The 55,171-nt window shown below is 57.6% G+C and carries 55 protein-coding genes and 5 pseudogenes (2 of these 60 only partly in view); 31 read left to right on the plus strand and 29 right to left on the minus strand.

Annotation, left to right across the window (positions count from 1 at the left end):
* The 3 genes from ubiG to BB029_RS11875 all read left to right on the plus strand — a co-directional run.
* Window positions 1-637: the 3' portion of a bifunctional 2-polyprenyl-6-hydroxyphenol methylase/3-demethylubiquinol 3-O-methyltransferase UbiG gene (gene ubiG / locus BB029_RS11865; RefSeq protein ID WP_003172645.1), read on the plus strand. The gene continues 62 nt to the left of window position 1, outside the view; 637 of the gene's 699 nt are visible here — the last part of the coding sequence; its start codon lies off the left edge, out of view; its stop codon occupies window positions 635-637.
* A gap of 4 nt (window positions 638-641) precedes the next feature.
* Window positions 642-1,313 (plus strand): N-acetylmuramic acid 6-phosphate phosphatase MupP, encoded by a 672-nt coding sequence (gene mupP / locus BB029_RS11870; protein ID WP_065928119.1) that lies wholly within the window; start codon window positions 642-644, stop codon window positions 1,311-1,313.
* A gap of 69 nt (window positions 1,314-1,382) precedes the next feature.
* The gene (locus BB029_RS11875) at window positions 1,383-2,123 is read left to right on the plus strand and encodes a YciK family oxidoreductase (RefSeq protein WP_065939298.1); all 741 of its coding nucleotides are present in this window, start codon (window positions 1,383-1,385) and stop codon (window positions 2,121-2,123) included.
* Window positions 2,124-2,244: 121 nt separating this feature from the next.
* Here BB029_RS11875 and BB029_RS11880 read toward each other — a convergent pair whose 3' ends face one another.
* Genes BB029_RS11880 through BB029_RS11905 form a run of 6 tightly spaced genes read right to left on the minus strand, consistent with a single transcriptional unit; the run spans window position 2,245 to window position 8,402 of the window.
* Window positions 2,245-3,759, minus strand: a complete 1,515-nt coding sequence (locus BB029_RS11880) for an ABC transporter substrate-binding protein (RefSeq protein WP_065939299.1) — start codon at window positions 3,757-3,759, stop codon at window positions 2,245-2,247.
* Window positions 3,741-4,760: an ABC transporter ATP-binding protein gene (locus BB029_RS11885; RefSeq protein WP_065939300.1), complete on the minus strand. Its 1,020-nt coding sequence runs from the start codon at window positions 4,758-4,760 to the stop codon at window positions 3,741-3,743. The genes BB029_RS11880 and BB029_RS11885 overlap by 19 nt, the downstream gene beginning before the upstream one ends.
* Window positions 4,757-5,713 (minus strand): ABC transporter ATP-binding protein, encoded by a 957-nt coding sequence (locus BB029_RS11890; RefSeq protein WP_065939301.1) that lies wholly within the window; start codon window positions 5,711-5,713, stop codon window positions 4,757-4,759. Before BB029_RS11890 ends, BB029_RS11885 begins: the two co-directional genes overlap by 4 nt.
* Window positions 5,710-6,567 carry an ABC transporter permease gene (locus BB029_RS11895; protein ID WP_065928124.1) on the minus strand — a complete coding sequence of 286 codons (858 nt, stop codon included), beginning with the start codon at window positions 6,565-6,567 and terminating at the stop codon, window positions 5,710-5,712. The genes BB029_RS11890 and BB029_RS11895 overlap by 4 nt, the downstream gene beginning before the upstream one ends.
* Complete coding sequence (locus tag BB029_RS11900; RefSeq protein WP_065939302.1) at window positions 6,564-7,511, minus strand: ABC transporter permease; 948 nt, start codon at window positions 7,509-7,511, stop codon at window positions 6,564-6,566. The genes BB029_RS11895 and BB029_RS11900 overlap by 4 nt, the downstream gene beginning before the upstream one ends.
* Window positions 7,512-7,514: 3 nt before the next feature.
* Window positions 7,515-8,402, minus strand: coding sequence for a proline iminopeptidase-family hydrolase (locus tag BB029_RS11905; RefSeq protein ID WP_065939303.1), 888 nt, complete (start codon window positions 8,400-8,402; stop codon window positions 7,515-7,517).
* Between the two features lie 183 nt (window positions 8,403-8,585).
* Between BB029_RS11905 and BB029_RS11910 the strand changes: the two genes are divergently transcribed.
* Both BB029_RS11910 and BB029_RS11915 read left to right on the plus strand, forming a co-directional pair.
* Entirely contained in the window at window positions 8,586-9,350 is a 765-nt protein-coding gene (locus BB029_RS11910) for a LuxR family transcriptional regulator (RefSeq protein ID WP_027604192.1), read from the plus strand.
* Window positions 9,351-9,442: 92 nt separating this feature from the next.
* A complete protein-coding gene (locus BB029_RS11915; RefSeq protein WP_065939304.1) occupies window positions 9,443-10,375 on the plus strand; it encodes a proline iminopeptidase-family hydrolase in 933 nt (310 codons plus the stop codon).
* 39 nt (window positions 10,376-10,414) lie between these two features.
* On the opposite strand, the gene BB029_RS11920 is transcribed toward BB029_RS11915, so the two are convergent.
* Window positions 10,415-11,917, minus strand: a complete 1,503-nt coding sequence (locus tag BB029_RS11920; RefSeq protein WP_065939305.1) for a nucleobase:cation symporter-2 family protein — start codon at window positions 11,915-11,917, stop codon at window positions 10,415-10,417.
* A gap of 159 nt (window positions 11,918-12,076) precedes the next feature.
* Between BB029_RS11920 and BB029_RS11925 the strand changes: the two genes are divergently transcribed.
* Window positions 12,077-12,910 (plus strand): nucleoside-binding protein, encoded by an 834-nt coding sequence (locus BB029_RS11925; RefSeq protein ID WP_065939306.1) that lies wholly within the window; start codon window positions 12,077-12,079, stop codon window positions 12,908-12,910.
* On the opposite strand, the gene punC is transcribed toward BB029_RS11925, so the two are convergent.
* A complete protein-coding gene (punC, locus tag BB029_RS11930; RefSeq protein WP_065939307.1) occupies window positions 12,907-14,091 on the minus strand; it encodes a purine nucleoside transporter PunC in 1,185 nt (394 codons plus the stop codon). The genes BB029_RS11925 and punC overlap by 4 nt on opposite strands.
* Before the next feature lie 122 nt (window positions 14,092-14,213).
* On the opposite strand from punC, the gene punR reads away from it, so the two are divergent.
* Window positions 14,214-15,134, plus strand: a complete 921-nt coding sequence (punR, locus tag BB029_RS11935; RefSeq protein WP_065939308.1) for a DNA-binding transcriptional activator PunR — start codon at window positions 14,214-14,216, stop codon at window positions 15,132-15,134.
* Here punR and BB029_RS11940 read toward each other — a convergent pair.
* Window positions 15,123-16,292 carry an aspartate aminotransferase family protein gene (locus BB029_RS11940; protein ID WP_065939309.1) on the minus strand — a complete coding sequence of 390 codons (1,170 nt, stop codon included), beginning with the start codon at window positions 16,290-16,292 and terminating at the stop codon, window positions 15,123-15,125. The genes punR and BB029_RS11940 overlap by 12 nt on opposite strands.
* Window positions 16,293-16,396: 104 nt before the next feature.
* Between BB029_RS11940 and BB029_RS11945 the strand changes: the two genes are divergently transcribed.
* On the plus strand, window positions 16,397-17,302 hold the full coding sequence (locus BB029_RS11945) for a LysR family transcriptional regulator (RefSeq protein ID WP_065939310.1): 906 nt from the start codon (window positions 16,397-16,399) through the stop codon (window positions 17,300-17,302).
* Here BB029_RS11945 and BB029_RS11950 read toward each other — a convergent pair.
* Window positions 17,299-17,922 carry an HAD family phosphatase gene (locus BB029_RS11950; RefSeq protein ID WP_065939311.1) on the minus strand — a complete coding sequence of 208 codons (624 nt, stop codon included), beginning with the start codon at window positions 17,920-17,922 and terminating at the stop codon, window positions 17,299-17,301. The genes BB029_RS11945 and BB029_RS11950 overlap by 4 nt on opposite strands.
* Window positions 17,923-18,226: 304 nt before the next feature.
* On the opposite strand from BB029_RS11950, the gene BB029_RS11955 reads away from it, so the two are divergent.
* Window positions 18,227-19,396 carry an anthrax toxin-like adenylyl cyclase domain-containing protein gene (locus BB029_RS11955; RefSeq protein WP_083236370.1) on the plus strand — a complete coding sequence of 390 codons (1,170 nt, stop codon included), beginning with the start codon at window positions 18,227-18,229 and terminating at the stop codon, window positions 19,394-19,396.
* Window positions 19,397-19,458: 62 nt separating this feature from the next.
* Here BB029_RS11955 and fabV read toward each other — a convergent pair whose 3' ends face one another.
* Window positions 19,459-20,655, minus strand: coding sequence for an enoyl-ACP reductase FabV (gene fabV, locus BB029_RS11960; RefSeq protein ID WP_065939312.1), 1,197 nt, complete (start codon window positions 20,653-20,655; stop codon window positions 19,459-19,461).
* Window positions 20,656-20,964: 309 nt separating this feature from the next.
* On the opposite strand from fabV, the gene BB029_RS11965 reads away from it, so the two are divergent.
* The 5 genes from BB029_RS11965 to BB029_RS11985 all read left to right on the plus strand — a co-directional run bounded on the left by BB029_RS11965 (window position 20,965) and on the right by BB029_RS11985 (window position 24,611).
* On the plus strand, window positions 20,965-21,789 hold the full coding sequence (locus tag BB029_RS11965; protein ID WP_065939313.1) for an aspartyl/asparaginyl beta-hydroxylase domain-containing protein: 825 nt from the start codon (window positions 20,965-20,967) through the stop codon (window positions 21,787-21,789).
* A gap of 148 nt (window positions 21,790-21,937) precedes the next feature.
* Window positions 21,938-23,311 (plus strand): nucleotide 5'-monophosphate nucleosidase PpnN, encoded by a 1,374-nt coding sequence (gene ppnN, locus BB029_RS11970; RefSeq protein ID WP_027604203.1) that lies wholly within the window; start codon window positions 21,938-21,940, stop codon window positions 23,309-23,311.
* Window positions 23,312-23,518: 207 nt separating this feature from the next.
* Window positions 23,519-23,776 (plus strand): AbrB/MazE/SpoVT family DNA-binding domain-containing protein, encoded by a 258-nt coding sequence (locus BB029_RS11975; RefSeq protein WP_027604204.1) that lies wholly within the window; start codon window positions 23,519-23,521, stop codon window positions 23,774-23,776.
* Window positions 23,773-24,168, plus strand: a complete 396-nt coding sequence (locus BB029_RS11980) for a PIN domain-containing protein (RefSeq protein ID WP_065939314.1) — start codon at window positions 23,773-23,775, stop codon at window positions 24,166-24,168. Before BB029_RS11975 ends, BB029_RS11980 begins: the two co-directional genes overlap by 4 nt.
* Before the next feature lie 71 nt (window positions 24,169-24,239).
* Complete coding sequence (locus tag BB029_RS11985) at window positions 24,240-24,611, plus strand: hypothetical protein (RefSeq protein WP_065939315.1); 372 nt, start codon at window positions 24,240-24,242, stop codon at window positions 24,609-24,611.
* Window positions 24,612-24,618: 7 nt separating this feature from the next.
* Here BB029_RS11985 and BB029_RS11990 read toward each other — a convergent pair whose 3' ends face one another.
* Window positions 24,619-24,948 (minus strand): YXWGXW repeat-containing protein, encoded by a 330-nt coding sequence (locus tag BB029_RS11990; RefSeq protein WP_065939316.1) that lies wholly within the window; start codon window positions 24,946-24,948, stop codon window positions 24,619-24,621.
* A gap of 131 nt (window positions 24,949-25,079) precedes the next feature.
* Window positions 25,080-25,976, minus strand: a complete 897-nt coding sequence (locus BB029_RS11995) for a LysR family transcriptional regulator (protein ID WP_065939317.1) — start codon at window positions 25,974-25,976, stop codon at window positions 25,080-25,082.
* A gap of 99 nt (window positions 25,977-26,075) precedes the next feature.
* Here BB029_RS11995 and BB029_RS12000 point away from each other — a divergent pair, with 99 nt between their 5' ends.
* The gene (locus BB029_RS12000) at window positions 26,076-26,741 is read left to right on the plus strand and encodes an NADPH-dependent F420 reductase (RefSeq protein WP_053132374.1); all 666 of its coding nucleotides are present in this window, start codon (window positions 26,076-26,078) and stop codon (window positions 26,739-26,741) included.
* A gap of 87 nt (window positions 26,742-26,828) precedes the next feature.
* Here BB029_RS12000 and mqo read toward each other — a convergent pair whose 3' ends face one another.
* Window positions 26,829-28,475: a malate dehydrogenase (quinone) gene (mqo, locus tag BB029_RS12005; protein ID WP_065939318.1), complete on the minus strand. Its 1,647-nt coding sequence runs from the start codon at window positions 28,473-28,475 to the stop codon at window positions 26,829-26,831.
* A 478-nt stretch (window positions 28,476-28,953) separates the two neighbouring features.
* On the opposite strand from mqo, the gene BB029_RS12010 reads away from it, so the two are divergent.
* Window positions 28,954-30,141, plus strand: a complete 1,188-nt coding sequence (locus tag BB029_RS12010) for an MFS transporter (RefSeq protein ID WP_065939319.1) — start codon at window positions 28,954-28,956, stop codon at window positions 30,139-30,141.
* A 12-nt stretch (window positions 30,142-30,153) separates the two neighbouring features.
* Here BB029_RS12010 and BB029_RS33695 read toward each other — a convergent pair whose 3' ends face one another.
* Window positions 30,154-30,375: a hypothetical protein gene (locus BB029_RS33695; protein ID WP_065939320.1), complete on the minus strand. Its 222-nt coding sequence runs from the start codon at window positions 30,373-30,375 to the stop codon at window positions 30,154-30,156.
* A 196-nt stretch (window positions 30,376-30,571) separates the two neighbouring features.
* Between BB029_RS33695 and BB029_RS12020 the strand changes: the two genes are divergently transcribed.
* Complete coding sequence (locus BB029_RS12020) at window positions 30,572-31,324, plus strand: metallophosphoesterase (protein ID WP_065939321.1); 753 nt, start codon at window positions 30,572-30,574, stop codon at window positions 31,322-31,324.
* A gap of 249 nt (window positions 31,325-31,573) precedes the next feature.
* On the opposite strand, the gene BB029_RS31980 is transcribed toward BB029_RS12020, so the two are convergent.
* The 4 genes and pseudogenes from BB029_RS31980 to BB029_RS12030 all read right to left on the minus strand — a co-directional run bounded on the left by BB029_RS31980 (window position 31,574) and on the right by BB029_RS12030 (window position 34,421).
* The gene (locus tag BB029_RS31980; protein ID WP_082340961.1) at window positions 31,574-31,822 is read right to left on the minus strand and encodes a CsbD family protein; all 249 of its coding nucleotides are present in this window, start codon (window positions 31,820-31,822) and stop codon (window positions 31,574-31,576) included.
* A 336-nt stretch (window positions 31,823-32,158) separates the two neighbouring features.
* Window positions 32,159-33,217 carry a methyl-accepting chemotaxis protein gene (locus tag BB029_RS34170; RefSeq protein WP_371914615.1) on the minus strand — a complete coding sequence of 353 codons (1,059 nt, stop codon included), beginning with the start codon at window positions 33,215-33,217 and terminating at the stop codon, window positions 32,159-32,161.
* A gap of 72 nt (window positions 33,218-33,289) precedes the next feature.
* Window positions 33,290-33,799, minus strand: a pseudogene (locus tag BB029_RS34175) (MCP four helix bundle domain-containing protein); the annotation flags it as partial.
* Between the two features lie 331 nt (window positions 33,800-34,130).
* Window positions 34,131-34,421, minus strand: coding sequence for a DUF6124 family protein (locus tag BB029_RS12030; RefSeq protein WP_065939322.1), 291 nt, complete (start codon window positions 34,419-34,421; stop codon window positions 34,131-34,133).
* A gap of 669 nt (window positions 34,422-35,090) precedes the next feature.
* On the opposite strand from BB029_RS12030, the gene BB029_RS12035 reads away from it, so the two are divergent.
* Both BB029_RS12035 and BB029_RS31985 read left to right on the plus strand, forming a co-directional pair.
* Window positions 35,091-35,321 carry a hypothetical protein gene (locus BB029_RS12035; RefSeq protein WP_065939323.1) on the plus strand — a complete coding sequence of 77 codons (231 nt, stop codon included), beginning with the start codon at window positions 35,091-35,093 and terminating at the stop codon, window positions 35,319-35,321.
* Window positions 35,311-35,594, plus strand: a pseudogene (locus BB029_RS31985) (type II toxin-antitoxin system RelE/ParE family toxin). Before BB029_RS12035 ends, BB029_RS31985 begins: the two are co-directional and overlap by 11 nt.
* A gap of 478 nt (window positions 35,595-36,072) precedes the next feature.
* On the opposite strand, the gene BB029_RS12040 reads toward BB029_RS31985, so the two are convergent.
* Window positions 36,073-37,095, minus strand: coding sequence for a hypothetical protein (locus tag BB029_RS12040; protein ID WP_065939324.1), 1,023 nt, complete (start codon window positions 37,093-37,095; stop codon window positions 36,073-36,075).
* A gap of 604 nt (window positions 37,096-37,699) precedes the next feature.
* On the opposite strand from BB029_RS12040, the gene BB029_RS32810 reads away from it, so the two are divergent.
* The 6 genes from BB029_RS32810 to BB029_RS12060 all read left to right on the plus strand — a co-directional run bounded on the left by BB029_RS32810 (window position 37,700) and on the right by BB029_RS12060 (window position 43,131).
* Complete coding sequence (locus tag BB029_RS32810) at window positions 37,700-38,044, plus strand: hypothetical protein (protein ID WP_141696520.1); 345 nt, start codon at window positions 37,700-37,702, stop codon at window positions 38,042-38,044.
* Complete coding sequence (locus BB029_RS12045) at window positions 37,941-38,732, plus strand: hypothetical protein (RefSeq protein ID WP_065939325.1); 792 nt, start codon at window positions 37,941-37,943, stop codon at window positions 38,730-38,732. The genes BB029_RS32810 and BB029_RS12045 overlap by 104 nt, the downstream gene beginning before the upstream one ends.
* Window positions 38,733-39,311: 579 nt before the next feature.
* Complete coding sequence (locus BB029_RS32815; RefSeq protein ID WP_141696521.1) at window positions 39,312-40,214, plus strand: endonuclease/exonuclease/phosphatase family protein; 903 nt, start codon at window positions 39,312-39,314, stop codon at window positions 40,212-40,214.
* 4 nt (window positions 40,215-40,218) lie between these two features.
* Window positions 40,219-40,608: a hypothetical protein gene (locus tag BB029_RS32820; RefSeq protein ID WP_141696522.1), complete on the plus strand. Its 390-nt coding sequence runs from the start codon at window positions 40,219-40,221 to the stop codon at window positions 40,606-40,608.
* A gap of 120 nt (window positions 40,609-40,728) precedes the next feature.
* Window positions 40,729-41,019, plus strand: coding sequence for a hypothetical protein (locus tag BB029_RS12050; RefSeq protein ID WP_065939326.1), 291 nt, complete (start codon window positions 40,729-40,731; stop codon window positions 41,017-41,019).
* 1,347 nt (window positions 41,020-42,366) lie between these two features.
* Complete coding sequence (locus tag BB029_RS12060) at window positions 42,367-43,131, plus strand: hypothetical protein (RefSeq protein ID WP_141696523.1); 765 nt, start codon at window positions 42,367-42,369, stop codon at window positions 43,129-43,131.
* A 194-nt stretch (window positions 43,132-43,325) separates the two neighbouring features.
* Here BB029_RS12060 and BB029_RS12065 read toward each other — a convergent pair whose 3' ends face one another.
* From BB029_RS12065 to BB029_RS12075, 3 genes and pseudogenes are all read right to left on the minus strand, one after another.
* Window positions 43,326-44,120, minus strand: coding sequence for a DNA adenine methylase (locus BB029_RS12065; RefSeq protein WP_065939329.1), 795 nt, complete (start codon window positions 44,118-44,120; stop codon window positions 43,326-43,328).
* A gap of 157 nt (window positions 44,121-44,277) precedes the next feature.
* Entirely contained in the window at window positions 44,278-45,327 is a 1,050-nt protein-coding gene (locus tag BB029_RS12070; protein ID WP_065939330.1) for a phage portal protein, read from the minus strand.
* Window positions 45,327-46,172, minus strand: a pseudogene (locus BB029_RS12075) (terminase large subunit domain-containing protein); the annotation flags it as partial. The gene BB029_RS12070 and the pseudogene BB029_RS12075, both read right to left, overlap by 1 nt.
* Before the next feature lie 25 nt (window positions 46,173-46,197).
* On the opposite strand from BB029_RS12075, the pseudogene BB029_RS12080 reads away from it, so the two are divergent.
* Window positions 46,198-46,986: pseudogene (locus tag BB029_RS12080) on the plus strand (GPO family capsid scaffolding protein); the annotation flags it as partial.
* Window positions 46,987-47,017: 31 nt separating this feature from the next.
* Here the strand turns inward: BB029_RS12080 and BB029_RS33700 are convergent.
* Window positions 47,018-47,209, minus strand: a pseudogene (locus BB029_RS33700) (site-specific integrase); the annotation flags it as partial.
* Between the two features lie 105 nt (window positions 47,210-47,314).
* Between BB029_RS33700 and dusA the strand changes: the two are divergent.
* Together dusA and tal are read left to right on the plus strand one after the other, a co-directional pair.
* Complete coding sequence (dusA, locus tag BB029_RS12085; RefSeq protein WP_065939331.1) at window positions 47,315-48,325, plus strand: tRNA dihydrouridine(20/20a) synthase DusA; 1,011 nt, start codon at window positions 47,315-47,317, stop codon at window positions 48,323-48,325.
* Between the two features lie 226 nt (window positions 48,326-48,551).
* A complete protein-coding gene (gene tal, locus BB029_RS12090) occupies window positions 48,552-49,478 on the plus strand; it encodes a transaldolase (RefSeq protein WP_027604215.1) in 927 nt (308 codons plus the stop codon).
* Between the two features lie 87 nt (window positions 49,479-49,565).
* Here the strand turns inward: tal and rssC are convergent, their stop codons facing one another.
* Together rssC and rssB are read right to left on the minus strand one after the other, a co-directional pair.
* Window positions 49,566-50,048 (minus strand): anti-sigma factor antagonist RssC, encoded by a 483-nt coding sequence (gene rssC, locus BB029_RS12095; RefSeq protein ID WP_003172602.1) that lies wholly within the window; start codon window positions 50,046-50,048, stop codon window positions 49,566-49,568.
* The gene (rssB, locus tag BB029_RS12100) at window positions 50,048-51,229 is read right to left on the minus strand and encodes a two-component system response regulator RssB (RefSeq protein WP_027604216.1); all 1,182 of its coding nucleotides are present in this window, start codon (window positions 51,227-51,229) and stop codon (window positions 50,048-50,050) included. Before rssB ends, rssC begins: the two co-directional genes overlap by 1 nt.
* Window positions 51,230-51,505: 276 nt before the next feature.
* On the opposite strand from rssB, the gene BB029_RS12105 reads away from it, so the two are divergent.
* Entirely contained in the window at window positions 51,506-51,802 is a 297-nt protein-coding gene (locus BB029_RS12105; protein WP_065939332.1) for a PilZ domain-containing protein, read from the plus strand.
* A 62-nt stretch (window positions 51,803-51,864) separates the two neighbouring features.
* On the opposite strand, the gene BB029_RS12110 is transcribed toward BB029_RS12105, so the two are convergent.
* Window positions 51,865-52,554 (minus strand): VacJ family lipoprotein, encoded by a 690-nt coding sequence (locus BB029_RS12110; RefSeq protein WP_027604219.1) that lies wholly within the window; start codon window positions 52,552-52,554, stop codon window positions 51,865-51,867.
* Between the two features lie 194 nt (window positions 52,555-52,748).
* On the opposite strand from BB029_RS12110, the gene BB029_RS12115 reads away from it, so the two are divergent.
* Window positions 52,749-53,357: a phosphatase gene (locus tag BB029_RS12115; protein WP_065939333.1), complete on the plus strand. Its 609-nt coding sequence runs from the start codon at window positions 52,749-52,751 to the stop codon at window positions 53,355-53,357.
* A gap of 110 nt (window positions 53,358-53,467) precedes the next feature.
* Entirely contained in the window at window positions 53,468-53,734 is a 267-nt protein-coding gene (locus tag BB029_RS12120) for a DUF4404 family protein (protein WP_065928147.1), read from the plus strand.
* A 64-nt stretch (window positions 53,735-53,798) separates the two neighbouring features.
* Here BB029_RS12120 and queF read toward each other — a convergent pair whose 3' ends face one another.
* Together queF and BB029_RS12130 are read right to left on the minus strand one after the other, a co-directional pair.
* Window positions 53,799-54,629 carry an NADPH-dependent 7-cyano-7-deazaguanine reductase QueF gene (gene queF, locus BB029_RS12125; protein WP_065939334.1) on the minus strand — a complete coding sequence of 277 codons (831 nt, stop codon included), beginning with the start codon at window positions 54,627-54,629 and terminating at the stop codon, window positions 53,799-53,801.
* A gap of 66 nt (window positions 54,630-54,695) precedes the next feature.
* Window positions 54,696-55,171 carry the 3' portion of a plastocyanin/azurin family copper-binding protein gene (locus BB029_RS12130; protein ID WP_065939335.1) on the minus strand. Its footprint extends 46 nt past the window's final position, so only the last 476 of its 522 coding nucleotides appear in the window; its start codon lies off the right edge, out of view; its stop codon occupies window positions 54,696-54,698.

Raw genomic sequence — 55,171 nt, forward strand, 5'->3', positions numbered from 1 at the left:
CCGCGAAAGCGAGTTCAAACCCCTGCACGACATCAACCCGCTACGGGTCAACTGGATTGACGAACGCGTCAACCTGGCCGGCAAGAAGGTGCTGGACGTCGGTTGCGGCGGCGGCATCCTCAGCGAAGCCATGGCCCAGCGCGGCGCCACCGTGATGGGGATCGACATGGGCGAAGCGCCGCTGGCCGTAGCCCAGTTGCATCAGCTGGAATCCGGCGTGAGCGTGGAATATCGCCAGATCACCGCCGAAGCCCTGGCCGAGGAAATGCCTGAGCAGTTCGACGTGGTCACTTGCCTGGAAATGCTGGAGCACGTACCAGACCCATCGTCGGTGATCCGTGCCTGCTTCCGCATGGTCAAGCCGGGCGGCCAGGTGTTCTTCTCCACCATCAACCGCAACCCCAAGGCCTACCTGTTCGCGATCATCGGCGCCGAATACATCATGAAGCTGCTGCCGCGCGGCACCCACGATTTCAAGAAATTCATCCGCCCTTCCGAACTGGGTGCGTGGAGCCGCCAGGCCGGGCTGACCGTCAAGGACATCATCGGCCTGACCTACAACCCGCTGACCAAGCACTACAAACTGGCCAGCGACGTTGACGTCAACTACATGATCCAGACCCTGCGCGAGGAGTAAGCCTGTGAAGTTGCGAGCGGTTCTCTTCGACATGGACGGTACCCTGCTGGACACTGCGCCGGACTTTATCGCCATCTGCCAGGCGATGCGCGCCGATCGCGACCTGCCACCGATCAACCCACAGCATATCCGCGATGAAATCTCCGGCGGTGCGCGGGCGATGGTGGCCGTGACCTTCTCGATGGACCCGGAATCCCCCGGCTTTGAAGAGCTGCGCCTGGAATTCCTCGAGCGTTACCTGAAGGGTTGTGCGGTCCACAGCACATTGTTCGACGGCATGGCCGAACTGCTGGAAGACATCGAGAAATCCAAGCTGATCTGGGGCGTGGTCACCAACAAGCCACTGCGCTTTGCCGAGCCGATCATGCAGCAACTGGGCCTGGCCGAGCGCTCGGCGCTGCTGATATGCCCGGACCATGTGAAAAACAGCAAGCCGGACCCGGAGCCCATGATCCTGGCGTGCAAGATGCTCGGCCTGGACCCGGCCAGTGTGTTGTTCGTGGGGGATGACCTGCGCGACATCGAGTCCGGCCGCGACGCCGGCACCCGCACGGCGGCGGTCACCTATGGCTATATCCACCCGGACGACAACCCGCGCCATTGGGGCGCGGATGTGGTGGTGGATCACCCGTTGGAACTGCGCAAGGTGCTGGATAACGCACTGTGCAGTTGCTGATGGCTCACCGATCCAGCTGACCTATGAAGATTGGTGTTTGTAACCCGCTGAATTCTGTCGAGGCTTTTTATGTTTGATTACTCTGCACGTCCAGAACTGCTCAAAGGCCGGGTGATCCTGGTGACCGGCGCCGGTCGCGGAATTGGTGCGGCGGCGGCGAAAACCTACGCCGCCCATGGCGCCACCGTGCTGTTGCTGGGCAAGACCGAAGCCAACCTGGCCCAGGTGTATGACGAGATCGAAGCGGCCGGCCACCCGCAGCCGGTGGTGATCCCCTTCAACCTGGAGACCGCCCTGCCCCATCAATACGATGAGCTGGCAGCGATGATCGAAAAAGAATTCGGCCACCTCGATGGCCTGCTGCACAACGCCTCGATCATCGGCCCACGTACGCCGATCGAGCAGCTGTCCGGCGAAAACTTCATGCGGGTGATGCACATCAACGTCAATGCGATGTTCATGCTCACCAGCACGTTGTTGCCGCTGCTCAAGCTGTCCCAGGATGCGTCGGTGGTGTTCACCTCCAGCAGCGTCGGGCGCAAGGGCCGGGCGTATTGGGGCGCTTATGGGGTGTCGAAATTCGCCACTGAAGGCTTGATGCAGACCCTGGCGGATGAGCTCGACACCGTCGCACCGGTACGCGCCAACAGCATCAACCCCGGCGCCACGCGTACCAGCATGCGGGCCCAGGCGTATCCAGGTGAAAACCCAAGCGACAACCCGACGCCGGAAGAAATCATGCCGGTGTACCTGTACCTGATGGGCCCGGACAGTACCGGCATCAATGGGCAGGCGTTTGACGCGCAGTGAAACCAAATGTGGGAGGGGGCTTGCCCCCGATTGCAAGGTGTCAGTCACTGTATCGGTGACTGACCCACCGCTATCGGGGGCAAGCCCCCTCCCACATTTGTATTGCGGTGTTCTCTGGGCCTTAGTTTTTCACGACATCTTCAAGCGTGAAACGACCCAACGGGTTTTGCAGGAAGTTGCTCACATTCTTGCGTGAGATGTTGATGTACGGGCTGTAGTACAGGTCGATCCAGTTCACATCCTGTTTAGCCAGTTTCTGCAATTCGACATACATCTGCTCACGCTTGACCGGGTCAGCCTCGATGCGCGCCGCCGCCACCAGCTCCTTGACCTTGTCGTTCTTGTAGCGGGTCATGTAGTTCTGGTTGGTGTCGTGACCCAGTACGAAGGTGGTCTTCTGGTCCGGGTCGAGGATGTCGTTGGTCCAGTACATCACCGAAATATCGTACTCACCGTCCACCAGCATCTGCCAGCTTTGGGTCGGGTCGACCTTCTGCAGGTTGGCGGTCACGCCGACCTTGGCCAACTGGTCCTTGATGATCACCGCGATCTGCTCGTCGGCTTCGTTGCCGGCGTTGACCACATAGTTGAGCTTCAAGTCCTTCGCGCCAGCCTTTTCCAACAGTTTCTTGGCGGCGGTCGGGTCATACGGGCGTTGCAGGTTGTTGGCGTAGTGGAACAACGAGCCTTTCGGGATGTAGGAATAGGCCACCGTGCCCTGACCGTAGGTCGCGGTTTTCACCAGCGACTGCTTGTCGATGGCCATGTCCAACGCCTCGCGTACTTCCTGCTTGGCCAGCAGACCGTGGGCGTGGTTGATCAGCAGGTGATCTTCACGGGTGGACGGGTCGGAGTGGATCACCACGTTCTTGTCTTTCTTCAGCTCTTCAACCCGGGAAAACGGTACGAAGATCGCCGTGTCCAACTCGTTGTTCTGCACCATGCGCATCCGCGTGTTGTCGTCGGTCACGGAGACCCACTCCACGCCATCCAGGCTGACCTTCTTGGCCTGCCAGAAGTTCGGGTTCTTCTTCAGGATGACCCGGTCGCCCTTGCGCCATTCGTCCACGGTAAACGCGCCGGAGGTCACCGGGTTCTCCGAATAGGCGTCTTCCCCCATTTTGGTCATGGCTTTTTCCGACAGGATCGACACCGTCGGCGAAGCCAGTTGCGACAGGAAGGCGACCGCCGGAGTCTTCAGTGTGACAACCAGGGTTTTCGAGTCCGTCGCCTTGGCGGTGTCGATCAGGTTGAAAGGATCAGCCCACAGCGACGCCTTGTTGTCGCGGATGCGCAGCAGGCTGAACGCCGCATCCTCGGCGGTGATCGCCGAACCATCGGAGAACTTCGCATCGCGCAGCTTGAAGGTGTAGGTCAGGCCGTCCTTGGAAATATCCCAGCTTTCAGCCAGGCCCGGCTCCATCTTGGTCCCCAGGTTGTCCACGCGTACCAGGGTGTCGTAGACGTTGGCAAATACCCAGGTATCGCGGTTTTGCGCGCTTTTGATCGGGTCGAACGTGGTGCTGTCTTCACGGCAACCGATGGTCAGGACGCCGGCGGCCTGGGCCAGACCGGCGGTCAACGACCAGGCGGTCAGCGTGGCAGCGGCGAGCAATTTCAAGTGGCGCGATTGCATGTCATAACTCCTTGTTCATGATGGGCAGGAAGGGTCAACGGTTCTTCAAGCACGCAACTGTATCGACGCTCGTGCAGGGAATGGATAGGCGGCAATACCACGGAACACATCGTCCGGGCGTACCGGCAACGCGGGTGAAAGGCACAGCCCGTAGGCAAATTCAGCGGGCTCGGCGGCTCGCCAGGTAACGGCTGCGTCGGCAAGGGCCGGTGCGGATCGATCTCCGGAATCGCCTCGATCAACGCCGCGGTATACGGATGGCGCGGCGCGGTGAAGACCGCTTCCACCGGCCCTTCCTCGACGATCTTGCCCAGGTACATCACCGCCACGCGGTCGCACAGGCGCCGCACGATGGCCAAATCGTGGGCGATAAACAGGATCGCCAGGTTCATGCGCTGTTGCAGTTCCAACAGCAGGTTGATGATCTGGCCCTGGATCGATACATCCAGGGCCGCCACGCATTCATCGGCGATGATCAAGCGCGGCTCCACCGCCAGCGCCCGGGCAATACCGACACGCTGGCATTGGCCGCCACTGAGGGCGCCGGGTTTGCGACTGGCCAGTTCGGGGCGCAGGCCGACCAGGTCAAGCAGTTCGTTGACGCGAGCCGGAATACGCTCTACCGGGACTTTGCGCTGCACCCGCAGCACCTCGGCGATGGTTTCGCCGATGGTGTGGCGCGGGTTCAAAGCGGCGTAGGGGTCCTGGAAGATCATCGCCGTTTCCTGGCGCAGGCGCGCGATGTCGATCGCGCTGCCATGGGCCATGTCGATGCCATCGAACAGCACCTGCCCGGCACTGATCGGGTTGAGGTGCAGGATCGCGCGGCCCAGGGTGCTTTTGCCGCTGCCGGACTCCCCCACCAACCCCAGGGTTTCACCGGCGGCCAGGTTCAGCGACACGCCGTTCACCGCCTTCACCCACTGCTTGTTCAGGCCGAACACCCCCGTGCCGGACGCGGCGAACCGCACCTCGAGGTTCTTGATCTGCAACAGGCTCATGGGCGCGCTCCCAACGGGTAGTGACAGGCCACGCGCGCGCCTTCGGGCAACCGTTCGGTGCACAACGCGCCGACCTGCGGGCAACGCGGGTTGAAGCGGCAGCCGCCGGGTAATGCATCGAGCAAGGGCGGCTGGCCGGGGATGGTGCGCAGCAACCCAGGGCCACTGCCGTGGGCCGGCTGGCAATCAATCAGGCCCGCTGTGTAGGGGTGTTGCGGATGGGCGAGCACGTCGTACTTGCTGCCGTGCTCGCACAGGCGCCCGGCGTACATCACGGCGATGGAATCGCAGGTTTGCGCGACCACGCCGAGGTCGTGGGTGATCATGATGAGCGACAGGCCGCGCTGGTCACGCAGGTCCAGCAACAGGCGCAGGATCTGCGCCTGCACGGTCACATCGAGGGCCGTGGTCGGCTCGTCGGCAATCAATACGTTCGGGTTGCAGCCCAGGGCCACGGCGATCATCGCGCGCTGGCGCATGCCACCGGAAAATTCATGGGGATAGTTGTCGACCCGTGCCTGGGGATCGGGAATGCCCACCTGGCGCAACACTTCGATGGCTTGTCGGCGCGCGTGTTTTTTCGACGAGCCCTGATGCAGGCGGATGCCTTCGGCGATCTGATCACCAATGCGCATCAAGGGGTCGAGGTGGCTGCTGGGGTTCTGGAAGATCATACCCAATTGCCCGCCACGCACCGCCCGCATGCCGGTGTCATCCAGTTGCAGCAGGTCCTGGCCCGCCAGGCGTACCGCACCGCCCTGCACGCGCAGGTTGGGTGACGGCAACAAGCGCATCAGGCCACGGCAGGCCATGGTCTTGCCCGAGCCGCTTTCACCCACCAGGCCGAGGATCTCGCCTTCAGCCAGGTCGAAGGACACGCGGTCGACCAGGGTCACATCGCGCCCGCTGTTATTGGCGATCACACTAAGATCCCGCACTTGAAGCAGACTCATGAGCGATCCCCCAACACTTGCGCCACACCATCGGCCAGCAGGCTGAAGCCCATGGCCAGGGTCACGATGGCCAACCCCGGAAAGGTGCAGATCCACCAGGCCGTGGTGATAAACGCCTGCCCTTCGGCAATCATCGTCCCCCACTCCGCCGTCGGCGGTTGCACGCCCAGGCCCAGGTAGCTCACGGCGGCACCGTTGAGCAGTACCAGCACCGCGTCAGACATGGAAAACACAATCGAGCCAAACATCGCATTCGGCAGCAAATGCCGGAACAGGATGCGCCCATGGCCAAAGCCCAGGCTCTTGGCCGCGAGGGCGAAGTCGCTTTCCTTGAGCACCAGGATCTGTGAACGGATCAGCCGTGCATACGACACCCAGCCCACCAGCGCCATGGCGATATAAAAACTCTTCAAGCCCGGACCGAGGATAGCCATGATCGCCAGCATCAACACCAGGAACGGGAACGCCAGGATCACATCGATCACGCGCATGCAGAAACTGTCGAAGCGCCCGCCGATATAGCCGGAAACCGCGCCGACAAACGTGCCGATCATGAACGGGAAAATCACCCCGATGATGGCAAGCTGCAGGTCGACGCGTGCGCCCCAGATCACCCTCGAAAGGATGTCTCGACCGTAGTTATCCGTACCGAATGGATGGGCTAGGCTCGGCCCCAGCAAGCTGATGTCGGTGTTCTGCGCAATCGGGTCATAGGGCGCGATCCACGGCGCACACAGCGCCAGGACCAACCACACCAGCAGGATCAACAGCCCCCACGCGGCCGTCAGGCGGCCATTGCGAAAGCCAAACCGCAGACGCAGGCGCCATGGGGCAATCAGTGGACGGCTGCTCATTGCATTTTCACCCGAGGGTCGAGGGACACCGTGACCACGTCGGCGATAAAGTTGACCACCACCGTCGCACACGCCAGCACCATGGCCACGCCCTGCACCACCATGTAGTCGCGGGTAAAAATGCCACGCACCAGCAACTGGCCGATGCCGGGAATGGCGAACAGGCTTTCGATCACGACGGTGCCGCTGATCAGCCAGCCAATATTCACCGCCAGCAGGTTGACCGCCGGCACCAGGGAATTGGGCAGCACATGGCGTCGGAACACCGCTGCTTCCGACAGCCCGCGGGCCCGCGCGGCAGTGACGTGGTCGGCCTGTAGCTCCATCAACATGCTCGCCCGCAGGTTGCGCACCAGCACCGCCGACAGCGCCAGGGCGATGGTCAGGCACGGCAAGACCATATGGTGCGCCTTGTCCAGCCAGGTACGGCCGTAGCCGGACACCGGGAACAAGCCCCATTGCACACTGAGCAGCAGGATCAGCATCAGGCCCAGCCAGAACGCCGGCATGCCCAGGCCCACGGTGGTGAACACGCGAATCAGGTTGTCCGCCCACCCGCCTTTATTGCGCGCGGCCCACGTCGCCAGCGGCACCGCGATCAGCAGTGCCAGGACCACGCTGCCAAGCACCAGCACCAGGGTGGGTTCGATGCGGGTGACGATCAATTTCAAGGCGTCGACTTTGTACAGCAGTGATTGGCCGAGATCGCCCTTGAGCAGGTTCTTCAGGAAATAGAAATACTGCTGCCACAAAGGCTGGTCGAGGCCGTACTGGGCGCGGATTTTCAGCAAGGCGTCCGGCGTGCTGCGCGAGCCCAGCAGGGCCCGTGCCGGGTCGCCAGGAATCGAGCGCACCAGCACAAACGTGATCAGGCTGATGCCAAACAGTACCGGCAGCAATTGCAGCGGCCGGGACAGTACAAAACGGTAGCGCGCCAGGTTCATCTGTCAGCCTCGGTGGCGAGCGAGAAAGTCCAACAGTACCGGAAAATAAGCCTGTGGCTCTTCATAGAACGGCATATGGCTACTGTTGGGAAATACATGCAGTTCGGCGTGTCTGGCCGCCATCTTCATGCGCATGGCGCAGGCCGGGGTGAGTTCGTCGTGCTGGCCGGTGGTGATCAGGATCGGCATGTTGAAAGCGGCCATCTCGGGGAGGCGGTTCCAGTCCTTGAGGTTGCCGACGTAGAGAAATTCGTTGGGGCCCTGCATGGTTTCGTAGGGCCCCATGTTCCAGTCGCCGAGGGAGCGCTTGACCGGCTCGGGCCATTCGTCCAGGCGGCAGACATGACGATAGTTGAGCAAGGTGATCGCGGCCTGGTACTGCGGGTGATCCAGGGTGCCCATGGCTTCGTGGCGTTGCATCATCGCCACGGTCTCACTGCCCAGCGCGCCGCGCAGGCGTTCGAGTTCTTGAGAAAGGTGCGGAATGTCGCCGACGGTGTTCTCGAGGATCAGGCTTTTCAGCCTGTCGGGGTAATGGATGGCGTATTCGATGCCCAGCCAGCCACCCCAGGAATGCCCGAGCAGGTGCACGCGGCCGAGGCCAAGGGTTTGGCGTACGGTTTCGACTTCTTCGACATAACGGCGGATTTCCCACAGGGAAACATCGGTCGGTCTGGCTGATGCGCCTGTGCCAAGCTGGTCGAATGCAACCACTCGCAGGTCATGGTCCTTGAGCCAGCCATGGGCGTCGCGCAAGTAGTCACACGGCAGGCCCGGCCCGCCGTTGAGACACAAGAGCACCTCATCGCCTTCGCCGAAGCTGTAGACCACGAGGTTGTGGCCATCGACTTGCACGTTGTACTGCTGGTCGGGGGCAATTTCACGCCACATGCATACATTCCTTGTGTTGTATCGGCCTGGCGGGCAGCGGCCGTTTATCAGGCCAACACTACCGAGGATGCCGCGCGTCCATAACCTGGTATTTCTTATAGGTTTGGCCTGGCAGTCCTTCGCCGGGGCGTGGCATTCTACTTGCAGGAAGTGGAGATTCAAATGAATTCGGGAGCAGAACGGATGCTGGCCAAGCTAACTGCCTTCAATAATCGTCTGATGCCGGGCAGGAGCCTGGATGAGCAGATGGACAACACTTTTATCCTCGCCCAGCAGTTGGGCTTCGATGCACTGGTATACGACTACACCCCGGTGCCGATCGACCAGAATGGTGCGTTGATCACCCCCTCGGTGCTGGAGCTGCGTAACACGCCGACCGATTGGCATGCACTATGGTGCAGCAAGGGTTTCTACCAGATCGACCCGGTGCAACACCTGGCCCTGCGCACGGTATCGCCGTTCGTGTGGTCCTACGAAGCCAAGGCTGACACGGCCCTGCAAACCATCATCGACCCCTGCCACGCCCCCGTCTCGTCCTACCTGCACGACCAGCAACTGACCTGCGGCGTCAGCGTGCCGATGCATCTGCCCCGTGGCGGCTTTGCCTCACTGACCGGCTTGCGCACCGGCAAAACGCCTACCGTGCTACAGGACGCGCAGCAGACCTTGTCGGACTTCAGCCTGATTTCCCACGCGTTGCAGGAAGCGGCCTACCCGCTGTTCGGAAAGGAGCTGCGCACCTACCCGCACATTCACCTGACCAAACGTGAACGCGAATGCCTCAAATGGGCCGCCGACGGCCTGACCGCCGCCGAAATCGCCACGCAACTGAGCCGCTCACTGGCCGTCGTCACCCTGCACCTGGCCTCGGCGATGCACAAACTGGGCGCCAAGAACCGCGTGCAGGCGGTGGTCCGCGCCACCCATTACCGCCTGCTGGAAGACTGATCCCCCGGCAAAACCTAGCTGTTTTGCTAGTTACCTAAATCTCGCCCGCAGACTATCGTGTTCCTGATCATTTTTTCAGGGCAGGGTAGGAAATGGACTTCATCGAAAAAATCCGCGAAGGGTATGCCGCGTTTGGCGACTACCAGACCTGGTACCGCGTCACTGGCGACTTGGCCAGCGGCCGCACGCCGCTGGTGGTCATCCACGGTGGCCCGGGCTGTACCCATGATTATGTCGACGCGTTCAAGGACGTCGCGGCCAGCGGTCATGCGGTCATCCACTACGACCAACTGGGCAACGGCCGCTCCACGCACTTGCCTGAGAAAGCCCCTTCCTTCTGGACCGTCGATCTGTTCCTTAAAGAACTGGACAACCTGCTGGACCATCTGCAGATCAGCGATAACTACGCGATCCTTGGTCAGTCCTGGGGCGGCATGCTCGGCAGCGAGCACGCCATCCTGCAACCCAAGGGCCTGCGTGCGTTTATCCCGGCCAACTCGCCAACCTGCATGCGCACCTGGGTCAGCGAAGCCAACCGCCTGCGCAAGCTGCTGCCCCAAGGCGTGCATGAAACCCTGCTCAAGCATGAAGCCGCCGGCACCTACCTCGACCCGGAATACCTCGCCGCCTCACGGGTGTTCTATGACCAGCATGTGTGCCGGGTGAACCCATGGCCGGAAGAAGTAGCGCGTACCTTCGCCCAGGTCGACTCGGACCCCACGGTGTATCACGCCATGAGCGGCCCGACCGAGTTCCACGTGATCGGCAGCCTGAAAGACTGGAAATCCATTGGCCGCCTGTCGGCGATCAAGGTGCCGACCCTGGTGATTTCCGGCCGGCATGACGAGGCCACGCCACTGGTGGTCAAGCCATTCCTGGATGAGATCGCGGATGTGCGCTGGGCGCTGTTCGAAGACTCCAGCCACATGCCCCACGTGGAAGAACGCCAGGCGTGCATGGGCACCGTGGTGAAGTTTCTGGATGAGGCGTGCTCTGTTCCGCACACAGTCCGCAAGGCTGGTTGAATTCCAAATGTGGAAGGGGGCAAGCCCCCTCCCACATTTTTAGACCTCTGTGATTTCAGCGTGTGCGGCTTTCCTTGGCTCCTGCGCCACCAATGGAATTTCCTTGCCCTCGGCATCAAATAACTTGCCCCCCCTGAAATAGTCCCCATCACGCAACGCCGCTACGTCGTGGAAACACAAACTGCGCTCAGTCCCCGCCACAAACACCGACTGCTGGTCCGAATTGCCTACGGTGAAATGGTTGAACGCCAGGTTCAACAGGATCGCCATGATCGCCGACGAACTGATACCCGAATGGAAAATGGTCGCGAACCAGCTGGGGAACTGGTCGTAGAAGCTCGGTGCAGCAATCGGGATCATGCCAAACCCGATGGACGTGGCGACGATGATCAGGTTCATGTTGTTGCGGTAATCCACTTTGGACAAGGTGCGAATACCACTGGCCGCGACGGTGCCGAACAGCACAATCCCGGCACCGCCCAGTACCGAGGTCGGCACCGCCGCGATCACCCGCCCCATGAATGGCAGCAAGCCGAGGATTACCAGGAACAAGCCACCGGTTGCCACCACAAAACGACTCTTCACTCCGGTCACCGCCACCAGGCCAACGTTCTGGGCGAAGGCACTCTGGGTGAACGAACCGAAGATCGGCGCGAACATGCTCGACAGCATATCGGCGCGCAGGCCGTTACCCAGGCGCTTGGAGTCGACCTTGGTATCGATGATTTCCCCCACCGCCAGGATGTCGGCCGAGGTTTCCACCAGTGTCACCATCACCACGATGCACATGGAAATGATCGCCGCGATGTGAAAGGTCGGCATACCGAAATGGAACGGCGCAGGGAAACCGAACATGGGCCCCTGGGTGACGCCGGAAAAATCCGCCATGCCGAGGAACACCGCGATCACCGTGCCGATCACCATCGCCAGCAGGATCGACAGGCGCGAGATGGTCGCGCTGCCGATCTTGCTCAATAGCAGCACCAGCACCAGGGTCAACGCCGCCAGGCCGATATTGGGCATGCTTCCGAAATCCGCCGCGCGGCTGTTACCGCCCATGGCCCAGCGCGCCGCCACGGGCATCAGGGTCAGGCCGATGGTGGTGATCACAATACCGGTCACCAACGGCGGGAAAAACTGGGTGATCCGCGAGAACACCGGGGTGATCAACAGCCCGATAAACGACGCGGCCATCACCGCGCCGAGAATCGCCGGTACCCCGCCGGCGCCATCGCTGCCGACAATCGCCACCATGGTTGCCACACCGGCAAACGACACGCCCTGCACCAGCGGCAACTGACAGCCAAAAAACGGCAGGCCAAGGGTTTGCAACAGGGTGGCAAGGCCACCGGCAAACAGCGACGCGGCGATCAACAGGCCGATATCCGCCGGTGACAACCCGGCCGCCTGGCCCACGATCAACGGTACCGCGACGATGCCGCCGTACATGGTGAGCACATGCTGCAGGCCGTAAGCCATGTTGGCGGCGACGCCTAGATTCTCATCTTCCGGCCGCTGCGGTGACGCCTTCGGGATAGTCATGGTGAGGGGTTCTCTGTTTTTGTTGTGGTGACACTGTATGCAATGTTCAGACTGGATGTCCATAGAGTTGTATACAATCAATCGAACAAGATACCCTCCGTCGGCGTTACAAAAACAACCCGGCCGTGATGAGCCAGAACGCCAAAGGACACAGAAACCATGAAAAAGGCATTACAGGGGGCAACCGTTGCACTCACCCTCCTCGGCGGCGGGGAGGCCGTCGCAGTGGAATGGATGAACAACAGCGTAGGTTTTCGCTACGGCCAGCAGTTCACCAATCCGAATAACCCCGACGAATTCAGCAAGCGCATCTACAGCGTTACCCACGCCAGCGGCTACCGGTATGGCAGCAACTTCCTGAACCTGGACGTGTTCCTGTCCGACAGCCGCGACCCGCGCAAGGGCACCGACCACGGCGGCAGCGAGGTGTACGCGGTGTACCGGCATCAGTTGTATGCGTCGCGGGTGCTGGAGGTGCCCCTGGGCACCGGGCTGGTCAAGGATTACGCGCTGACCCTCGGCTTTGATGCCAACCGCAACAACAACGTCGCGTCGGCGAAAAAACGCGCACTGGTGATTGGCCCGACCTTGAAGTTCAACACCGTAGGCGTGCTGGACCTGAGCCTTCTGTACTACAAGGAGCGCAACCACACCGGCATCCCAGGTGCACGTGAGTCGAACCACACGTTTGACGACACCTACATGCTCAACCTGACGTGGATGCGCCCTTTCGAGATCGCCAACCATGCGGCGAAATTCCAGGGCTTTGTGAATTACGTCGGGGAAAAAGGTGCGGACTACCATGGCCGTGACACGGCACCGGAAACGCTGATGCGCAGCGCGCTGATGGTCGCGGTGCGACCGGGCAAGAGCGTAAAGCCGAACCTGTACCTCGGCGTGGGTTACGAGTACTGGCATAACAAGTTCGGCGTGGACGGCGGCCGGGGCAGCCGCACGTCAACGCCGACGGTGAACATGGAAGTGACGTTCTAGGCGGCGGCCAGTTCCGACTTGTCTGCTTTCGGCCGCGCCAGCCAATAGCCCAAGACGGCCAAGGGTGCGGTCGCCAGCATCACCATCACGGTAATCAGCAACGGCTGTTCGATCATCGACGACACCAACAGGCTACTGAGAAAGCACAGGCCCAATTGCAGGGTGTTTTGCAGTGCCGCCGCCTTGCCGGAATGTTCTGCAAACGGCATCAGCGCATTCGCCACCACGATCGGGTAGCTGGCGCCGTTGACCAGCGCCATCAGGCAGAACGGAATCAGCAAGGTGGTGAGCGTCGGCACGGTCAAGGTGGCGACCAGGTACAACGCCACCATGCTGATGCAATAGGCCAGCAGCAGCCACGGCAACAGCGTCTTGCCCTGGAAACGCTGCAGGGCGCTGCGACAACTGTAGCCCCCCACCAGAAACGCCAATGTCGGCAGCACGTAGCTCAGGCCGATGTCATTCGGGCTATAGCCCATGTCGCCGAGGATGAAGGGTGAAGCGGTCAGCCAGGCGAAGAAACTGGCCGAGCAGGCGGCGAAGATCATTACATTGCCGGTAAACACCCGGGAGGTGAGCAACTGCCAATAGCCAAGGCGCGAAGGTTCGTCTTCCCGCGTCTGAGATTTCGGCACGGAGCGCAGGAACAACGTCGGCAGCAACAACAGCAACGACACCCCCAGCAATACGCCGAAGATGGCTTGCCAACCGAAGTGGTTCAACACCACCGCGCCCAGCAGCGGCGCCAGGGCCGGTGACAACGACATCAACGGCATGATACTGGCGAATACACGGTGGGCCTTGTCGGCCGGGTAGCGGTCGATCACCAACGCCTGCCAGCTCACGGCCGCAGAACACACGCCAATCGCCTGCATAAAGCGCAAGGCCAGCAACTGCGGCGCGGTCTCGACCCAAAACATCCCCGCGCAGCCCACCACAAACAGGCTCAAGCCTGCGAGCAGGATCGGCTTGCGCCCCAGGCGGTCGGACAACGGTCCCCACAGCAACTGCCCCACGGCAAAACCCGCGAGGAAAATACTCAGGCTGGCACCCACAGCGCCCGCACCAATCTGCAACTGCTCGCCCATGGCGCCGAACGCCGGCAAATACATGTCCATGGCGAGATAACCGAGCATGCTCAGCCCCGCCAGATACCAGGTGAAACCAAAAGAATTTTTCATTGAAGCCTTGTTAATCCTGCCATCAAACTATTTGCTGACTGCCGACCATTATGAAGCTGACAGTTTTGGTGTGAAGCGATAATAATTGGCAACTGTTATCAATAATTTTGAAGGCAACCCTCATGTGGTCCGAATACTCCCTGGATGTCGTCGATGCGGTAGCGCGCCATGGCAGCTTCAGCGCCGCCGCCCAGGAATTGCACCGCGTGCCGTCAGCCATCAGTTACACCGTACGTCAACTTGAAGAGTGGCTCGCGGTGCCGCTGTTTGTGCGCCGGCATCGTGATGTGGAACTGACACCCGCCGGCCGTCTGTTTATCGACGAGGCCCGCGGGGTAATGAAAAAAATGCTCGGCACACGGCGCCTGTGCCAGCAGGTGGCCAATGGCTGGAGTGGCCAGTTGAAGGTGGCCGTGGATTCCATCGTCAAGCCCCAGCGCTGCCGACAGTTGGTGCTGGATTTCTATCGACAGTTTCCCGAGGTGGAATTGCTGCTGGAATACGAGGTGTACAACGGCGTGTGGGATGCCTTGGCGGATGAGCGCACCGATATTGTCATCGGTGCCACCAGTGCGGTGCCGGTGGCCAGTCGCTTTACTTTTCGCGATATGGGCTTACTGAACTGGCTGTGCGTGGTCAGCGCCCGGCATCCGCTGGCGGCCGTGGACGGGTTGCTCAATGACGACCAACTGCGCCCCTTCGCCTCGCTGTGCATGACCGACACCTCGCGCAACCTGCCCAAACGCGACACCTGGACTCTGGATAACCAACGCCGATTGGTAGTCCCGAACTGGGCCTCCGCCATCGATTGCCTGCGCGATGGCCTGTGCGTCGGCATGGCACCGGCGCATCAGGTATTGCCCTGGATCGAACGCGGCGAATTGATGGCACTGCAACTGACGCGCCCCTTCCCGGCCAGCCCCTCGTGCGTGGCCTGGGCACAGAGCAAACTGTCCCCGGCCATGGCGTGGTTATTGGAATACCTGGGGGATACCGAAACCATGAACCAGGAGTGGCTCAACGGAAAGGACCTAGCTCAATAGCCGAGTGATGGCCCGCACGATCATCTCCACCTCCTTGGCATCCAGGGTCAGCGGCGGCAGCAGGCGAATGACCTTACCCCGCGTCACGTTGATCAGCAGCCCATGCTCCTGGGCAGCACGCTGCGCCAGGTCGCGATAGGGGCTGGCCAACTCAACACCGATCATCAGGCCCTGCCCCCGAATCGCCAGCACCTGCGGATGCTCTTCCAATTCCATGCGTAACCGCGCCAGCAAGCGCTCGCCCTGTTGTGCAGCGTTCTGCAACAAGCCTTGCTCTTCGATAATGTCCAACACCGTGCAGCCCACTCGGCACGCCAGCGGGTTGCCCCCGAAGGTGCTGCCATGGCTGCCGGGCGTGAAAAGTGCGGCTACCGCAGCCCTGGCCAGGCACGCACCGATGGGTACGCCATTGCCGAGGCCTTTGGCCAGGGTCATCACATCCGGAACAATGCCTTCATGCTGGAACGCAAACCAGGCGCCGGTGCGGCCGATGCCGGTCTGGATTTCGTCGAGCATCATCAGCCAGCCGTGCCGTGTGCAGTGGTCACGCAGGGCTTGCAGGTAACCCGGCGGCGCTGGCAGTACACCACTTTCGCCCTGGATGGGCTCCAGCAAGACCGCCGCGATCCGTGTGCCAAACGTCTGGGTGATTGCCTCGATCGCCGCCAGATCACCAAACCTGACCTTGAGAAAATCCCCCGGCAAGCGTTGGAAACCCAAGCGCACCGAGGGGCCATCGCTCGCCGCCATGGTGCCCAGCGTACGGCCATGAAAGGCATTCTCCATCACCACCACCAAGGGTTCTTCGATGCCTTTTTTCCAGCCATGCAACCGCGCCAGTTTCAGCGCCGTCTCGTTGGCTTCGGCGCCGGAGTTGTTGAAGAAGGCACGGTCCAGGCCGGCCAGCCGGGTCAGGCGCTGGGCCAAGCGTTGTTGCCAGTCGATGCTGTAGAGGTTGGAGGTGTGCAACAACAGGCCGGCCTGCTCGCTGATGGCCGTTACCAGTTTCGGGTGGGAATGCCCGACGTTGGTCACCGCCACACCCGCCACTGCGTCCAGGTATTCGCGCCCCTGCTGGTCCCACAGGCGCGTGCCGAGGCCTCGGGTGAAGCTCAGGGCCAGGGGTTGATAGGTGGTCATCAGGCAGGCGGCGGTCATGGTGGCGGACTCCAGTGCATCGTTGTGATGGGTTGAAGTATCGTTAGCCACCAGAGCTGGATAAACTGCACTTTACTGCAATGACTTTAAACCAGGGCTTGATAATGGATCTATTCCAGGCGATGTCGGTGTACGTGAAAGTGGTGGAGAGCGGCAGCATGACCGCCGCCGCACACGCTTGCGGGATGTCGACCACCATGGTCGGCAACCACTTGCGCGCCCTCGAACAACGCCTGGGCGTCAGCCTGCTCAAGCGCACCACTCGTAAACAGAGCCTCACGGAGTTCGGCGGCCAGTATTACCAGCGTTGCCTGGAAGTACTCGGGCTGGTGGCCGACTCCGAGCAATGGGCCGAACAGGCCCACGGCGACGTCCCCAAAGGCACCCTGCGCATCACCGCGCCACCGGCGTTCGGCACTGAACGCCTGGCGCCGGCCCTGAGCGAGTTTTCCCAGCGCTACCCGCTGATCAAGCTGTACGTGGTGCTCAGCAACCAGCGCGTGGACATGGTCGACAGCGGCTTCGACGTGGCCATCCGCCTGGGCGAGCTGGAAGCCTCAAGCCTGATCGCCCGACCGATGCAGGACTACACCATCACCCTGTGCGCCTCACCGGATTACCTGGCCCGACGCGGTACGCCACAAACGCCCGAGGATCTGCAACAGCACGACTGCCTGGCGTTCGCCTACCCTTCCACCGATGACTGGCGCAACGCCGACAAGCTGTGGCGCATGACCGGCGCAGAAGGCGAAGTGGAAATCCCGGTGTCCGGCTCGCTGACCATCAATAGCTCCCAGGCCTTGCGCCAGGCTGCCGTGCAAGGCATGGGGATCGTCATGCTGCCGGATGCCCTGGTGCAGCCCGACCTGCAAACCGGCAAGCTGGTGGCCTTGCTGACCACCTATCAACTGCCCAGCCGGCCCATGCATTTGCTGTACGGCCAGGACCGTTATCGCTTGCCGAAGCTGCGCGCCTTTGTGGATTTCGCCATGGAAAAGTGGGCGCGCTAGAAGCCCACGCCCAACTCGCGCAATCGCGCAGCCGTCTGCTCGGCAGACACATGGTGAATGCCTTGCCAGCCGAGGGCGACGGCCGCTTCGATATTGCCGGCAACATCATCGATAAAGACCACTTCCCCCGGCTGGATATCCGGCAGGTACACCCGTACCTGGCTGAGACTGGCGTGGTAGATCGCCGCGTCGGGCTTGATCAGCTTCAACTCGCCAGACACTACGATGTTGCGAAATTTCCGAAGGAAGGGGTAATTGGCAAGCGCATAGGGAAAGGTCTCGGCCGACCAGTTTGTAAGCCCAAACAGTGGCATGTTCGCCTGATGCAGCGCGTTGAGAATCGCCACGCCTTCAGGCAACGGGCCACGCAGCATTTCGTGCCACCGGCCGTAATAGGCCGTGATCAAGGGTTCATGGTCGGGGTATTGATCGATCAGGATCTGCGTGGCTTCGGCCAGCGGCCGCCCCGCATCCTGTTCGGTGTTCCAGGCCTGGGTACAGATGTTATCGAGGAACCACTGCCGCTCTTGATCGTCGGCAATCAGTTTGCGGTACAGATGCTGCGGGCTCCAGTCGAACAGTACACCGCCAAAGTCAAATACTACTGCGCGGATCTTCATGGGCTCCTCCCTTTTGTGCAACGCCAGAGTCAGGACAGTTTGGCATGTACCCGGCCCCTGGCAGCAAGTAAGCACGAGTAGGATTGTTCTGAGATTCAAACAAGGCGTGCGCTGAGAACCAGCAGCGTCCCTCGTGAATACAAGCCTTTAGCTTTAACGCGCGGATTCTATCTCACATAGATGGTCACACTTGTTCCCCCCGGTTGAAGATGCCCTCACTTTAATCTCGGGCGTACAACTCAAGGAGCTGGCGCCTGAAGGGAATCATCGAATTTCGCTGTAGATATGACTTGGAGAAACTTCAATGACAAGCATGACCTCTTCAGTGACCTCCCCTTCCGCATACAGCCTTGCTGCGCTGCAAAACTACCTGGCCCAAGGCGCAAATACTCCCACAGCAGTGCTGGTCGATCGGGTCAAGGACGAAACAGGCATCGTGCCAAGCCATCTTGCCCCCTTGCAAGACATCGCAATGACCACCAACTCCATCATAGGCATACGCCCGGTCGAAACCGTCGCAACAGGCCTGATAGAAGCCGGGCACCCCACCAAGGACTTCCATATCAAAGGCAAGAGCGCCAACTGGGGCCCCCAGGCAGGTCTGATCTGTACAGACCAGGCGTTCAGCAAACTTGAACAATTTGCCGAAAAAATACCGGCCAAAGTGGCCAAGGCCAATGAGCAAATCCAGGCGTGCATCCAGGAAGGCCATGCAGTTGCAACGCCCCTGAAGCTGTCAAGCCAACGCCTTGATGTATTGGTCAAGCTGGGACACATAACCCAACTCGCTGTTCAAGGTGCTGACGGCACATTGCAATTAAGCGCCCGCGGGCCCAGTCAGCACACCTATACATTCGAAGGCCATCGCGCATCACCTTCAAGCGACAGCTACTTCATCACCCATCAGGGCAAGCCCCTTGAAGTACTGGCCAAGCAGGCAGAAGGCAAACCGTTGACTGCCGATTACGACCTGCACCTGATCGCGCCCCATATCAGCGACTTCGGCCCCCAGGACAAACTCCCCATACCGGACGTGGCCCACAGTGTCTTCAAGGGTCGAGTTGAGCGCTATAAGCAAGTTCCTGAGGTGCTACGCGCAGACTTCGACAGCCCCGGCCATTTCTACCGGAAAGCAGATCCCCACCTTGGCAACGCAACACCACGGATAGAGCAGATGATAGGGCTGATCAATCAAAAATTGGTCGGCGAGGGAGAGAGAGTGGTTCATCACAGTGCGGACTCGGCCAACCCGGTCACGGAAGTGGCCGCCAATTACCCAGCGACGTTTTTCCTACCGGCAAAACTGGGTCGATTCGATGAAATCAGCATCATCCACGACAGCAGGGAAATGGCAGAACTGATCAAGACCGCCAAGGACAGCGGTTATCACGTGCCGCTGAATCCCCTGTGGGAGAAAGAAGTGACCAACGTGAGGCGGTGTGCCTTCACCCAGGCAAAAAATCGCCTTGCCTGAATCATGACAGCGAAGACAGCGGCCTGATAACCCGATGATCAGGCCGCTATCAGTCACATCATTTACGCCTGGACCAAGCCGTTGATCTTCACGGTCGGATTGACGTCAGCCTCGTAGTCCACACCATCGACTTCAAAGCCGAACAAGCGCAGGAACTCTGCCTTGTAACCGGCGAAATCACTGATCTCGTTGACGTTCTCGTCGGTGACCTGGTTCCACAGTGCCGCCACGGCGTCCTGGACCTTCGGTTCCAGTTCGGCCAGGTCGGCACGCAAGCGACCATCGGCATCAAGCTTCGGTTCGCTGCCGTACAGGCTGTCCTTGAACAGGCCGTAGACCTGCTCGATGCAGCCTTCGTGGGTGCCTTGCTCTTTCATTACTTTGAACAGCAACGACAAGTACAGCGGCATGATCGGGATCGCGGAGCTGGCCTGGGTGACCACCGCCTTGAGTACCGATACGCGGGCATCGCCCTTCAGTGCAGCGAGGTTGTCGCGCAGGGTCAGGACTTTCTTGTCCAAGTCTTTCTTGGCTTCGCCGATGGAGCCGTTCCAGTAGATGTCCTGGGTCAGCTTCTCACCGAGGTAGGTGAACGCGGTAGTCTTGGCGCCTTCGGCCAGTACGTCGGCGTCACGCAGGGCGTCGATCCACAGCTGCCAGTCGGCGCCCCCCATGACATTGACGGTGCCGTCAATTTCTTCCTGGGTCGCAGGCTCGAGGGTGGTATCGACCACCACGCCTTTGTCGGTATTGATACCGCGCAGGGTCACAGCCTTGCCGATTGGCTTGAGGGTGGAGTTGTAGACTTCACCGGTCTTGGGATCGGTGCGGCGTGGCGCGGCCAGGCTGTAGACGACCAGGTCGATCTTGCCCAGGTCTTTCTTGATGGTTTCGATGGTCAGGCGCTTGATCTCGTCGGAAAACGCGTCGCCATTGATGCTCTTGGCGTACAGGCCTTTTTCAACGGCAAACTTCTCGAACGCAGCGCTGTTGTACCAGCCGGCGGAGCTCAGCTTGCCTTCTTCGCCTTCTTTCTCAAAAAACACGCCCAGGGTGTCGGCGCCGCAGCCAAACGCAGCACTGATGCGCGCGGCCAGGCCGTAGCCGGTAGAAGCGCCCAGGACCAGCACCTTCTTCGGGCCGTTTTTGATGGCGCCGTGCTCAGTTACGTAGTCGATCTGTTCCTTGACGTTCGCTTCACAGCCAACAGGGTGAGCGGTCACACAGATAAAGCCACGAACCCGCGGTTTGATGATCATAAAATTTCTGCCTCTTCCAAGGTGCCGAAGGCCAATGGTGGCCATTCAACTTCAATCGTACCGGTCTATGACGTCTGAAAAACCGAAGCGTCACGATAGTCGCAAATCTTCTGTTTACAAAATCCAATCCACACGAGCCCATCAGGGTTAAAGACTGTGTCGAGGGTTCACAATTTCGCACTATTTAAAACGCCAATCCGCTGCTGGACGCCTTATCATGACGAAGATGTTTCATTATGTTTCAAAACCCCACCACTCGCGGCCACGGATCCGGATCTGTCGAATGGCGTCCTTCTGGAGCTGAGTTGCATGAACAAGTCTGCTTTGCGTAAGAAAGCGGTATCAGTCGCCTGGGTACTCGGCGTGTTGCTGATTATCGATGTGTTCCCCGAAACCACGCTGGTGTTCCTCTGCCTGGTACTGGTGTGCGGCGTTTACGACTTCCTGCGTAACGGCCTGTATGACAAGCCCACCATCAAGAAATACTTTATCGGCAGCGGTCGTAACACTTGGCTGCTGGCCCCGTTCAACACCCTGTTCGACCTGCTGAGCGCGCGTAACCGTCACGTCTACACAATGAGCGACCTGCCACCCGCCTGGCGCACAGACCTGCAACAGGTGCTCGATGACGCCATGGCCCACAAGGATGAAATCATCGGCTACCTGGATGAACGCATGGCCGAGAAGAAGCGCGGCATGTTGTTCTTCCAGTGGTACGGGCGACCGATCGAAACCAGGCTGGATATTCCTGAACTGCGCAAAAAACTGCCGTTCGTGAAAACCATCGGCGTGTCGGTGTTCAACGAGAACCGCTCGACGTCCTTTCACTTCGGCCCCCTGCGCATGATGTTCCGCGTGCTCTACAACATGGCACCGGCGCCCCATCACGATGGCGTGTACATCCAGGTCGGCAAGCACAAGCACTACTGGCATGACGACCCGTTGTTTATCTTTGATGACACGCTGATGCATGCGTCCTTCAACAAGAACGACGCCAAGCGCTACTGCCTGTTCATCGACATCGTACGGCCGACGCCGCTGCCGTCGGTGCTTAACGCCGTCATCGCGGGATTTGCCGGGCTGGTCTTTACCCTGCGTCGGGTTTTCTACAAAAACTGGAAGCTGATTGAGTAAGTTCTGCGGCATGATGGTGTTGGACGGTATTTGCGCTCAGCCCTGCGCCTGAGGTAAATATCCGGCTCGTGCGCCCTAACCTGCGCCCACCATTCTCACGTCATCGCACCTCGACAGGTGCGGTGGCTGCGTTTTTCAAGGAATCAGAATGCCCCAACGCCAAGTCATCAATGCCTCCGTCAGCCCCAAGGGCAGCCTCGAAACCCTGTCCCAACGTGAAGTCCAGCAACTGAGCGAAGCCGGTACCGGCAGCATCTACACCCTGTTTCGCCAGTGCGCCCTGGCGATCCTCAACACTGGCGCCCATATCGATAACGCCAAGACCATCCTCGACGCCTACAAAAACTTTGAAGTGCGCATCCACCAGCAGGACCGTGGCGTGCGCCTGGAGCTGTTGAACGCCCCCGCCGATGCGTTCGTCGATGGCGAAATGATCGCCAGCACCCGCGAAATGCTGTTCAGCGCCCTGCGCGACATCGTCTACACCGAGAACGAGCTGGACAGCCAACGCATCGACCTGAGCAACTCCCAGGGCATCACCGACTACGTGTTCCACCTGCTGCGCAACGCCCGCACGCTGCGTCCGGGCGTGGAGCCGAAGATCGTGGTGTGCTGGGGCGGGCACTCGATCAATACCGAAGAGTACAAATACACCAAGAAAGTCGGCCACGAACTTGGCCTGCGCAGCCTCGACGTGTGCACCGGTTGCGGCCCAGGCGTAATGAAAGGCCCGATGAAGGGCGCGACCATTTCCCACGCCAAGCAACGCATTACCGGCGGGCGCTACCTGGGCCTGACCGAGCCGGGCATCATCGCCGCCGAAGCGCCGAACCCCATCGTAAACGAACTGGTGATCCTGCCGGACATCGAAAAACGCCTTGAAGCCTTCGTGCGCGTGGGCCACGGCATCATCATCTTCCCCGGAGGCGCCGGCACGGCCGAAGAGTTCCTATACCTGCTGGGCATCCTGATGCACCCGGACAACCGCGACGTGCCCTTCCCGGTCATTCTCACCGGGCCGAAACAAGCCGCGCCGTACCTGCAACAATTGCACGCCTTCGTCGGCGCCACCCTCGGCGAAGCCGCGCAGGCGCACTACCAGATCATCATCGACGACCCGGCCGAAGTGGCCCGCCAGATGACTGCCGGCCTCAAGGCGGTGAAGCAGTTCCGCCGTGAGCGCAACGACGCGTTTCACTTCAACTGGCTGCTGAAGATCGACGAAGGCTTCCAGCGCCCGTTCGACCCGACCCACGAAAATATGGCCAGCCTGCAACTGAGCCACGCACTGCCGCCCCATGAACTGGCAGCCAACCTGCGCCGTGCGTTTTCGGGGATCGTGGCGGGTAACGTGAAGGACAAGGGCATTCGCCTGATCGAAGAACATGGCCCGTACGAGATCCACGGCGACCCGGCCATCATGAAGCCACTGGATGAGCTGTTGCAGGCGTTCGTTGCCCAGCATCGCATGAAGTTGCCGGGTGGCGCGGCGTATGTGCCGTGTTATCGCGTAGTGCAGTGAGCTCGCCAGGTAATTGGCTTACAGCCGCCAGGCTTTACTGGCGGTCGGTCATAGTTTGTATCTCTTTGCGGCATGGGTAAGCGTGCGGGAGGGCTGAGTTCGGACTAGGTTTTCATGACTCCGACTCATCCTCCACCTGAAGAGCGACCTATGGACCAACGGATATTGTCCTCCACCACTCCTTACCCTAAGGTAAGGAGCATCATGCTGGAGATCTTTACCATGGCGACCGCCACACTTACCTCAAAAGGGCAAATCACCATCCCCGTCCAAGTCAGGACTGCACTTGGCCTGGAAACAGGCGACCGCGTCGAGTTCGTCGAAACGGAAGATGGCAAGTTTTCCATCATTGCAGCGAGCAAGACTGTCCATGACCTCAAGGGGCTGGTCCGGAAGCCTGCAAGGGCCGTGTCCATTGACGACATGAACCGCGCCATCGCAGCACAGGGAGCGAAGGCTGGATGATCGGGCTGGATACCAATGTACTGGTGCGCTACGTCACCCAGGATGATCCCGCTCAATCCCCCAAGGCCTGCGAATTGATTGAATCCCTCACCACGCTTTCACCAGGGTTTGTCAGCCTGGTTTCCGTGGTGGAGCTGGTGTGGGTATTACAGAGCTGCTACCAATGCGCCAAAAATGACATTGTCGTCGTTCTGGAAACACTGCTGCGCACCCGTGAATTGACCGTCGAACATGCCGAAGTCATCTGGCAGGCGCTTCGACGGTTCACGGCCAACAACGCCGATTTTGCCGATTGCCTGATAGAGCGCAGCGCCCACGCCGCCGGGTGCGAATACACCGCTACCTTTGACCTCGGTGCGGCCAAGGCAGCGGGTATGAAGCGTCTGGGCTGAGCGGCAACATTGCGGCAAGGGGCAGGCTTTGGTAAAAATCGCGTCAATCCCTGATCGAGAGAACGCCCCACGTGCGCACGCTTCTTCTTGCTGCCCTGGCCCTGACGCCGTCCCTCGCCCTGGCCGAGATCATCTGGCCCGACCTGCCAAAGAGCTGCTTCGTCAGCGGGCGTTCTGCCACTAGTGTGGATGTGGACACCGGCTGCGCAGCGTTCCTGATCAATGTGCAAGGCAAGGCCGCAGGTACGCCGATCAAGGTGGATATTCCCCAATACGCTTTTCACATCGACGAAGCCAGCGGCAAAGAGACACCGGTGATCATCATCCAGGCCGAAGAGAACGGAGAGGTCAAGGCCGTGGGATACAAGGAACTGGGCACCGATCAACTCGGTGCCGCGCTGCTGCGGGAAGTACGGCTCCTGGGTACAAAGAAGCCCTCCTAGTCGGGGTTCAACGAACCCAGCCACCCACCTGCCAGTGGTAGCCATCATTGCGCTGCACCCAATGCGGATGCACATAACGATAGCCTTCTCGCACCGGCTCCCAATGGCCGTGTACGGCAACGTAGCGCCCGCCTTCCCAGCGCCAGTAACCACGTGACCATATGTAACCTTCACGTACGGCAGGCTCGACTTCGATGACCTGGGTCGGCGGCGGTTGTGGCGCAATCACCTCGACATATTCACGCTGTACAGGCCGGCGCTCATGCACCACGCGCTCCTGTACACACCCGGACGCCGCGACCACAACTGCCGCTAATGCCGCGTAACGTAACAACATACAACCCCCTCGGGCGTTATCGCCCACCACCTGCACCGGTAAAAATGCCCCCGTGTTTCAGCCGTGCTCCTGCTCAGGCCTGGGTACTTTTTTAACAGGTTGTGTCTGTCGGATTGCTGAAGCAGCACACATCAAGGGTGACCGAAGCGTCCCAACACCGCTTCGACAAAGCGTCTCAGCTTGGCCGTACGCTGGCGGTTCGCCGTGTAGACAAGGTGCATCGGCCGGCTAGGCGCTTCAAAGTCCGGCAACACTCTCACCAATTCGCCCCTGGCCAATGCCCCGCGCAAGAAGTCTTCCGGACCGAGCACGATGCCAAAACCATCCAGCGCGGCGGACATCAAGGCCCTGCTTTCATTGATCTGCAAGCGACTGGCAACCTGCACCTTGTAAGGTGTCGACGCCTGGTAGAACACCCACTCGCGATCCGCCGGCCGCGACCAGAAGGCGTAGCCGAGGCATTCATGACGCTCAAGGTCCGCCGGGGCCTGCGGGGTACCGCGTGCAGCCAGGTACTCCGGCGACGCGCAGACCACCAGGCGGTAAGGTGCCAGTGGCCTGGCTGTCAGACCGGTGGTCGCCAGGGGGCCGATACGAAAAGCGGCTTCATAGCCCTCCTCCACCAGGTCCACGAAACGGTCGGTCAGGTGCAGGTCGATTTCCACATCCGGGTTGTCGCGCAGGAACCCGGTAATCAACGGCATCAGGCTGTAGGAGCCGAAGGTGACGGGTGCTGTGATTTTCAGCTTGCCGCGCGGCGTGTCGTTCATGATCTGCGCCAGTGAATCGGCAGCCTCGGCTTCTATCAGGATATGTTTGCAACGCTCGTAGTACGCGCTCCCCAACTCCGTCAGGCTTTGCCTTCGTGTGGTGCGGTTAAGCAAGCGAGCGCCCAGGCGCTGCTCCAGCGCGGTGACATGTTTGGCCACCATCTGCGGCGACATCCCCAAGCGCTCGGCAGCCCTCGCGTACGAGCCCAACTCAGCAGCTATCACAAAGGCATTCATGCTCGACAGGCGATCCATCATTCCCTACTCCCAGTAACAACATCCACGCCAAAACGACAATTTATCGCCAATGGGTTGCCAATCATCATAACCGCTCCCCCCATGCATCGGAGCAAGACCATGAAGATTGGTGTTATTGGAGCAGGCTTTATCGGGCGCGCCGTGGCCCAACTGGCGCTGGCGGCCGGACATGAAGTGATGTTGAGCAACTCCCGTGGCCCCCACACCATGAGCAGCGTAGTGAGCGGCATACTCGGCGTGCAGGTGGGCAGTGCCGACGACGCCGCCAAATTCGGCGATGTGGTGCTCGTGGCGATTCCCCTGGAGCATTACCGCAGCGTCCCGACGCAATGGCTGGAGGGCAAGACCGTGATGGACGCGAATAATTACTACCCGAACCGCGACGGCCATATACCGGTACTGGATCGCTTCGAAACCACCACCAGCCGGTTGCTCGCCGAGCATTTGCCCCATTCACATGTAGTCAAAGTGTTCAACGCGATCTTCGCTCCCGACCTGACACAGGATGCCCGCCCCCACGGTGCCCCCGACCGCCGGGCGTTGCCAGTGGCAGCAGATGACGCCGCAGCGAAGGCACGCGTCATCACGCTACTCGACGAACTGGGGTTCGACGCCGTGGATGCCGGCAGCCTGGATGACAGCTGGCGGCTGGAACGCGGCAAGCCGGCCTATTGTGTCCCGCTGGACCAGGATGGCTTGAAGGCAGCGCTGGCCGCCGCCGAGCGTACGGTTGAACTACCGCCTGTCGAACGGACCCGCCGTTAGACACGCACAAAAAAGCCCGCTGGCCGTTACCGGTTCAGCGGGCTTTTAGTTACCGGCAAGGTCCTGACCCAGGACCTCGCCAGCGGCTTACAGCGCCAGGTCAGACGCCGGCTTGCTCGGCTCAGCCGCAGGCTTGGCAGCCTCGGGCGCCTTGACAGCAGCCTGTTGCGGAATCGCAGGCGGTGTAGGCAGTTGCAGGATATTGGCGGTGTAGGCCCATTCCTTGGCAACAGCCTCAGGACTGTCGTTCAGCTTGGTGCCGTAGCTTGGCACGATCTGGTGCAGTTTTGCCTGCCACTCAGGGGTCGCAACCTTGTCCTTGAACACTTTCTGCAGCACGGTCAGCATGATCGGAGCCGCGGTGGACGCGCCTGGCGATGCACCCAACAGGCCTGCAATGGTATTGTCGGCAGAGCTGACCACTTCAGTACCGAGTTTCAGGACGCCGCCCTGCTCTTCGTCACGCTTGATGATCTGCACGCGCTGGCCGGCCTGCCACAGGCGCCAGTCGGATTGCTTGGCGTTCGGGAAGTACTCCTGCAGCGCCTTGAAGCGATCGTCATCCGACAGCATCAGTTGGCCGGCGAGGTACTCGACCAGTGGGTATTCACGAATACCGACTTTGGTCATTGGCCAGATGTTGTGGGTGGTGGTGCTGGTCAGCAGGTCCAGGTACGAACCTTCTTTCAGGAACTTGGTCGAGAAGGTGGCGAATGGGCCAAACAGAATCACGCGCTTGCCATCCAGCACGCGGGTGTCCAGGTGCGGAACCGACATCGGTGGCGCGCCAACCGAAGCCTTGCCGTAGGCCTTGGCCAGGTGCTGCTCGGCGACGGTTGGGTTATCGGTCACCAGGAACGAGCCGCCGACCGGGAAGCCGGCGTATTCCTTGGCTTCAGGAATGCCCGACTTTTGCAGCAGGTGCAGTGCACCGCCACCGGCGCCGATGAACACGAACTTGGCGTCGGTTTCAGTCTTGGTGCCGTCTTTCAGGTTTTTGTAGCTGACACGCCACGAACCGTCGGCGTTCTTGGTGATGTCCTGCACTTCGCTCGACAGTTTCAGGTCGAACTTAGGCATGGTTTGCAGGTGAGCGACGAACTGGCGGGTGATCTCGCCGAAGTTCATGTCGGTACCCAGCGGGCTCCAGGTGGCCGCGATTTTCTGGTTCGGGTCACGCCCTTCCATCATCAGCGGAACCCATTTGGCGATCTGCGCCGGGTCTTCAGAGTACTGCATGCCGGCGAACAGCGGGCTCGCTTGCAGGGCTTCGTAGCGCTTCTTGAGGAACTTGATGTTGTCATCGCCCCACACAAAGCTCATGTGCGGCGTGGAGTTGATGAACGAACGCGGGTTCTTCAGCACGCCCTGCTGGACCTGCCAGGACCAGAACTGACGGGAGATCTGGAACGCTTCGTTGATCTCGACCGCTTTCGGGATCTCAACGTTGCCGTTCTTGTCTTCCGGGGTGTAGTTCAACTCAGCCAGGGCCGAGTGACCGGTACCTGCGTTGTTCCAGCCGTTGGAGCTTTCTTCGGCGACGCCATCGAGGCGCTCGACCATTTCCATCGACCAGCCCGGCTCCAGCTCGTTGAGCCAGACACCCAGGGTTGCACTCATGATGCCGCCGCCGATCAGCAGCACATCGACTTTCTTTGCCTCTTCCGCGTGAACGGACGTGATCCCCATCGACAAAGCCAGCCCCAGCAGGGCAGTGTTTACTTTTTTAAACATCAGTAGCACCTATGATAAAACGCCATCCGCCCCACCGCCCCTGATCATGGGCAACCCTCAATCACGCTGCGCCAGGCAACGCACCGCGGGGTTTACACATTCACTCGGGGACCGCAGGGTGGGCACACAAGGCCGACGTATCGACCTCACTTTTATGTCCCTTCTGCGCTGACTTCTTATCATTATTGGCTTCAGCTACCTGGGCAACAGCCAAACGCCGGGACGTATACGGTGTACGTACCGGGAAAGACCAGACCAAGACGGCGCGCAGAATATCACGCCACACGGCGTTTATGCGTCGTTTGGCCAATTGACAACTCTAAATCGCCGGTTTTAACGCGCGAGTGTCAAGTGTGGCAAACGCGACCTGAGGTCACAGGGCAGGAACTCTCAGGCAAAAGGCTGTTCTAGACTCCTTCGTCGCTGCTTGCGTAGCATCGACGGTTTTCCCTCGTACCCCTTCAATACAGAGCGATCCATGTCTATCCACCAAACTCCCGGGCACGTACTGCCCGCGCGCAGCGCCGCCAAAATGGAAGCTGCCATGGCCGTGGGCGCCTTCGCGATCGGTACCGGCGAATTCGCCATCATGGGCCTGATGCCCGACATCGCGCAAAACCTGGGTTTAAGCGAACCTCAGGTCGGCCACGCCATCAGCGCCTACGCCCTCGGCGTGATGGTCGGCGCCCCACTGCTGGCCATCCTCGGCGCCAAGTTGCTGCGCAAACATATGTTGCTGTTGCTGATGGGCCTGTATGCCTTGGGCAACCTCGCCACTGCGTTCACCCCGACCTTCGGCTCGTTAGTGGCGTTCCGCTTTATCAGCGGCCTGCCCCACGGCGCCTACTTCGGCATTGCTGCCGTTGTCGCCTCGAGCATGGTGCCCAACGACAAACGCGCCGGCGCCGTGGCGCGGGTAATGATGGGCCTGACCCTGGCCATGCTGCTGGGCAACCCCATCGCCACCTTCCTCGGCCAGCACCTGGGCTGGCGCTCGGCGTTCGCGCTGGTGAGCGTGATCGCCCTGTGCACCATCGCCCTGGTCTGGCAATTCGTGCCCCATCGCCATGACGAACAACGCAGCGACCCACGCAAGGAACTGCGCGCCTTCACCAAACCCCAGGTGTGGATGGCGCTGTCCATTGGCGCCATTGGCTTTGCCGGAATGTTCTGCGTGTTCAGCTACCTGGCGCCGACCATGCTGGAAGTGACCAAGGTATCGCCGCAGTGGATTCCATTTGGTCTGGCAGCGTTTGGCGTGGGCGGGATTATCGGCAACATTGCCGGCGGCAAGCTGTTTGATCGCCTGCAGTTTCGTGCGGTGGGTTGGATTCTGGTGTGGTCGATCGCCGTGTTGCTGTTCTTCCCCCTCGCGGCGTCCTCGCTATGGGGCGTGCTGCTGAGCATGGGCCTGGTCGGCACCATGGTGTCGCTGGCTGCGCCGCTGCAGATCCGCCTGATGGACATCGCCCACGAAGCACCGAGCCTTGCAGCAGCGTCCAACCATGCGGCGTTCAACCTGGCCAATGCGCTGGGACCATGGTTTGGCGGGATGGCGATTACGGCGGGGTTTGGCTGGACCAGCACCGGCTATATCGGCGCGGCCACGGCGCTGGTCGGCCTGGGTATCTACCTGATCGCCCGCCGCATGAAGGGCGGCCACTGACTGCCCCCCCAATCAATCATCATGCAACAAACCCGACCCGTACTCCCCATAACTACTCCCCAGCCCACTGCCGCCAAAATTCATCTTCGCGGCCTTGCTGGGGCTGTGGTCCCCAAACGCCTGGCATCCGCCTGAAAAGCAAGGGTCCCTGCTCACACCGGACGAACCCGAAGAACAAGCGCCCAACAGCAACGTGCCAGCAATCATCACGACTTTGACGAGGTTCGAGATCATTTTCAGTTCCCTGTGGACTGGAGGCGCGAGGGTCCTCTCTTGAGCAAGATCGTAGACCTCAACGGCGAAGGGAATGATGAAACTTTGCTGGGTGACAGGGAGGGTTCAGGTTGCCTGATTTGAGGTTAATGCCAGGTTTTCGTAGACGTTGGCAATGATATAGTTCACCCGTGCCCACCCCATCGAAGCCCTGAACATGTACACCATCGAAGTATTTGAATCCAACTCAAAGGGCCGCGACTTTGTAGTGGGTGATATTCACGGGCACTTCAAGCTACTTGCTTCACTCATGGAAAAAGTAAACTTCAACACCCAACAGGATCGCCTGTTTTGTGTGGGCGATCTTATTGATAGAGGCCCTGACTCTATTGACGTATTGAAGTGGCTCAGCGAACCCTGGTTTCACGGCGTACGCGGCAACCACGAACAGATGCTGATGGATTGCCTCTCCGGTCGCGGCGACATCAACAGGCACACGCGAAACGGCGGAGCGTGGCTATACGCGCTCTCGCCCAGTGTCCAGAGCGAGATTTACAACGCACTGCAAACGCTCCCAGTAATGATTGAGATCGGCTTAGCGGATGGCCGAAAAATCGGCATCGTCCATGCTGAAGCGTTTCTTTCCTGTGCTACCCATAGTTGGCAAGACGCCAAAGACGCTATCAGTGGAATGCGAGGGGAAACCACGCAACAACTAGCGTTGAAAACCGCACTCTATGCCAGGGAAAAAATAGAGCAGCAAAACCAGGCAGCGATCATAGGTTTGGATAGGTTATATGTGGGCCACTCGACAGTCCCTCATGTGCATGCATTGGGCAATGTCGTTTATATCGATACGGGTTGTTCTTTTTCGGACGGTGCGTTGAGTTTGATAGAGATAGAAAGTGGAGAGGTTGCGCATGTGAGCATGCATTCATTGCATGACGCTCTCGGCGTCAGCTCGCAGTAGTTACTTGAACGCGAGCAAATATTTCCCTAAGGGATTATGACTCTATGCTGGGGGACAGCCTCTCCAGTGTCCATTTCCACGAGCTAAGTGGCCCAATAGCCCCGTAGTAATTCAGACGCGGTGCGCGGATGGAATTGAGTCGTGCATACCTGCCCGCGCCCCAGAAGCCCACTGATGGAAAAATCTAGGGGGCGGGGGTGAATAAACGCAAAAGGGAACGCCCCTGTCGGAACGTCCCTTCTTCCTCACTCAGCGACGAAAAAGACGGTCTAGAACCAACAGGGCAACTGCACCAATCGCGATTGCCGCAACTGGTTTTTCTTTAACGAATGTAGATACGCTGTCCAATGCGTCGCCATAGGTTTGTGTCAGCTGTCCAGCTGCTTGCCGACCAGCACCTTCAGCTTCCAGCTTCGAATCACCAAACAGTTTCCCAACTGCACTCTGCGCTTTGCCGGCGACCTTTTCAACAACACCTTCTACCTGTTCGCTCTTCATGATTCACCAAACCTTCGTGTGTGATTGAGTAACCCAGAATAAACCTGGGCTTGAGGCAACCTTCACGGCATTAGGGGGACGCTGGTAATGATTAGTTCAAAGTGGATGAGGCTCACAGGTAGCCAGCTATCATTCACTCGAAAACGTCAAGGAAACAGCCTCCGCTGACGGCATGCAGACGCCCTCAGCAAGACTCCATGTAGCAGCCCCATTAAGATAAGTTGGCATGTTCTGTCTTACTTCGACCGAGAATCCTGCGTCGCCAGTTAAACTTCTGAGTAGCCCAGCAGTCGCGCATAGACGTCAGCGCAGCAGTGAAAAGCTGTCCTGAATCCACTAAGCCGCAGAGAAGAACGCCACTTTAGCGGTAAGACGATCCGCCAAACCTGATAGCTCGATGCTAGCTGCCGCCACTTGGCGCGCGCCGTTGGCAGATTCAACAGTCGAACCATGAATGCGGTTGATATTTTCAGCGACCTCATCGGTCACGCTACTCTGCTGCACGGAGGCGCTCGCGATCTGAGCGTTCATATGACTGATTGCGGCAACCTGCTCGCTGATCCTTGCCAATGCATGCTGCGCACTGCGGGTTTGTGTGACCGTTTGGCTCGCTAGCTCGCAACTATCGCGCATAGTTTGGGATGCCGTTTCGGTACCCGATTGCAGCGTACTGATCATCTCCCGAATTTCCTCGGTCGACTGCTGTGTACGATTGGCCAAAGAACGTACTTCGTCAGCTACCACCGCAAACCCACGCCCGTGCTCCCCAGCTCTCGCTGCCTCAATAGCAGCGTTCAAGGCAAGCAAATTGGTTTGCGAGGCGATAGCGTTGATGACGTCGATCACTGACGCGATATTTTCACTGTGTTTGGACACCTGGTTCACGGTAGCAGTGGTTTGCTCAAGCGTTACTGCCAACTGTTCAATGGCAAGCGTGGTACTTGCAACCAGCTTGTTCCCACTTCCCACTTCAGTATCAGCCAACCGGGAGGCGTCAGCTGCCTGCGCGGCATATCCAGATACTTCATTAACCGTCGCGGCCATTTGCATTATGGCTGCGGCCACCTGCTCGGCTTCGCGGGTTTGTAAGCTGGTCTGCTCATTGTTAGCCGATGATGCGGCAGACAACTGGGTGGAGGAGTGATTGACCTCTTGGGCCGCCTTACGTACTTGCTGAATAGTCTCTCCGAGATGGCCTAGCGCGTCTTTCAGGACGCCCATCACACTGCCGGGATAATCTGTGGAAATCGTCTGATTCAGATCACCAGCTGCCAGTCGCTCGATGGCCAATGCAACGTCTGTGGGCTCAGCACCCAGCGTGGATTTAACGAAGCGAATAATTACAGCCGACAACGTGATGCTCAGCAGCAAAGCAATACCTGTCGCGATAAGCATCAGCGTACTGAACTGACTGGCGGTTGCCTGCACTGCGCCCAGCTTTGCCTTGATTGATGCTTCCTCGTAGTCGATCAGTGCATTGACGCGTTTCAGCCACTCACTGTAATCCAAAGACGTTTGACGCATCAGCAGCGCCTGAGCTCCAGGTATGTCACCCGCTTGGCGCAGGGAGATTACCGCCCTGGTGGAGTTAAGGGTTTGTTGTTCGATGTCCTTGATAGCGCTCAGTAATCGAACCTCCTCGCCTGTTACGCTTGCGCCCTTGAACAACTGATCCATTGGAGCCGCCGAGTCGGAGTAGGCCTTTTCCAAGGCTGTGACCTCCGATAAGTGTTTTGCCAAATCCGTATCAGTCGTCACCAGCACAGCATCCCGAATAGCGATGGCTCGGTTATGGACACTGCCTCGAAAATTGATTGCATAGCGCTGCACCTTGGCGGCATTTTCGCTGACGTCTTCCAAGGTGGAGTCAATGAACGCAACACGGTGAATGCCGATGGCGGTTATCAACATGAGCAGCGCCAGGATGGCTGCGAAACTAAGCCCTATGCGTGTGGCCAACGACAGCGTTTTCTTCATGGCTAGCTCGAAAATATGACCTGTACAGGCCTTTGTTGATTTGGAAGACGCGAACGGTACTAACAGCCCATTACGCTTGATGCCTTGACGATACGTCGACGCAGAAAGGTCATCCAGTTAGCAATACGCACCGCCATGATAGCCTATAGCTATCATTATGATGCGTATGTTCTGCAGTGGGCCTCGCGATTTACCTAGAGCGTTTTTGCGCGGCTATGGCAGTAGGTTCGTTATTGCTCTGAGCGCTGCCGACGCAGTAAGCCTGCTAACTGCTGAGCCAAAAGGGGGGTCAGGTTGCCGCCTTCTTGGGGTAAGGCGGCAGGGTTGGGTGTCAGGCTGTGGCCGTGCTGGACGTCGCGTCGAATTGCTCTTGAGCTCGGTCGACAAGCAGAGAGCTCAACTCGATCAGTTGCTGAATGCCCAAAGCGATGGAGCGCTGGGATTCGTCGAGGTCGAACGCCAGGGTTGCCGTCATTTGATTGGCGGATGCGAGGTTTTCGGCGGCGTTGGCTAGTAGGGTTTCGGTGTCGACGTTGGGGCTGACGAGGAAGACATTGGCAGTGGATTGTTCGACTGGTGCAGCGTTTGAAGCATGAGGCGGGTTAGGTGTGACTTTGTACATGGCGAAGCTCCTTAACTATTCAGGAACTGCCAAACTCACTTCCACATGAGGGTGGCAGCTGTACGCAGGTGTGGAAGACCAGGGCTAAGGACCCGGCGCACCGAAGTGCCCCGCGCACAGCCGCCGAAACACATAATACAGGCGTAAAAAAACGCCGGTAGCGGTTTATGGGCGATTGCGTCTTAGCTTGGTACGGACTTCCACATCCGGCCGCTGGGTTGGCAGCGGCTTGAGGAGGTTAGCTAGGGGAGGTCTGAGGGGCAAGCCGAGAAAAGTGTGGGAAATTTCCCGGAAAGCATAGTGGACTGAGAGAAGGGTATCGTGGTCTGACCCAGCTATTTGGGAAGTTGCCAGGCACTTTGGAGTTCTTCAGCGCAGTGCCCTAGATCTACTGATTGATAACGGCTTCTTGATAACGGCTTCGCGCAGGTGGCAGATCGATCCAGGGGCGAATTCGTGTTCATCCTTCCAGCCGCGCACCTGGTAATAGGTCTCCGACCACTAAGGGGACGGACTTATTTATGTTCAATTTCCATTACCCCCTGCCAGATCGGCGAGTAGACCGAAGGCTTTTACAGACTGAGTCAACAAATAGCCCAAATCAGCTACGCCGACGACCTGACGATTCAAGCCCGCACTCTACGATCAACCTTCCACATCGAGGCCGCCATGACTGGAATATCCCTAAACCCGCCGGAAGACCTAGCCGACCTGGCCAAAACCAACGGCCAAACGGCGAGCTACCTGGTTATGGACGTTCTTCGCGACTACATCGAACACGAAAAAACGCTGACCGCTCAAATCGAGCTGGCAGTAAAAGAAGCCGACCAAGACAAATTCGCCACTGATGACCAAGTGTCAGCCATGCACGCTAGGCGCTGGAGTAGGAATGCGGGTTGAGTGGCTTGAAAAAGCACTCAAAAATCTTGAAGACGAAGCCAATTACATTGCCCTTAAAACCCAAAGGCCGCTGATGACTTCTCCGATGCCATTTTCGCCAGCATCGACAAACTGGCTCTGTTCCCTACCATGGGTCGTGAAGGCCGGGTCAAACACACCCGTGAATGGGCAGTACCCAACTGGTCCTACCTGATCCCGTATCGGGTTCGCGGAGATCGTCTGCAAATCCTCGGCATATTCCACACACGGCAACGTCCGCGCTCGAAGTGGTGAATGGCACAAAACAAGCCTCTCCCACACCCTGGATCCATCCCTGATAAACTGCCCACCATTCGCCACGTTGATTCAGATCCCCAATGCCCCTACAAACCGCTCCTCTATCCCGCCGCTTTTCCGTCGCCCCGATGATGGATTGGAACGCCTAATCCTACAGGTCTCACAGAATGTGCACTACAACACCTCTGCCACCCACCTGTACCACTTCCGTACCAACGCTACTCTTACGCACCGATGCTTTGCCTCTTTTTCGTTGACTAGCAATCCCTAGAATTGCCACCGTTATGCTTGATTTCTTTCGATATGAGCCGTTCACCATACCAAGTGTTTTGCCAGTCCCCACGCCAGCATTCAGAGCAGCCGTGGGGAGTGGTTGAGCTTTTTTGGCGTTGGCGATAATTTTTGTGATGCCCTCTCTGTTGGAAAACTTTTACGACCAAGGGCTAGGACATACGCAAAAAAATGGATAGAACACCTAGTGCGAGTAGCAATTTCCCGCGCGAGGCATAAAAGGCAGAAGCATTCCTTTGTCGAGCTTCTCCTCATCGCTCGGGTCAAATAAGAATGAGGCTGGGTGGCCCAACGCTTTGTCGCTAGCCAACATTTGGTTGCTATACCAGCGCAACTGGGCCAGATCAGATTGCACGGCTCCAATTGCATCTTCGGTAATGGAAATTGCCGGCAAAAGCTTCTCTAGGTTACCAACCGCAACTGCCCTTGCTGAGGCGAATGCTTGGTCTGGTACATCTCTCTGACGCGTCTCAGTGACGGTCACGTATCGTGTTCGACAGCAATCCTCCTGCACCACTTCTTCTCTGTGACTGACGTAGTATGTCTCCACAATAGTTCGGTCAGCCGCGACGACCCATTTCAACTCATGTATTGACCCCAACGTTTCAATGTTAGAGCTGGCAAAAAATTGCGTTTGCAACATGGCTTGGATATTGATGAATGAAGGCTTGTACTGATCTATGAATATATCTTTGAGAGCTCCCAAACGATCCTCTCTTGCTTTGATAATAATTTTCAGCGCCGTCCTAATGTCTGGTTGTTGCTTTGTTGCAAGGTCAACAAAGTCCATGTACATGAGCAACGGCCCCAAGGAGCCGACGCGGGGATCATTTCGAAAAATATGGTTGAGGTTCTCCATCAACCGCAGAAAACCTTCTGACGACACTACATCAAACTTTGTTTCTTCACCCAACTGATCAAAAAGCGTTCGCAGTAATTCAAGATCTTGATAGGCTTTATCCAGCGCCTTAGCGTCAAGTTGATCCGCTACAATTCCTTCAATAATAAGGGGTAATTTTGAAAGCTTTTCGTAAATCTCAATATTCTGCTGCCTCAATGTCTCCATGCCTTGGACAATAGCGTTCAAATATGGCTTCAATTCCGCGATCGGATCACCTATTTTTGGTTTACTCCCGAAGAGTTTTTTGACCTTATCAAACGCCTCCGCAGCGGCTGAAACGATGGCTATAACGGTTCCCGGATCCATAGCGATACTCCGTTTTGGTTGAGCAGGTAGCCACCTCACTCTGCAAAAGTGGACAGCTGCTGTGACGAATGTAGCTTAAGGCCCTAAGTTGTCGACCCTTCTCACTAGAAATAGGCTGGTATTCCCTCCTTAAGGCTTGGATCGACCATGAAATTTCGAATACACAACCTCCAGTAGCCCCTCACCCGAGTATGGATAAGCCGCCGATCTAGCACATCAATGCCCCTCCGCCCCCAATACCTCCGCTCCAGCATTGTGCTCCGGGGCCCCTAAATGATGGATTTGAACACCTAAGGCTACAGACCTTCTAGAACTGGCATTGCAGCACCGCATCCGCATACCTGTACCATTTTCGTACCAACACCTACCTTTCTTGCACATCGAAGCGCTCCCCCTTGCTAGCTGGCTGCAACAAGGCCGAGCATGCCAATGCGTGAGCTGATGTGCTGATTGATTGGGCCACTCTCGCGAAGTTCGTGCCTGTTTTTTTCATAAGACCGCAAGGATAGGCGCGCCCCTTCTAGCAAGAAACTCATTAATATAGTAGCTTCTGGCCACCCCAAAAGGCTGCCGACCTTCCTACTCCATTAACCAGTGAGCAGTCATGTTCGAAGACATAGAAATACAAGTCAAAACAGTCAGCCAGTCTTTTCAAAGCCTGAAGTCGTTGTTCGGTGAAGAATTTGAAGCCGACGATTTAAAACACCTCTTTTCCGCAATAAAAAACAACCTTTTGAGCTTTGAGAGAAATATAGATATTGGCGACACAGACGAGGCACTTAAGAATGCCAAATTGACTAGTATTTTGGGGCAAGAGCTGGCTGAAAAAGCTCAGGAAATCCCGAATGATCGAATCAAGAAAGCTGGAAAGCTGGAAAGCTGGAAAGCTTCTAGATTTAGACTGCGAAACTCTAAACAAATTTATCAGAAACAGATTTGCACCAACTGAACACATTCCTCATGACGACCGAATAAAGAAACTACTAAACGAGAACGAAATACGTATCGTCGCGCTCGAAAAAAGAATCCAGTTTCTAGAGCAAGAAGCGCAGAATGAGATCAACAAAGTCATAGCTTTATATGCTGAAGGTGTAGAAGGCATAGAAAGTTCTAAATCGGAAATCAACGATATTCTTGGTCATGTTTCAGGTCGAGCAATTGCGGGCGACTATGAAAAAAGCGCTGCCGATGAGAAGGTGATGGCAGATTGGCTGAGATATGGTGCTCTAGCGTGTATGGCACTCATTGTGGTGGTTCTGGGCAGCGCAGTCGCAGCAACCATTTCTAGCGAGTTTGAATGGCCAAGATTCCTGAGTCGCGTCAGTTTGGTATTTTTACTTTCGATACCAGCCGCGTACCTTGCGAGAGAGTCTGCTAAACATAGGGAACAGCAGTATCAGCACCAGCAAACCTCACTCGACATGAAAGCCGTTTCGCCGTTCCTTGCTTCCCTCCCCGAGGATGAGCGACACAAGATTAAAGCTGCCATTGCTTCAAGGATCTTCAGCGGGAAGGACTTCTCCAAAGCTGGTGGTGATCCGTACCCCATCAACACCCATGAAATTCTTATGGAGCTGATTAAAAAGCTAGAAGTATCTACAAAGCCGAGCAACTCTAAAAACAGTACATCTGTTTGATTCAAACATAGGCGCTGATTTTTTCTCTATTTTGGAAAGCTCTGCGCCTGACCGACACAAACCAACTGAATAAGCAGCTGGTTTTCGCACTAGATTTAATATCTTTAACTAAGCGTAGAACACCCCAGAGACATTGACGGCAGTCATCCGTCCGATATGGTTTGCCGCCAGTCTCGTGCCGAATCAATTTATGTATCACTGATGGATTGGAGCTACTGAACCAAAGAGCCTTTAAAACAAAGACCTACAGTCAATTCATCTTTATCTCGTACCATTTATGTACCATCAGCGAATGGCGTAGAGAGTGTTACAGATAACGCTGTCGCGGCGATGGAAACCTTGGATGCAAATGCCAAAGCGATTACAGACGCGATTATGCAACTACGGCAGTTCTAGGGGGGCGCTTTGGCAGGCGGCAATCGGTCAAAAGCGATCGCCCGCGAGTGGCTTTCATGGATCCAAACGTGATATTCGAGGGCGCGCAGGCCTTACGGAACACAAAAATTGATTTCTCATCAGAAGGTGTGTAGTACAGTATGTCGCTGCAGCACGGACTGATAACACTTTAGGGAAGTCTCAATGAATATAACGTTCGCTTGGTGGAATGTCGGCTTGAAGCCGCCAGTTGCATCTGCGAAAGAGCCTGGAGCTTCCACTACCCTTCGCCCATGGTTCCTGTTTTGCCATCTAAAAGAGCTATTGGAACTTGACTTGATAGCATTTGGAGAGGTTTCAAATTCATTTGTGCTAGCACTAGGCCAATCTTTCTTAAGAGCAGGTTTTGCCTCTGTAAGTATAACTGGGAAGGAAGGCCGAATAATTTTCGACATTGCGGTATTTTATCGCGCAGACAAGTTGGAGCTTATTAGTAGCAAGAACATTGTCCACCCTCACTACTCAGGAAACTTAAGAGTTGCGGCTAGATTGGAGTTCAGAGTTGCAGGCAGTGAGGAACGAATTTTTTTTTACATATCTCATTGGCCTAGTAGACTATCTCGTCCAGATCTTGGTCGTGATGAGCTTGGTTACGCTTTAAGAGCTGATATAAACACCGTTTTTAAAGAAGAAGGCTTTGATGCAAAGATTATATTGATGGGTGATTATAATGATGAGCCTTTCGATAAATCCATATACGACAAGCTGGTCGCTACTAGGGATAGACGAGTAGTTATTGATAAGCCGTTTATTCTTTACAACCCATTCTGGCGCAGCTTAGGTGGAGTCCAACCCTACAGTCGCAATGGAAAGCTTTCTCCTTGTCATGGGACTTATTACTATAAAGGTAGTTCGCATGTGACAAAATGGTTTACTTTTGACCAGATAATTGTCTCCTCTGCGTTTATGGGGCATACGCCTTGGCATCTTGATGAAGAGTTGACCACTGTATACAGCTATCATGATGATGAGTACTTAGGAAATATTTTCTTCAAGAATTTTGATCATTTACCTATTTATGGAAGGGTGACTAGATATTATGACTGACTTCATGAGTGCACTTGCCGCAGGATTGGAAACCGCTAAGAAGGTGGGAAGGAATAAGCGTGAAATTGACGAAAAACTTTCGCATATCTCAGAGATGGTTTTTAAGGGAACAGATAATTATGTAAAGCTGGTTTTTGACCAGGTAAACCATCATAGAGAAGCCATACTTGGAAACTTAGTTTACTTTGTCTACGCTGTTTCTGCTTCTAATCCAAACGCTGCTGAAAAGATCGCTACGGTTGTTTCAGATCGAGATCAGGGGTATCCAGTTATTGTTGATTCTGACACTTCCAATTATGTGTGCATGGGAGTTAGTGAGATAGAGTCAGCATTTGCTGATATAGTTCAAACAACCACTGTCTCAAATATATTTTATAGGCTTATGGTGGGTTAGTTTTAAACGGAAATTTCTCACTGCATCTCAAACTGGCTATGCAACATCAACGGGTGACACCGACCACTATTTCCGAGGCTCGGATAGGTCGTGGAATTACGCCCGCCGGCCTAGAGAGACGTGTCGCGACCCATCACCGCGCGGCAGATGAATGCGCTAAAGGAGCTTCAGCGGGAGGACCCGGACCTGGGCGAACTGGCCATCGCCATCGCACAGGTCTTCGATGCCACGAGGGTCGAAAACACGGAGCTGGCCGCGTTGATCCTGGACAAGACCTGCCGGCGCATGGGCGCCCGTGAACCCGGCAGTCAGGAAGCAATGATCCAGCACCTAGCGACATTCGGTAAGTTGAATTACCTAACGCCCACGCAGGTCAGCGACTTTACCGATCGAATCAGTAGGCACGGTTAATCATTCACAACGGAATTCACAAAGAAGCACTGCGCGCCTGGTTAAGGGGCGCGCGGATTTCGTGTGGAGCTGTGAACGAATCTGAAACTGTGTACCACTTCCCCCCTTAAATCATCACTTCTATCGGGCCGTACCTATCACCAAGCTGACGTTCTTGCTCAAGGCTCTTGTCGATCCAATCCCGACACCACTGGCAAGCACATCTTAGCGGTGACAGCGATGTGCGATAGAGCGTCCGCGCATGATCATTACGAGTACATAAAGAAGCGCGCGCAGGCGCCGCGTGTATAGCGGTTGCGTTTTTTTGGGTTCGACATCGGAAAAAGGTAAGAGAAGAAATTTCAGCTACTGAATCGGCTATAACTCTTGATTTCTAAGGCTTTGAGGGTGAATCAGAAAGGTAATATCTAAGTAATAAATAGATTATATAATTACTTCTATCAAAGGTAATATCAAAATAAGACAAAACCCTTTAAAATCAGCACGTTAATAAAATATCACTCCATGAATTACTAAAAATAACTTACTCAAGTAATTCACGAACCCCAATGAATTCGGGGCTTCCAGGCGTTTGCCTACCACCATATTTCCTAATTACTCTTTTCCGACACCTTTCCTGAAAACACCTACAAGCATCACCAACCCCCTTCAGCAATCCCCTACCCTCGCAGGGTTCCGCAGGTTTCCCCCCCTCCCAAAACGCCAACCAAACGCCCAGCCGGAGCCGCCGAGAGTGGTCCGCAGGGGCGCAGAAAAAACGACCCATTTAGCCCGCAGGCGAGGTGGGGGGACGACGGCGCGCGCCAGGTGAGAAAGCGCCCGCTAAAAGCTTTGTGGCACGTTGCTCCCCCAGCCCGTCGCCTCACGCTCTCGTCACAGAAATGAATCGAATAAAGAACCACCGTCCAGTTTTCGTACCGCGATTCGCTCTCATGAAATTCAACTAAGCCAAAACGCTCAAGCTTCAGCTGTGGGCTCGACCTTTGACGACTAAGACTTTCGAATGCAGAACTCGGAAGCGCACCGTGAAACCCTCCACTCGATGGCCGCCAAATTTGGCGAGAGCAGAGTTAATCGATCAATTCAGAAATTCGACAAGAACGAGATGGCAGACGAGGCGTATTGGAACTCAATTGAAGAGTTTCAAAGCTCCACTGACCGATATCGGGGATCTTCGAGCTATGATGTTGTGAGATCGGGACGGATAAACTGCTTGGCACAATATGTAGTGAAGCAGTCGCTGACCCCTAGGGCCGGCCCTCACCTGCTACGGGGGCGTATAAGGATAGCGACGGATAAGGCAGGAAGGAAAATGCTAACCAATCTCAAATACAATCAAGGGTGATGATGAAAAACTTGAGAAGTTATGACCCCATTTGGATGGGTGTCCTTACAGGCTTGGCTGCGTTAATCCTTTGGTATTTTTCAAGCATTGCAATCGAAAAATCAATAACCCCTGTCACAGACAAGGTCTGGCCATTTTTCTCTGCGGGACTTGGTGCCTTTTTTGGTTCTTATTTTGCATATTTATTCAGAAAGCATGAGGAACAGCAGGCAAAACTTAAAAAAAGGAAAAGCAGTTTAGATGCATGTCTTTTTACCTTGATCAGACAGTACAACGCCATGTTTCAAATGAAAAAAGAGTTTGAGAAACACGCAACAATTCTTGACCGTGCGTTCTCAATGCAGGCGATGAAATTCCCCGAGTATAAAGACGCTAGAATTGACTTCGAAAATTTAAGCTTCTTAACAGAAATAAACGAAATCAATCAACTTCTCGAGCTAACCATAGAGCAGGAACGATTCGAGCAAACAATTATAAGCATGGAGATAAGAAACAATTTCCACATAGAGAAACTTCAGCCAGCCATTGAGAAAACCAACATTAACGGACGCGAACTACCCCTGGAAGAAATTGAGCGTCTGCTGGGAAGACTCATATTCCACACCGCAATAAACTCTGCAACTCAAACTTATACGCTTCTTTGCAAAAATCTAGATTCAAACCATGAACTTCATCAAAAAACCTGGAATATCGCAAAAAGAATATTTCCTAACCAGGTTTTCCTAAAGCCCTCCGAACTTCACGTCAAAAACAAACCCGACCTATAACCCCACACCATGTGGTCCACCCTCAAAACACGACAGCTTTCACGACACATACAGAACATTAAAAAGCAGCAAATATATACAGCCACCACCTATTCTCACAAAACTTCTTCAGTGTAAAACCACTTTAACGGTCGCAGAAAAAAAGCCGCCTCCAGGGCGGCTCATACAATAGTATGACACGCGAGCCTATCAACTCAGAATAGTCCCCCCAATGCAGCCGGCTCCCAATTCATTATCACCAGCTCCCCGCTGACCTCGGCTTTCCCCTGCCGCTGATTCGCCGTGCTGTATCGAATATCCACCATTTCGAAGTGAAACCCGTCAAACACACGCCGAATATCGGGGTGGTCATTAATACTGACCATCACCTTGCCCTTGCAGCGGCGCATAAAGTCGGCCATTCGCTCGTAGTTTTCAAAAGGAAAGTCCACGCCATAGCCTGCGGTCTGCCAGTAAGGCGGATCCATGTAGTGGAAGGTATGCGGCCGGTCGTACCGCTCCGCACATTCCAGCCAGCCCAGGTTCTCGACGTAGGTACCCGACAGCCGTTGCCAGGCGGCAGACAGGTTTTCCTCAATCCGCAGCAGGTTGATGGCAGGGCCGGTGGTGGCTGTACCGAACGTCTGCCCGCTGACCTTCCCCGCAAACGCATGGTGCTGTAGGTAGAAAAACCGCGCAGCCCGCTGGATGTCGGTGAGCGTTTCGGGCCTGGTCATCTTCTGCCATTCGAACACCTGACGAGAGCTGAGCGCCCACTTGAACTGGCGCACGAACTCCTCCAGGTGGTTCTGCACCACGCGGTACAGCGTCACCAGGTCGCCGTTGATGTCATTGAGAACCTCAACCGGCGCGGCCTGGGGCCGCATGAAGTAAAGCGCGGCACCGCCGGCAAAAAACTCGACGTAGCATTCATGGGGTGGAAACAGCGGAATAAGACGATCTGCCAGGCGACGCTTGCCGCCCATCCACGGGATTATCGGTGTGCTCATAAGTGATCCTTGTTTCGACAATTGGATTCGCTTAGGCTTCGCACCCCCTGCGCAGTGGGGCGAGGCCTTGGTTGGAGCACTCGGCTGGTTCGAGTGTTTCAGCGTCGAACCGGTGTTGACGCACCGGTTCGTCGCCTCGTTTGCTGCGCAGGGGGTTTTAGGCCCCCACGGGAATTTCGTAGGGTTTGAAGCGCACGACCTCCTCCCCGAGCCATTCATTCACTTGCGTCATGCGCGCCTGAATAGGCTCCAGCTCGTTGGCCGCATAGATCTGCGCGGCTTCCCTGATCGACCCAAACCCACCCGCGTTCTGCGGCACGATCCCCATCAACTGCGGCGGAATGCGCAAGCTGGCCAGCACGTCGTCGCGGGTCTGGTTTTTGATCGAATTGAATTCGTCCTTGGCCGTCACTTCGCTGACAGGGATGATCTGCAGACCGTCCTTTTTACCGTTCGGCGAGTACACGAACAGGTTGCGGAAGTTGCCCGGCCCCTTGGAGTCCTTGAGCGCCTTGCGCAGTGAATCGACGTCCGCTTCGTTCTGCGCGGCATCGGTCATGTAGAGGATGAAGCCGGCATGACTGCCGTTCTCGTAATACTTACGGCGAAACAGCGTGGCCGATTCATTCAACAACGCCGACTGCAAGGCGCTGATCCACTCGGGCAGGCCATACACCTCCTGGTGCAGATCCGCTTCCCGCAGATGAAAAACGGTGCCCGGTTCGAATTCATGCTCTTCCTTCCAGCCCTGGACCATGAACTGCCGGCCGTCCTTGCCCGAGCGCATGTACTTCGCCAACGGCGGTACCAGCTCGCGCACCGGGCCGAGTATCGAGCGCCGTCCTTCCAGATAGCCGTTACCCAGACACAGGAAGTCCAGGGCGAACTGTTCGAACGCTGCCCGCGATAGCAGCCGGTGTGGAATGAAGGTTTTGCTCAGCAAATTGCGCTTGAACATCAGCCCCGAGTGAAGGTGCACACTGGAACCCACAGACCGTGCCAGACCGTCCAGCGACAGCGGGGGCTCATACCAGCGCCCGTTAAACCAGCACTCCAGATAATCAAACACCTCCCGGCCACTCAACACTGGCGCCGGATCGCCGAAGCTGAACGCCTCCATCTTGCTCTCACTGCGCGGAATGAACTCCTGCGTTGCAACCGTGGAAGCCTGGACCACTTGCTTGGTATTTCTGCGACGGTTCGACATCAAAAAATCTCCATCCGCCCGGTATTGGCAGTGGTCTGCCCCTCCAGCGGTTCGTTGTGCAATGCGTGAAAGAGCGCCCACGCCAGGTCGGCGTGGCCGGTGTTGTCGTTGCGGCCGGCGGTGTAGGTGAATTGGCGTCCGCCTGCGGTGATGGTCTTGCGGATCGCCATCAACGACTGGGCCATGTCGGTCCAGCCGGCGTCGAACTCCAGCCGGCCCCGGTGGATCACGTCGTAGGCCTTCAGTACCAGGCGGGTCTTGACCTCAGGCGAATAGCTGAATGTGGTGACATTGGGGAAGAATTGGCGCACCAGCTGCGCCACGCCGCTGCCGAGACCGGTGACGTCAATGCCGATGTACGTCACCCAGTAGCGGTCGCAGACGGCTTTGATCACGCTCGCTTGCGCCGCGAAGTCCATGCCTCGGAATTGGTGACGCTCCAGTACCCGGAACTTGCCCCCTGGTACCAAAGGCGGTGCGACCACCACCAGGCCCGAGCAATCGCCGGTTTCCGCCGGGTCATACCCGACCCACACCTGGCGGTCGCCGAACGGCCGCATCGCAAACGGCTTGTAGTCCTCGGCCCACTCGACCCAGCTGTCGACCATGCAGGGCTGCAACACCGTCAGCGGGAAAATGCTCGCGCCGTCGTCGACGAATTCGCACATGAGCAGGTTGGCGAACGCTTCCGGGCTGTACTCCCGCCGCAGCTCTTCAATGTCGAAGAGGTCGCAACCGCCCTGCTCCGCGTCGAGGATAGTGACGATCTGTCGCCACAACCGGTCTTCGCAGAACCTACCCTGCTGGAGCGCCCCGTGGGATACGTCGAGAAGTAGGTTTTGCGCCACTTCTTGTGCATCGCCATACCCGAACTTCAATCCAGCCACCTATGGTGCTCACATCTGGCTGGAGCACTTCCGTAGCCTGCTGCCCGACAGCCCTTTCAAGGCCTACGGTGACGTGCTCGCTGTCAAGACCGAAGAAGTTGAAATCAACGGCCAGAAGAAGCTGGCCCTGTTCGCCCAGGTCGAGCCGACGCCCGATCTGATCGCCATGAACAAGGCCAAGCAGAAGATTTACACCTCGATCGAAATCGACGACAGCTTCTCGGATACCGGCGAGGCATACATCGTTGGCCTTGCGGTGACCGACTCCCCGGCCAGCCTGGGCACCGATGTACTGTCTTTCTCGGCGCAGAAGCCAGAATCCAGCCCATTCAAAGACCGTCATTACTCCGCGACATCGATGTTCACCGAGGCAGTGGAAACCGAGTTGCAGTTTGAGGAAATCGAGGACAAACCCAGTCTCGGCGCCCAGCTCTTCAGCAAGGTGCAGGCGCTGCTCGGCGGCAAACAGGCGAAGGACGACGCCGAATTCGCCCAAATCGGCTAGGCCGTCGAAGCGATTGCCGATCACGTCAAGGATCTGCCCGATCAACTGGCTGCCGAGAAGAAATTCTCCGGCGAACTGAACACCAAGCTTGAGCAGCTCAGCAAAGACCTGGTCGAGCTGAAAACCACCCTCGGTAAAACCCAAGACCACTCCCAAACCCAGCGCCCACCGGTACGAGCAATGCGCCGCCGTAGTGCCAGGCCTTACCGAGGCCCTGACTGCGTCCAACCGAAAGCGGCATCGGTTCGTTTGCGAGCCCCAGGGTAATGGCGCGAAACCCGCAGAACACAAAGCGCTTCCGACTGGCCCGCTCGATCGCACCAGGCTGGTCCAGCTCCGATTCACGCTTGCGCGTCCACGCCTGGGCGGCCTGTTTCCGGGCGAAGGTCTGGCTCTCTTGGTAGACTTGCACTCCGTCGCGTTTGATGCGGATTTGAGCCGTGTAGCTCACAGTCCCATCCGCCAGTTTTCTTGCCCTGATAGTCGCCATTTCAAAAGTGGTACGCGTCAGTTTTGAGGTGGTACCTCGTACCACCGAGCCTCCAAAAAAACGCCTGAAAACGCCCTAAAACTCGTCAAGAACACGTTGAGTAAAATGCTAGATAAACAGAGCTTTAGCCCAGCAGAATCAAGCCCCGCACTGTCTCGGCGCTTTAGCGTTGCACCCATGATGGATTGGACCGACCGCCACTGCCGGTTCTTCCTGCGCCTGCTCTCCAAGCACGCCCTGCTCTACACCGAGATGGTCACTACTGGCGCAATCCTCCACGGCGACCACGACCGCTTCCTGCGCCATAACGAAGCCGAGCACCCTCTGGCGCTCCAGCTCGGCGGCAGTGTCCCCGCTGACCTGGCCGTCTGTGCCCGTATGGCCGAGGCTGCCGGTTACGACGAAGTGAACCTGAACGTCGGCTGCCCCAGCGACCGGGTGCAGAACAACATGATCGGCGCGATCCTGATGGCTCACCCGGCCCTGGTGGCCGATTGTGTGAAGGCGATGCGTGATGCGGTGTCGATTCCGGTGACGGTGAAGCACCGTATCGGGATCAATGGTCGGGATAGCTACGCCGAGCTGTGTGATTTCGTCGGAACGGTGAAGGATGCCGGCTGCACCAGTTTTACCGTGCATGCGCGGATTGCGATTCTGGAGGGGTTATCGCCTAAGGAGAACCGCGACATTCCGCCGTTGCGTTATGACGTGGCGGCGCAGTTGAAGCAGGATTTCCCGGAGTTGGAGATTATTCTCAACGGCGGCATCAAGACGCTGGAGCAGTGCCATGAGCATTTGCAGACGTTTGATGGGGTGATGCTGGGCCGGGAGGCTTATCACAATCCATACCTGCTGGCGGAGGTGGATCAGCAGTTGTTTGGCAGTGAAGCGCCGGTGATCAGTCGGGCTGAGGCGTTGGCGCAACTGCGGCCTTATATTGCTGAGCATTTGGCGACTGGCGGGACGATGCATCACATTACGCGGCATGTGCTGGGGTTGGGCACCGGTTTCCCTGGGGCACGCAGATTCAGGCAGTTGTTGTCGGTGGATATTCATAAGGCTGCGGATCCGCTGGCATTGTTGGATCAGGCTGGGGCTTTGTTGGAAGGGCGTTGATTGGATAGCGTGCAGGGGGTCAGTTGGCATGAAGCGCTATCCTAGTGTCATCGGGCAGTCGGGTTGAACCTGTCGGCCGTTCTGGCCTCCTATTGATCAGTACGGCCGGGCATTCAAACGGCTGTTTTCAGGTTGTTGCCCTCGCAAACGATCGAACGCATTTGCGCCCTTGAGCGCCTGCCAGCGCTCGGGTAATGTCATCAGACCCATAGGACAGAGCACGCCCATGACTTCCAAGTTGGAACAACTCAAGCAATTCACTACTGTCGTAGCCGATACCGGCGATTTTTCCACCCTCGCCAAGCTCAAGCCCCAAGACGCCACTACCAACCCTTCCCTGCTGCTCAAGGCCGCGTCGATCCCGGGCTATGCCAAGCTGCTGGATGAGTGCGTGCAGGACTGCAACGGTGATGTCGGCTTGGCCAGCGACCGTTTCGCGGTGGCCGTGGGCCAGGAGATCCTTAAGGTCGTGCCAGGACGCATCTCCACCGAGGTGGATGCCCGCCTGTCGTTCGACACTGACGCCGTACTCAAGCGTGCGCACCGTCTGATCGACCTGTACGACAAAGCCGGGGTTAGCCGTGACCGCGTACTGATCAAGATCGCATCCACCTGGGAAGGTATCCGCGCGGCGGAGAAGCTGGAAAAAGAAGGCATCCAGACCAACCTTACCCTGCTGTTCTCGTTTGCCCAGGCGGTAGCGTGTGCAGAGGCCGGCGTGTTCCTGATTTCACCGTTCGTAGGCCGTATCTACGACTGGTACAAGAAAGCCAATGGCAACGACTACACCGGCGCTGATGATCCGGGCGTGCAGTCTGTGACGCGCATCTACAACTACTACAAGGCTAATGGCTACAAGACCGTGGTGATGGGTGCGAGTTTCCGTAACCTGAGCCAGATTGAAGAGCTGGCCGGCTGTGATCGCCTGACCATCAGCCCGGACCTGCTGGAGAAACTGGCGGCGGATGACGGCAAGCTGGAACGCAAGTTGTCGCCAGGGCACGCCGGGGAAGCGCGGGTGCATCTGACTGAAGCGCAGTTCCGTTGGGAGTCCAACGAGGATGCGATGGCGACTGAGAAGCTGGCGGAGGGGATTCGTCAGTTTGCCCGGGACCAGGAGAAGCTTGAGGCACTGTTGTCCGCCAAGCTGTAAACGGCGGAGGCGGCAAAAAGGGCGGTACCTGTGAGGGTACCGCCCTTTTTTTGCTCTGTTGTCCCCTACGTGCAGGCGATCCTGGGATCAGTGACGCTCGAGGGCGTTGACGAGGTCGTGGAAAGCTTCGCGGTTGGACTCGTTCAGGCCCATCAGGATCTTGTGCGCTTCCAGCACCTTGACCCGCACCACTTCCTCGGACTGATCCTGGGACGGCAGGTCGGTGAGGCATTCCGGGCAAGGGATCGGGCGATCAACGATGTTGAACACCTGGTCGAAGCCCATGGACTGCAACAGACGGGTGATGTCTTCGTGGGTAGTGACGACGGTCGGCAACAGGCCGACCTTCTGCCGGGACAGAATGGACAACTTGGCCAACAGCCCAAGGGTGGTGCTATCGATGCTGCGGGTTTCGGTCAGATCGATCACGATCGCCGAGAAATTCAACGCCGTGAAAATCCGCTCAATCGTCGCATCCAGCGCCGAACACAAGGTCAGGCGCACTTCACCGACAAACTTCAGGACGAAGGTCCCGTCTTGCTCGGCGAATTGGATTCTTCCGGTACTCATCAAAGATTCCTGCTCAACACCAATAGGGCGATATCATCCGGCATCTCCCCTAGCGTGGCCAATCCAAAAACCTGCCGCAGGCCATCCAGGCTGCCGCCCGCCGACTTGACCTTCTGGGGCAAGGCGGCTTCTTTCTCTTTGAGTGTAGGCTCTGGAAGAAGATCCAGGATGCCATCGGACATCAGCGTCAGGCTGAACGTCGGCGGCAGCTCCAGGATGTGGTCTTCGTAAGTAGCTTCATTGAACAAGCCTACGGGCAGACCACGCCCTTCCAGATAACGCACACTGTCGGGAGTGTATAAAACAGGCATCGGCAGGTGACCGCCGATGCTGTAGGTCAAAAGACCGGTTTCTTCATCAATCACGCCGCCCACCATCGTCACGTGCTTGCCCAGCTTGCAGCTGATCAGGCCTCGGTTGATGTGGCCCAGCACCTCGGAGGGAGTAAACTCCGGCAAGGTGCCATTACGCTTGGATTCGAACAACAGCCGTGTGGTCATGAACTTCAACAACACGGTGACAAAAGCAGAGGAAGCACCATGGCCGGAGACATCGGCCAGGTAGAACGCGACACGCCGCTCGTCTACGCGGAAATAATCGACAAAATCGCCCGACAGGTACAACGACGGGATGATCTGGTGAGCAAACTGGAATTCATCGATGGTCCAGGGGCTGACCGGCAGCATGTTCATCTGCACCTGGCGACCGGCGTTCTGGTCTTCCTGAAGCAGGTTAAGGCTGGCTTCGAGTTCGCGGTTGGCGGTTTCGAGCTTTTCGCGGTAGCGCTGGTTCTCGACCAGCAGGCGCGCACGATCCAAGGCGCGACGCACAGAGTGCTCCAGTACCGCCAGGTCTTCGAGGGGCTTGATCAGGTAGTCGGCAGCGCCCAGACGCAACGCTTCCACGGCATCGTTCATGACGCCGGCACCGGACACGACAATCACCGGCGTCTGCGGGGCAAGCTCGGTCACCTGGCGAATCAGCTCCAGGCCGCCCATCTGGGGCATGCGCAGGTCGCAGATCACGAGGTCGGGCTGGTCGCGCTCGAATACCTGGAGACCCTGTTGGCCATTACTGGCCTGCAGGACGCTGAAGCCACTGTCTTCCAAATAGGCCGCGAGGCTCGCGCGCACTACTTCGTCGTCATCGATTATCAGCAGCGTGGCACTGGTTTTTTGCATGTGGGCAAACGGCGCCAGAATTAGGTTGGCGTAGGTGGCTCGGCAATGGCCGGGCTCACGTACTGGATTCGCTTTCTAGCCTCTCTGTACTACAACGCAATGGGATTTTCCCCATGCACAACTGTAAAGCAGAGGTGCCCTTCTAAGGCGCAGACGGTACTCCCATCCGCCAGGGGTTTCAAGCTCATGCCGATGGTCGCCGGGCGTCTTTACATCGCAAATCACCGGGAGTTATAAGAACAGCCAAGACCACAACACAAAGTAAGGATGGAACCGATGGGCGAACACGAGCGCGACTACGCCGAAAAACGCGATTTCATCCGCATGCGGGTGGATGCCGAAGTATCTTTGCTCCACGAAGGCCAGGAGTTTGCCGGGGTTTGCGTGGACCTTTCCAGCTCCGGGATGCAGGTGCAGGCACCGCGCCAGTTTGCCGTGGGAGACCTGCTCACCGTACGCATTGATTCAGACCACCCGGCGCTTAAGGGCCTGGAGGCTGACACGAAAGTGGTCTGGACCAAAACCACGGGCGACGAGCAACAACTCGGGCTTAGGATCCTGAAAATGCGCTGAAACCCGCGCACAAAAAAGGCGACCGCCAGGGTCGCCTTTTTTTCATTTCAAAACATCACAGCTTAAAAGTCGTCGACGACCTTGCCATCCTTGACCTTGAACTCGCGGTTCTGCAGGTAGGCATTGCGGATGAAGGTGTACTTGTCGCCGGTGATCAGTTTCTCGCTATCGAGCAGGCTGGCACGGGTGTCAACGATGTTCAGGCCCATGGTGCTGTTGCGCCAGCCGATATCGTTCATATAGCGGTACGGTTGGGTGTAGCTGTCCACGTATTTGGACGGTGCATCACGCAAGGTGCTCGGGCCCAACAGCGGGATCATCACGTAGGGACCGCTGCCCACGCCCCAGTAACCGAGGGTCTGGCCGAAGTCTTCATCACTGCGTTGCAGCCCCATTTTGGTGCCGACGTCGATAAAGCCCAGCACGCCGAAAGTGGTGTTAACCAGCAAGCGCGCAGTGTCGACCCCGGCATTGTGGGGCTTGAGCTGCAGCACATTGTTGGCCAGGTTGCCGACATCACCGATATTGCGGAAGAAGTTATGGATACCATCTTCGACAAATTGCGGGGTGATCCACTGATAGCCTTGGGCCAATGGCTTGAGGGCATAGGTATCAACGGTGTCGTTAAAGGTGAAGATCGGGCGGTTGACGCTTTCCCATGGATCATCTTCCGATGCAGCCTGTGCAGCGAAAGGCGCCAGCAGGACAGTGGCACACACCGATAGCTGAGCGAAGTAGTGGCTCCAGCGCATAGCTTTTGCTCCTTGAATGGTCTGTCATGGGCGCTATGCCCTGAATAAGGCCGTCAGTATATGACGGAAGTGTCCAATTAGGCAGCTGCTAGGAATCGTCCTAACACAAATGGACAATTTTCCTACAATTAGCCGCCTGTCATCTGCTTGTCATCCTGCCCCGATAGCGTCACAGCTATTTCAGGGATGTCGACATGCCTCACGCCGAGATAGCCATCGCCAACGCGCCCGCCTTGACTGCTGTTCTGTTTGGCCTGAGTGGTTGCCTGGTGGACTTTGGTTCCCGGGCACGCACCGATTCCCCCTCCCCGGACTCCCAAGCCACACCCGGCGCCCTGAAAATCCTGCGCAGCCTCAAGGAACAAGGCGTCCCCTGTGCCTGGCTGGATGAACTGCCGCCTTCGGTAACCACACCACTGGCCGCCGTACTGCCCGGCTGGCTCAAGGCAGCCCCCCCCTCCTCCATCCGCTGGCCCGCCCCTCATGCCTGCTGGCAAGCCTTGATGGAACTCAACATTGAACGCCTGGAAGGTTGCGTACTGGTCAGTGGCGAACCGCGCCTGTTGCAATCGGGCCTGAATGCCGGTTTGTGGACCATTGGCCTGGCCTCCTGTGGTTCGCTGTGCGGCCTGGCGCCTGAGCAGTGGCAGGCGCTGAGCGACAAGGAACGCGAGCACAAGCGCGGCAAAGCCACCGTTGAGCTCTATGGCCTGGGGGTCCACTCGGTGATCGATCACCTCGGTGAACTCGGCACCTGCCTGGCCGACATCAGCCTGCGCCAGCTCAAAGGCGAGAAGCCCTGATCGAGATCATGCACAGTCGGCGCCCGTGGATTAATCTACAGGTCAATCCGTAGACCTTTCACTGCGTGCCGTGGTCTATGCCAGTGCCTATCGATAAAAGGAAGACCGTCATGCCTGATCGCAAAAAACTGGAAGAACAGGTCGAAATCCTGCGCGGGCAGCTGGAACAGGAACCGCCGCTGTCGGAAGAAAAACGTGAAGCGCTGCAGGCCTTGATTGCCAAGTTTGAATTGCAACTTGAACTTGAACCGGCCACTCAAACGCCGAGTATTTCCGACGATGTGAGCCAAGCTGCCATAGAGTTCGACGCTGAGCACCCGGTAATTTCCGGGACACTGCGCAATATCATGATCACCTTGGGTAACATGGGGATCTGACCCGAGCCCAAGCCAGGCGCAGAACCAAAAGGTAGGAGAGGGCTTGCCCCCCTCCCACCTTTGCTTACTGACGGGCCAGGCGCACGTTCTGGAACGCCACATCCTCAGTACTGCGGTAAGGGTTGATATCCAACCCGCCGCGCCGCACATAGCGCGCATACACCGTCAACTTCTCCGGCTTCAGCAAACGCTGCAGGTCGAGGAAAATGCGCTCCACGCACTGTTCATGGAAATCCGAGTGCTGGCGAAAGCTCACCAGGTATTCCAGCAAACTCCCGTGATCCAACGCCGAACCGCGATACTCAACCACTACGCTGCCCCAGTCGGGCTGGCTGGTCACCGGGCAGTTGGACTTGAGCAGGTGGCTGTGCACGCTCTCCGCGACAATGCGCGAGTCATCGCAACGCAGCAGCTCCGGGCGCGGGTGTTCGTAGTTGCTGACACTGATATCCAGTTCGTCAATGCACGTGCCCGGCAACGCCATCACGCCTTCGGCCTCAATGTCGGCCAAGCTGCGGATACGCACGGTAACAGGCTTGCCGGCGGCAGCGCTGAGGTCGGTGCGCAGGGTCGCTTCCAGGCTGGGTGTATCGGTGAACGCGGTCTGGTTCAGCGAGTTGAGGTACAGCTTGAACGACTTGGACTCGATGATGTTCGGCGAGTCGGCGGGGATGCTGAACTCACCGATGGCCACCACCGGCTTGCCCGACGGCAGCAGCCAGGACAACTCGAAGCAGTTCCAGAAGTCCACGCCCTTGTAAGGCAAGGTCCCGGCGCTCAGGCCCAGCTCGGCCCACTTGGCGGCGCGTGGAATCGGGAACAGCAACGAAGGGGTGTAGGTGGAGATGTATTCACTGGACTTGCCCAGCGGCGAATGTTCGGCTGCGGGATGCATGGCGGAAACCTGGCTAAATAAACCGCGCCAGTCTACCAGCCTTTGCCCCCGCCCTTAAGAAACGCCTTACTCAACGGTCAGCTTGCCGACCATGCCCGCCTGGTAATGCCCGGGGAGGTTGCAGGCGAACTCCAGGCCGGTGGCCTTGGTGAACGTCCAGGTCAGCTCAGCGGTCTTGCCGGGTTCCACCAGCACGCTGTTGGGATCGTCGTGTTTCATGCCGCCCATATCACCATGGCCCATCGCACTGTGATCCATCTTGCCCATCCCCGTGGAGGTGAGCATGCCGCTGGCCTGCATCTGCAGCATTTCCTTCTGGTGTTCGGCGTGCATCGCCGCGTCACCGAGGTTGAATTCATGCAGCAACTGGCCTTTGTTGACCAGTACAAAGCGCACCGTCTCACCGGCCTTGACGTCCAGGGACTTGGGCGAAAAGGAAATGTCCTGCAGCGTCACTTCCACGGTGCGTGTGGCCTTATCCGCCGGTGCCGGCTGGCCGAACGCGTAGGTATGGGCCGCATCCGCCATTACATTGAAACTCA

Source organism: Pseudomonas sp. S3E12, from assembly GCF_001702295.1.
Classification (GTDB): Bacteria; Pseudomonadota; Gammaproteobacteria; order Pseudomonadales; family Pseudomonadaceae; genus Aquipseudomonas; species Aquipseudomonas marginalis.

What these genes read in the sequence shown, in the direction of transcription:
- BB029_RS11875 (WP_065939298.1), top strand. Translation starts at nt 1,383, where the DNA reads ATGTTTGATTACTCTGCACGTCCAGAACTGCTCAAAGGCCGGGTGATC.
- BB029_RS11880 (WP_065939299.1), bottom strand. Translation starts at nt 3,759, where the DNA reads ATGCAATCGCGCCACTTGAAATTGCTCGCCGCTGCCACGCTGACCGCC.
- BB029_RS11885 (WP_065939300.1), bottom strand. Translation starts at nt 4,760, where the DNA reads ATGAGCCTGTTGCAGATCAAGAACCTCGAGGTGCGGTTCGCCGCGTCC.
- BB029_RS11890 (WP_065939301.1), bottom strand. Translation starts at nt 5,713, where the DNA reads ATGAGTCTGCTTCAAGTGCGGGATCTTAGTGTGATCGCCAATAACAGC.
- BB029_RS11895 (WP_065928124.1), bottom strand. Translation starts at nt 6,567, where the DNA reads ATGAGCAGCCGTCCACTGATTGCCCCATGGCGCCTGCGTCTGCGGTTT.
- BB029_RS11900 (WP_065939302.1), bottom strand. Translation starts at nt 7,511, where the DNA reads ATGAACCTGGCGCGCTACCGTTTTGTACTGTCCCGGCCGCTGCAATTG.
- BB029_RS11905 (WP_065939303.1), bottom strand. Translation starts at nt 8,402, where the DNA reads ATGTGGCGTGAAATTGCCCCCGACCAGCAGTACAACGTGCAAGTCGAT.
- BB029_RS11910 (WP_027604192.1), top strand. Translation starts at nt 8,586, where the DNA reads ATGCTGGCCAAGCTAACTGCCTTCAATAATCGTCTGATGCCGGGCAGG.
- BB029_RS11915 (WP_065939304.1), top strand. Translation starts at nt 9,443, where the DNA reads ATGGACTTCATCGAAAAAATCCGCGAAGGGTATGCCGCGTTTGGCGAC.
- BB029_RS11920 (WP_065939305.1), bottom strand. Translation starts at nt 11,917, where the DNA reads ATGACTATCCCGAAGGCGTCACCGCAGCGGCCGGAAGATGAGAATCTA.
- BB029_RS11925 (WP_065939306.1), top strand. Translation starts at nt 12,077, where the DNA reads ATGAAAAAGGCATTACAGGGGGCAACCGTTGCACTCACCCTCCTCGGC.
- punC (WP_065939307.1), bottom strand. Translation starts at nt 14,091, where the DNA reads ATGAAAAATTCTTTTGGTTTCACCTGGTATCTGGCGGGGCTGAGCATG.
- punR (WP_065939308.1), top strand. Translation starts at nt 14,214, where the DNA reads ATGTGGTCCGAATACTCCCTGGATGTCGTCGATGCGGTAGCGCGCCAT.
- BB029_RS11940 (WP_065939309.1), bottom strand. Translation starts at nt 16,292, where the DNA reads ATGACCGCCGCCTGCCTGATGACCACCTATCAACCCCTGGCCCTGAGC.
- BB029_RS11945 (WP_065939310.1), top strand. Translation starts at nt 16,397, where the DNA reads ATGGATCTATTCCAGGCGATGTCGGTGTACGTGAAAGTGGTGGAGAGC.
- BB029_RS11950 (WP_065939311.1), bottom strand. Translation starts at nt 17,922, where the DNA reads ATGAAGATCCGCGCAGTAGTATTTGACTTTGGCGGTGTACTGTTCGAC.
- BB029_RS11955 (WP_083236370.1), top strand. Translation starts at nt 18,227, where the DNA reads ATGACAAGCATGACCTCTTCAGTGACCTCCCCTTCCGCATACAGCCTT.
- fabV (WP_065939312.1), bottom strand. Translation starts at nt 20,655, where the DNA reads ATGATCATCAAACCGCGGGTTCGTGGCTTTATCTGTGTGACCGCTCAC.
- BB029_RS11965 (WP_065939313.1), top strand. Translation starts at nt 20,965, where the DNA reads ATGAACAAGTCTGCTTTGCGTAAGAAAGCGGTATCAGTCGCCTGGGTA.
- ppnN (WP_027604203.1), top strand. Translation starts at nt 21,938, where the DNA reads ATGCCCCAACGCCAAGTCATCAATGCCTCCGTCAGCCCCAAGGGCAGC.
- BB029_RS11980 (WP_065939314.1), top strand. Translation starts at nt 23,773, where the DNA reads ATGATCGGGCTGGATACCAATGTACTGGTGCGCTACGTCACCCAGGAT.
- BB029_RS11990 (WP_065939316.1), bottom strand. Translation starts at nt 24,948, where the DNA reads ATGTTGTTACGTTACGCGGCATTAGCGGCAGTTGTGGTCGCGGCGTCC.
- BB029_RS11995 (WP_065939317.1), bottom strand. Translation starts at nt 25,976, where the DNA reads ATGATGGATCGCCTGTCGAGCATGAATGCCTTTGTGATAGCTGCTGAG.
- BB029_RS12000 (WP_053132374.1), top strand. Translation starts at nt 26,076, where the DNA reads ATGAAGATTGGTGTTATTGGAGCAGGCTTTATCGGGCGCGCCGTGGCC.
- mqo (WP_065939318.1), bottom strand. Translation starts at nt 28,475, where the DNA reads ATGTTTAAAAAAGTAAACACTGCCCTGCTGGGGCTGGCTTTGTCGATG.
- BB029_RS12010 (WP_065939319.1), top strand. Translation starts at nt 28,954, where the DNA reads ATGTCTATCCACCAAACTCCCGGGCACGTACTGCCCGCGCGCAGCGCC.
- BB029_RS33695 (WP_065939320.1), bottom strand. Translation starts at nt 30,375, where the DNA reads ATGATCTCGAACCTCGTCAAAGTCGTGATGATTGCTGGCACGTTGCTG.
- BB029_RS12020 (WP_065939321.1), top strand. Translation starts at nt 30,572, where the DNA reads ATGTACACCATCGAAGTATTTGAATCCAACTCAAAGGGCCGCGACTTT.
- BB029_RS31980 (WP_082340961.1), bottom strand. Translation starts at nt 31,822, where the DNA reads ATGAAGAGCGAACAGGTAGAAGGTGTTGTTGAAAAGGTCGCCGGCAAA.
- BB029_RS34170 (WP_371914615.1), bottom strand. Translation starts at nt 33,217, where the DNA reads ATGCTTATCGCGACAGGTATTGCTTTGCTGCTGAGCATCACGTTGTCG.
- BB029_RS12030 (WP_065939322.1), bottom strand. Translation starts at nt 34,421, where the DNA reads ATGTACAAAGTCACACCTAACCCGCCTCATGCTTCAAACGCTGCACCA.
- BB029_RS12035 (WP_065939323.1), top strand. Translation starts at nt 35,091, where the DNA reads ATGACTGGAATATCCCTAAACCCGCCGGAAGACCTAGCCGACCTGGCC.
- BB029_RS12040 (WP_065939324.1), bottom strand. Translation starts at nt 37,095, where the DNA reads ATGGATCCGGGAACCGTTATAGCCATCGTTTCAGCCGCTGCGGAGGCG.
- BB029_RS32810 (WP_141696520.1), top strand. Translation starts at nt 37,700, where the DNA reads ATGTTCGAAGACATAGAAATACAAGTCAAAACAGTCAGCCAGTCTTTT.
- BB029_RS12045 (WP_065939325.1), top strand. Translation starts at nt 37,941, where the DNA reads ATGATCGAATCAAGAAAGCTGGAAAGCTGGAAAGCTGGAAAGCTTCTA.
- BB029_RS32815 (WP_141696521.1), top strand. Translation starts at nt 39,312, where the DNA reads ATGAATATAACGTTCGCTTGGTGGAATGTCGGCTTGAAGCCGCCAGTT.
- BB029_RS32820 (WP_141696522.1), top strand. Translation starts at nt 40,219, where the DNA reads ATGAGTGCACTTGCCGCAGGATTGGAAACCGCTAAGAAGGTGGGAAGG.
- BB029_RS12060 (WP_141696523.1), top strand. Translation starts at nt 42,367, where the DNA reads ATGAAAAACTTGAGAAGTTATGACCCCATTTGGATGGGTGTCCTTACA.
- BB029_RS12065 (WP_065939329.1), bottom strand. Translation starts at nt 44,120, where the DNA reads ATGAGCACACCGATAATCCCGTGGATGGGCGGCAAGCGTCGCCTGGCA.
- BB029_RS12070 (WP_065939330.1), bottom strand. Translation starts at nt 45,327, where the DNA reads ATGTCGAACCGTCGCAGAAATACCAAGCAAGTGGTCCAGGCTTCCACG.
- dusA (WP_065939331.1), top strand. Translation starts at nt 47,315, where the DNA reads ATGCTAGATAAACAGAGCTTTAGCCCAGCAGAATCAAGCCCCGCACTG.
- tal (WP_027604215.1), top strand. Translation starts at nt 48,552, where the DNA reads ATGACTTCCAAGTTGGAACAACTCAAGCAATTCACTACTGTCGTAGCC.
- rssC (WP_003172602.1), bottom strand. Translation starts at nt 50,048, where the DNA reads ATGAGTACCGGAAGAATCCAATTCGCCGAGCAAGACGGGACCTTCGTC.
- rssB (WP_027604216.1), bottom strand. Translation starts at nt 51,229, where the DNA reads ATGCAAAAAACCAGTGCCACGCTGCTGATAATCGATGACGACGAAGTA.
- BB029_RS12105 (WP_065939332.1), top strand. Translation starts at nt 51,506, where the DNA reads ATGGGCGAACACGAGCGCGACTACGCCGAAAAACGCGATTTCATCCGC.
- BB029_RS12110 (WP_027604219.1), bottom strand. Translation starts at nt 52,554, where the DNA reads ATGCGCTGGAGCCACTACTTCGCTCAGCTATCGGTGTGTGCCACTGTC.
- BB029_RS12115 (WP_065939333.1), top strand. Translation starts at nt 52,749, where the DNA reads ATGCCTCACGCCGAGATAGCCATCGCCAACGCGCCCGCCTTGACTGCT.
- BB029_RS12120 (WP_065928147.1), top strand. Translation starts at nt 53,468, where the DNA reads ATGCCTGATCGCAAAAAACTGGAAGAACAGGTCGAAATCCTGCGCGGG.
- queF (WP_065939334.1), bottom strand. Translation starts at nt 54,629, where the DNA reads ATGCATCCCGCAGCCGAACATTCGCCGCTGGGCAAGTCCAGTGAATAC.